General features: G+C 39.1%; 54 protein-coding genes and 1 tRNA gene (2 of these 55 running past the window's edge). 23 read left to right on the top strand and 32 right to left on the bottom strand.

Annotated features, from left to right (window positions below; translation table 11 throughout):
• The 5 genes in view from ND812_RS10175 to ND812_RS10155 are tightly spaced (at most 8 nt apart) and all read left to right on the top strand, a layout consistent with a single transcriptional unit that may run on beyond the window.
• Window positions 1–13, top strand: the 3' portion of a protein-coding gene (locus tag ND812_RS10175) for an RNA recognition motif domain-containing protein (RefSeq protein ID WP_265375363.1). Its footprint begins 356 nt before the window's first position; 13 of the gene's 369 nt are visible here — the last part of the coding sequence; the start codon falls outside the window, past its left edge; its stop codon occupies window positions 11–13.
• Entirely contained in the window at window positions 14–1,216 is a 1,203-nt protein-coding gene (locus ND812_RS10170; RefSeq protein ID WP_265375362.1) for an ATP-grasp domain-containing protein, read from the top strand. It abuts the gene before it with no gap.
• Window positions 1,213–1,821 carry a class I SAM-dependent methyltransferase gene (locus tag ND812_RS10165; RefSeq protein WP_265375361.1) on the top strand — a complete coding sequence of 203 codons (609 nt, stop codon included), beginning with the start codon at window positions 1,213–1,215 and terminating at the stop codon, window positions 1,819–1,821. The genes ND812_RS10170 and ND812_RS10165 overlap by 4 nt, the downstream gene beginning before the upstream one ends.
• A complete protein-coding gene (locus ND812_RS10160; RefSeq protein WP_265375360.1) occupies window positions 1,821–2,702 on the top strand; it encodes a class I SAM-dependent methyltransferase in 882 nt (293 codons plus the stop codon). The genes ND812_RS10165 and ND812_RS10160 overlap by 1 nt, the downstream gene beginning before the upstream one ends.
• An 8-nt stretch (window positions 2,703–2,710) precedes the next feature.
• Window positions 2,711–5,092, top strand: a complete 2,382-nt coding sequence (locus tag ND812_RS10155; RefSeq protein ID WP_265375359.1) for a YhjD/YihY/BrkB family envelope integrity protein — start codon at window positions 2,711–2,713, stop codon at window positions 5,090–5,092.
• On the opposite strand, the gene ND812_RS10150 is transcribed toward ND812_RS10155, so the two are convergent.
• The 14 genes from ND812_RS10150 to rimP all read right to left on the bottom strand — a co-directional run bounded on the left by ND812_RS10150 (window position 5,089) and on the right by rimP (window position 19,632).
• The gene (locus ND812_RS10150) at window positions 5,089–5,574 is read right to left on the bottom strand and encodes a rod-binding protein (RefSeq protein ID WP_265375358.1); all 486 of its coding nucleotides are present in this window, start codon (window positions 5,572–5,574) and stop codon (window positions 5,089–5,091) included. The genes ND812_RS10155 and ND812_RS10150 overlap by 4 nt on opposite strands.
• Window positions 5,575–5,611: 37 nt before the next feature.
• Entirely contained in the window at window positions 5,612–6,787 is a 1,176-nt protein-coding gene (locus ND812_RS10145) for a flagellar basal body P-ring protein FlgI (protein ID WP_265375357.1), read from the bottom strand.
• Between the two features lie 6 nt (window positions 6,788–6,793).
• A complete protein-coding gene (locus tag ND812_RS10140; protein ID WP_407658537.1) occupies window positions 6,794–7,459 on the bottom strand; it encodes a flagellar basal body L-ring protein FlgH in 666 nt (221 codons plus the stop codon).
• A gap of 54 nt (window positions 7,460–7,513) precedes the next feature.
• Window positions 7,514–8,455, bottom strand: coding sequence for a flagellar basal body P-ring formation chaperone FlgA (flgA, locus tag ND812_RS10135; protein WP_265375355.1), 942 nt, complete (start codon window positions 8,453–8,455; stop codon window positions 7,514–7,516).
• A complete protein-coding gene (flgG, locus tag ND812_RS10130; RefSeq protein WP_012388518.1) occupies window positions 8,455–9,252 on the bottom strand; it encodes a flagellar basal-body rod protein FlgG in 798 nt (265 codons plus the stop codon). Before flgG ends, flgA begins: the two co-directional genes overlap by 1 nt.
• Window positions 9,253–9,323: 71 nt before the next feature.
• Window positions 9,324–9,767, bottom strand: coding sequence for a dUTP diphosphatase (gene dut, locus ND812_RS10125; RefSeq protein WP_265375354.1), 444 nt, complete (start codon window positions 9,765–9,767; stop codon window positions 9,324–9,326).
• An 18-nt stretch (window positions 9,768–9,785) separates the two neighbouring features.
• Window positions 9,786–11,072: a M16 family metallopeptidase gene (locus ND812_RS10120; protein WP_265375353.1), complete on the bottom strand. Its 1,287-nt coding sequence runs from the start codon at window positions 11,070–11,072 to the stop codon at window positions 9,786–9,788.
• 40 nt (window positions 11,073–11,112) lie between these two features.
• Window positions 11,113–13,203, bottom strand: coding sequence for a polyribonucleotide nucleotidyltransferase (gene pnp / locus ND812_RS10115; protein ID WP_265375352.1), 2,091 nt, complete (start codon window positions 13,201–13,203; stop codon window positions 11,113–11,115).
• Between the two features lie 5 nt (window positions 13,204–13,208).
• Complete coding sequence (gene rpsO, locus ND812_RS10110; protein WP_012388514.1) at window positions 13,209–13,475, bottom strand: 30S ribosomal protein S15; 267 nt, start codon at window positions 13,473–13,475, stop codon at window positions 13,209–13,211.
• 26 nt (window positions 13,476–13,501) lie between these two features.
• A complete protein-coding gene (gene truB, locus ND812_RS10105) occupies window positions 13,502–14,431 on the bottom strand; it encodes a tRNA pseudouridine(55) synthase TruB (RefSeq protein ID WP_265375351.1) in 930 nt (309 codons plus the stop codon).
• 93 nt (window positions 14,432–14,524) lie between these two features.
• Window positions 14,525–14,968: a 30S ribosome-binding factor RbfA gene (rbfA, locus tag ND812_RS10100; protein ID WP_265375350.1), complete on the bottom strand. Its 444-nt coding sequence runs from the start codon at window positions 14,966–14,968 to the stop codon at window positions 14,525–14,527.
• Between the two features lie 10 nt (window positions 14,969–14,978).
• On the bottom strand, window positions 14,979–17,723 hold the full coding sequence (infB, locus tag ND812_RS10095; protein WP_265375349.1) for a translation initiation factor IF-2: 2,745 nt from the start codon (window positions 17,721–17,723) through the stop codon (window positions 14,979–14,981).
• A gap of 15 nt (window positions 17,724–17,738) precedes the next feature.
• Window positions 17,739–19,139, bottom strand: a complete 1,401-nt coding sequence (gene nusA / locus ND812_RS10090) for a transcription termination factor NusA (RefSeq protein ID WP_265375348.1) — start codon at window positions 19,137–19,139, stop codon at window positions 17,739–17,741.
• A 4-nt stretch (window positions 19,140–19,143) separates the two neighbouring features.
• A complete protein-coding gene (rimP, locus tag ND812_RS10085; protein ID WP_265375347.1) occupies window positions 19,144–19,632 on the bottom strand; it encodes a ribosome maturation factor RimP in 489 nt (162 codons plus the stop codon).
• 132 nt (window positions 19,633–19,764) lie between these two features.
• Here rimP and ND812_RS10080 point away from each other — a divergent pair, with 132 nt between their 5' ends.
• The 3 genes from ND812_RS10080 to ND812_RS10070 are packed head-to-tail and all read left to right on the top strand — an operon-like array spanning window position 19,765 to window position 22,982.
• The gene (locus ND812_RS10080; RefSeq protein ID WP_100726652.1) at window positions 19,765–20,871 is read left to right on the top strand and encodes an LIC_12708 family protein; all 1,107 of its coding nucleotides are present in this window, start codon (window positions 19,765–19,767) and stop codon (window positions 20,869–20,871) included.
• Window positions 20,872–22,371, top strand: coding sequence for an NAD(P)H-hydrate epimerase (locus ND812_RS10075; protein ID WP_265375346.1), 1,500 nt, complete (start codon window positions 20,872–20,874; stop codon window positions 22,369–22,371).
• Window positions 22,371–22,982, top strand: a complete 612-nt coding sequence (locus ND812_RS10070; RefSeq protein WP_265375345.1) for a hypothetical protein — start codon at window positions 22,371–22,373, stop codon at window positions 22,980–22,982. Before ND812_RS10075 ends, ND812_RS10070 begins: the two co-directional genes overlap by 1 nt.
• Here ND812_RS10070 and ND812_RS10065 read toward each other — a convergent pair.
• The 5 genes from ND812_RS10065 to ND812_RS10045 all read right to left on the bottom strand — a co-directional run bounded on the left by ND812_RS10065 (window position 22,973) and on the right by ND812_RS10045 (window position 26,104).
• Window positions 22,973–23,386: a DUF1398 family protein gene (locus ND812_RS10065; protein WP_265375344.1), complete on the bottom strand. Its 414-nt coding sequence runs from the start codon at window positions 23,384–23,386 to the stop codon at window positions 22,973–22,975. The genes ND812_RS10070 and ND812_RS10065 overlap by 10 nt on opposite strands.
• Before the next feature lie 11 nt (window positions 23,387–23,397).
• Complete coding sequence (locus ND812_RS10060) at window positions 23,398–23,868, bottom strand: MarR family winged helix-turn-helix transcriptional regulator (protein ID WP_265375343.1); 471 nt, start codon at window positions 23,866–23,868, stop codon at window positions 23,398–23,400.
• Window positions 23,869–24,210: 342 nt separating this feature from the next.
• On the bottom strand, window positions 24,211–24,951 hold the full coding sequence (locus ND812_RS10055) for a UDP-galactose-lipid carrier transferase (protein WP_265375342.1): 741 nt from the start codon (window positions 24,949–24,951) through the stop codon (window positions 24,211–24,213).
• A complete protein-coding gene (locus ND812_RS10050; RefSeq protein WP_322113662.1) occupies window positions 24,948–25,709 on the bottom strand; it encodes a polyphosphate kinase 2 family protein in 762 nt (253 codons plus the stop codon). Before ND812_RS10050 ends, ND812_RS10055 begins: the two co-directional genes overlap by 4 nt.
• A 38-nt stretch (window positions 25,710–25,747) precedes the next feature.
• Window positions 25,748–26,104 (bottom strand): HIT family protein, encoded by a 357-nt coding sequence (locus tag ND812_RS10045; protein ID WP_265375340.1) that lies wholly within the window; start codon window positions 26,102–26,104, stop codon window positions 25,748–25,750.
• 32 nt (window positions 26,105–26,136) lie between these two features.
• Here ND812_RS10045 and ND812_RS10040 point away from each other — a divergent pair, with 32 nt between their 5' ends.
• The 3 genes from ND812_RS10040 to omp85 all read left to right on the top strand — a co-directional run bounded on the left by ND812_RS10040 (window position 26,137) and on the right by omp85 (window position 28,808).
• The gene (locus ND812_RS10040; protein WP_265375339.1) at window positions 26,137–26,979 is read left to right on the top strand and encodes a hypothetical protein; all 843 of its coding nucleotides are present in this window, start codon (window positions 26,137–26,139) and stop codon (window positions 26,977–26,979) included.
• Between the two features lie 19 nt (window positions 26,980–26,998).
• Window positions 26,999–27,073, top strand: a tRNA-Arg gene (locus tag ND812_RS10035).
• A gap of 247 nt (window positions 27,074–27,320) precedes the next feature.
• On the top strand, window positions 27,321–28,808 hold the full coding sequence (gene omp85 / locus ND812_RS10030) for an Omp85 family outer membrane protein (RefSeq protein ID WP_322113688.1): 1,488 nt from the start codon (window positions 27,321–27,323) through the stop codon (window positions 28,806–28,808).
• On the opposite strand, the gene ND812_RS10025 is transcribed toward omp85, so the two are convergent.
• From ND812_RS10025 to ND812_RS10015, 3 genes are read right to left on the bottom strand one after another with little or no spacing between them, the layout of a single operon-like run.
• Window positions 28,805–30,607, bottom strand: coding sequence for a methyl-accepting chemotaxis protein (locus ND812_RS10025; protein ID WP_265375338.1), 1,803 nt, complete (start codon window positions 30,605–30,607; stop codon window positions 28,805–28,807). The two genes, omp85 and ND812_RS10025, sit on opposite strands and share 4 nt — an antisense overlap.
• 54 nt (window positions 30,608–30,661) lie before the next feature.
• Window positions 30,662–32,830 (bottom strand): adenylate/guanylate cyclase domain-containing protein, encoded by a 2,169-nt coding sequence (locus tag ND812_RS10020; protein WP_265375337.1) that lies wholly within the window; start codon window positions 32,828–32,830, stop codon window positions 30,662–30,664.
• Window positions 32,817–34,058, bottom strand: coding sequence for a M48 family metalloprotease (locus tag ND812_RS10015; protein ID WP_407658536.1), 1,242 nt, complete (start codon window positions 34,056–34,058; stop codon window positions 32,817–32,819). The genes ND812_RS10020 and ND812_RS10015 overlap by 14 nt, the downstream gene beginning before the upstream one ends.
• Window positions 34,059–34,157: 99 nt before the next feature.
• On the opposite strand from ND812_RS10015, the gene ND812_RS10010 reads away from it, so the two are divergent.
• The 3 genes from ND812_RS10010 to ND812_RS10000 all read left to right on the top strand — a co-directional run bounded on the left by ND812_RS10010 (window position 34,158) and on the right by ND812_RS10000 (window position 37,225).
• On the top strand, window positions 34,158–35,003 hold the full coding sequence (locus ND812_RS10010; RefSeq protein WP_265375335.1) for a hypothetical protein: 846 nt from the start codon (window positions 34,158–34,160) through the stop codon (window positions 35,001–35,003).
• Window positions 35,000–35,692, top strand: coding sequence for a hypothetical protein (locus ND812_RS10005; protein ID WP_265375334.1), 693 nt, complete (start codon window positions 35,000–35,002; stop codon window positions 35,690–35,692). Before ND812_RS10010 ends, ND812_RS10005 begins: the two co-directional genes overlap by 4 nt.
• 84 nt (window positions 35,693–35,776) lie before the next feature.
• Entirely contained in the window at window positions 35,777–37,225 is a 1,449-nt protein-coding gene (locus ND812_RS10000) for an OmpP1/FadL family transporter (protein WP_265375333.1), read from the top strand.
• Here the strand turns inward: ND812_RS10000 and ND812_RS09995 are convergent, their stop codons facing one another.
• Genes ND812_RS09995 through ND812_RS09985 form a run of 3 tightly spaced genes read right to left on the bottom strand, consistent with a single transcriptional unit; the run spans window position 37,226 to window position 41,267 of the window.
• Window positions 37,226–38,125 (bottom strand): patatin-like phospholipase family protein, encoded by a 900-nt coding sequence (locus ND812_RS09995; protein ID WP_265375332.1) that lies wholly within the window; start codon window positions 38,123–38,125, stop codon window positions 37,226–37,228. It abuts the gene before it with no gap.
• An 11-nt stretch (window positions 38,126–38,136) separates the two neighbouring features.
• On the bottom strand, window positions 38,137–39,366 hold the full coding sequence (locus tag ND812_RS09990; protein WP_265375331.1) for a C40 family peptidase: 1,230 nt from the start codon (window positions 39,364–39,366) through the stop codon (window positions 38,137–38,139).
• A 20-nt stretch (window positions 39,367–39,386) separates the two neighbouring features.
• Window positions 39,387–41,267, bottom strand: coding sequence for a patatin-like phospholipase family protein (locus ND812_RS09985; RefSeq protein WP_322113687.1), 1,881 nt, complete (start codon window positions 41,265–41,267; stop codon window positions 39,387–39,389).
• Window positions 41,268–41,404: 137 nt separating this feature from the next.
• On the opposite strand from ND812_RS09985, the gene ruvA reads away from it, so the two are divergent.
• A complete protein-coding gene (gene ruvA / locus ND812_RS09980; RefSeq protein ID WP_265375329.1) occupies window positions 41,405–42,004 on the top strand; it encodes a Holliday junction branch migration protein RuvA in 600 nt (199 codons plus the stop codon).
• A gap of 1 nt (window position 42,005) precedes the next feature.
• On the opposite strand, the gene ND812_RS09975 is transcribed toward ruvA, so the two are convergent.
• On the bottom strand, window positions 42,006–42,608 hold the full coding sequence (locus ND812_RS09975; protein ID WP_265375328.1) for a hypothetical protein: 603 nt from the start codon (window positions 42,606–42,608) through the stop codon (window positions 42,006–42,008).
• Window positions 42,608–44,152: a restriction endonuclease gene (locus ND812_RS09970; protein WP_265375327.1), complete on the bottom strand. Its 1,545-nt coding sequence runs from the start codon at window positions 44,150–44,152 to the stop codon at window positions 42,608–42,610. The genes ND812_RS09975 and ND812_RS09970 overlap by 1 nt, the downstream gene beginning before the upstream one ends.
• Here ND812_RS09970 and ND812_RS09965 point away from each other — a divergent pair.
• The 6 genes from ND812_RS09965 (at window position 44,146) to ND812_RS09940 (ending at window position 48,301) form a co-directional block, all read left to right on the top strand.
• Entirely contained in the window at window positions 44,146–44,754 is a 609-nt protein-coding gene (locus ND812_RS09965; RefSeq protein WP_265375326.1) for an ABC transporter permease, read from the top strand. The two genes, ND812_RS09970 and ND812_RS09965, sit on opposite strands and share 7 nt — an antisense overlap.
• Window positions 44,754–45,425: an ABC transporter ATP-binding protein gene (locus ND812_RS09960; protein ID WP_265375325.1), complete on the top strand. Its 672-nt coding sequence runs from the start codon at window positions 44,754–44,756 to the stop codon at window positions 45,423–45,425. Before ND812_RS09965 ends, ND812_RS09960 begins: the two co-directional genes overlap by 1 nt.
• Window positions 45,426–45,429: 4 nt before the next feature.
• Window positions 45,430–46,326 carry an ROK family protein gene (locus ND812_RS09955; protein WP_265375324.1) on the top strand — a complete coding sequence of 299 codons (897 nt, stop codon included), beginning with the start codon at window positions 45,430–45,432 and terminating at the stop codon, window positions 46,324–46,326.
• Between the two features lies 1 nt (window position 46,327).
• Complete coding sequence (locus ND812_RS09950) at window positions 46,328–46,672, top strand: histidine triad nucleotide-binding protein (protein ID WP_265375323.1); 345 nt, start codon at window positions 46,328–46,330, stop codon at window positions 46,670–46,672.
• 7 nt (window positions 46,673–46,679) lie between these two features.
• Window positions 46,680–47,624 carry a lysylphosphatidylglycerol synthase transmembrane domain-containing protein gene (locus ND812_RS09945; RefSeq protein ID WP_265375322.1) on the top strand — a complete coding sequence of 315 codons (945 nt, stop codon included), beginning with the start codon at window positions 46,680–46,682 and terminating at the stop codon, window positions 47,622–47,624.
• 68 nt (window positions 47,625–47,692) lie between these two features.
• Window positions 47,693–48,301: a lipocalin family protein gene (locus ND812_RS09940; RefSeq protein WP_265375321.1), complete on the top strand. Its 609-nt coding sequence runs from the start codon at window positions 47,693–47,695 to the stop codon at window positions 48,299–48,301.
• 3 nt (window positions 48,302–48,304) lie between these two features.
• On the opposite strand, the gene ND812_RS09935 is transcribed toward ND812_RS09940, so the two are convergent.
• Both ND812_RS09935 and ND812_RS09930 read right to left on the bottom strand, forming a co-directional pair.
• Complete coding sequence (locus ND812_RS09935) at window positions 48,305–48,766, bottom strand: VOC family protein (protein WP_265375320.1); 462 nt, start codon at window positions 48,764–48,766, stop codon at window positions 48,305–48,307.
• A gap of 126 nt (window positions 48,767–48,892) precedes the next feature.
• Window positions 48,893–49,372 carry a YbjN domain-containing protein gene (locus ND812_RS09930; protein WP_265375319.1) on the bottom strand — a complete coding sequence of 160 codons (480 nt, stop codon included), beginning with the start codon at window positions 49,370–49,372 and terminating at the stop codon, window positions 48,893–48,895.
• Between the two features lie 208 nt (window positions 49,373–49,580).
• On the opposite strand from ND812_RS09930, the gene ND812_RS09925 reads away from it, so the two are divergent.
• Window positions 49,581–51,071 (top strand): S41 family peptidase, encoded by a 1,491-nt coding sequence (locus ND812_RS09925; RefSeq protein WP_265375318.1) that lies wholly within the window; start codon window positions 49,581–49,583, stop codon window positions 51,069–51,071.
• 51 nt (window positions 51,072–51,122) lie between these two features.
• On the opposite strand, the gene ND812_RS09920 is transcribed toward ND812_RS09925, so the two are convergent.
• A complete protein-coding gene (locus ND812_RS09920) occupies window positions 51,123–53,174 on the bottom strand; it encodes a methyl-accepting chemotaxis protein (protein ID WP_265375317.1) in 2,052 nt (683 codons plus the stop codon).
• A 112-nt stretch (window positions 53,175–53,286) separates the two neighbouring features.
• Here ND812_RS09920 and ND812_RS09915 point away from each other — a divergent pair, with 112 nt between their 5' ends.
• Entirely contained in the window at window positions 53,287–54,858 is a 1,572-nt protein-coding gene (locus ND812_RS09915) for a hypothetical protein (RefSeq protein ID WP_265375316.1), read from the top strand.
• On the opposite strand, the gene ND812_RS09910 is transcribed toward ND812_RS09915, so the two are convergent.
• A complete protein-coding gene (locus tag ND812_RS09910) occupies window positions 54,838–57,582 on the bottom strand; it encodes a PAS domain S-box protein (RefSeq protein WP_265375315.1) in 2,745 nt (914 codons plus the stop codon). The genes ND812_RS09915 and ND812_RS09910 overlap by 21 nt on opposite strands.
• Before the next feature lie 17 nt (window positions 57,583–57,599).
• On the bottom strand, window positions 57,600–57,671 hold the end of the coding sequence (locus ND812_RS09905) for a Tll0287-like domain-containing protein (protein WP_265375314.1). 486 nt of this gene lie beyond the right edge of the window; 72 of the gene's 558 nt are visible here — the last part of the coding sequence; its start codon lies beyond the right edge, outside the window — the gene reads right to left on this strand; the stop codon is at window positions 57,600–57,602.

The following is a 57,671-nucleotide window of genomic DNA, read 5'->3' as shown; positions in this document are numbered from 1 at the left end:
TCGCGGGTCGTAGATGAAACAATTACATGGAAGTTATCTCTCCATTGGTGCCGGGGAGAACCAAATCCCTCTCATTCATGCAGCGAAACAGAGAGGACTTAAGGTCATTGCTGTGGATACAAATCCAATGGCACCTGGCCTCGTTGAGTGTGATATTAAAATATTAGAATCTACTCACGAATACCGTAAAATTTTACACGCAATGAGTAAGGTCCCCCTTCCCTACAAATTACTGGGAGTGGGTTCGAGGTCTTATGGCAAAGCTGTGTATACAGTTTCGTATCTCGCTGAAAAATTAAAACTACGAGGAAATCCCAGAGAAAGTACAAACCTTTTTTTAGACAAAGAAAAGTTTAAACAATTGGTTTCCAAATATGGAATCCCAGTTCCAACACTGATCCCTACAACAGTTTCACCCAAATCCAAAGATAAAAAATTAGATCTGCAATTCCCTATGATTGCCAAACCCAAAGAAGGATCGGGCAAAAAAGGAATCACTGTCATTGAATCAGAAGTTGATTTTAAGAAATTCTTAAAAAACAAATCGAGTGAGACGTATTTAGTCGAACCTTACACTCCAGGTGATGAGGTGACTGTCCTTGGGTTTGTCATCAATAAACGTTTTTATTTAGTATCACTTACCGACAAAGTCACAACGGGGATCCCTCATTTTATGGAAGTGGCACACATTGCCCCGTCAGAACATATCTCTATGGCAGGAGAATTAAAAATGATCTGTCAAAGTATTGTGACTGCCTGTAAATTAAAAACAGGTCCCTTTGTTGCAGAATTTAAAATCACTAAAAATAAAGAATGTATTCTCATTGAAGCTACTCCCGAAGTTGGTGGTGAGTTTTTAGCAGACCAACTTTTGCCTGCTCATTATGGGTATGACTATTTTAAGGACTTACTTTCTGTCACCATCGGGGAAAAAACAAGACCCGAATTTTTAAAAACCCCTGAAAAAGGAATCACTCATTCAGGTGTATTTTTTATGCTTCCTTCCGCCAAACAAAAGAAGATGACGGAACCGAAAGTGTTTGTTCCTAATTCGATGGAAACATTGATCTTTCAAAAACAGTTAATTCCAACAGGTGCAAGTTTGGATTCGCGAGAAGGAAACCACAGGCGAACGTTAGCCTTTGGAATCTCTACCAAACAAAATATTTCCCAAAAAGACTGGTATCGGTCAATCCTTGACCGAATGGAATCATGAAAAACGTCTGGGACAAACACTACGAAAGACCAAAATCAAAACTAAATTTCCCTGATGAGAATCTCGTACGCCTACTCTCCAAAATTGATCCACCAAATCGGAAAGCATTGGACTTTGGGTGTGGGTCTGGTAGGCATACTTTCCTTTTACAAAGTTTTGGTTACGAAGTAAAAGCTTGTGATAATGCCAAAACCACCATTGACTCACTCACTAATTCGGAACCTTCCATTCAATTCCTGCACACTCCAAACCTCCCATTACCATTTGGACAAGAGGAATTTGCCGTGATTGTCAGCTGGGGAGTGTTTCATTATAACAATCGAAGTGATGCAAAAGAACTCCTTTCCTCTCTTTACCATTCTTTAACACCAAACGGGTATTTGCTTGGTTCCATACGAGCCGAAGGAGATACACATTTAGGCTTAAACCAAGGAAAAATCAACCTAACTGATCTTAGTGGTGGGTATGCCGAGACTTATTCCCTCTCGGACCTAAATGATTTTTTATCAATCTTTTCCGAAGTTTCAATTGGTTATACAGAAAGAACTCCCCTCGGAAAACTCTCAGAACGAATTTGCCACTGGTTTTTCCTTGCGAAAAAATAATGGATGAGTTGGATTCCTTAAGAAAAGAATGCCCTCTCCAAGGTGAGTGCAATTGGATACCACTCTACGAAACGAAAGGCAATTACAAAGGTTTGTCCATTGTAGAATGCCAAACTTGTAAACTACAAGCACTCTCACCAAGACCCAACCAAAAAGAATTGTACACAAAAGAGTATTACCAAGGGAAAGCCGATTACACCTATATCGATGAACGAGAACAAAAACCTTTTTTTCGTTTTGTATGGAAAGCAAGGATCCAAAACATCAAACGTTTCCGCCCAACTGGCCATTTTTTAGACATTGGTTCTTCCTTTGGTGGATTTTTGGAAGTGGCAAGGGAAGAAGGTTACTCCATCCAAGGAGTGGAAATTTCCGCATATGCAGCTAGTTATGCGAATGAAAATCAAATCCCAACATTCAATGGCAATCTTTATGAGGCAAATTTTCCAAATCAAAGTTTTGATGTGATCACGATGGTCGAAGTGATCGAACACATTGAAAATCCCATCCTATTTTTCCAAGAATTAACTAGGATTTTAAAACCTGGTGGGTTACTAATTCTACAAACTGCTAATTTTGAAGGTTGGCAGGCTAAAACAGAAGGTTCCAATTACCATTATTATATGCCAGGTCATGTGTTTTATTACTCTGATACCCTATTAAAAAAGATATTGACTCGCCTTGGATTTGGAAATTTCGTATCTTACTTCGGTGTGGATTTTCCATTAATGGCAAAACTTAAAAAAGTAAGGGGTTCTTTCCAATCATGGAAAGATTACCTGAAATGGTTTCGCATTTCCTATTATCATTTTTTATCCAAAATGAAACGGAATGGATTCCCCCTCACCTCGAGTTATGTTTTGTATGCATTTAAAAAATAGGACAGTTTATGAGCGACACTATCAAAACCCCACTCCTTGTTCGGCTGACAACCATTCCGGAAACACCTAGTATCAAACAAAAAATCATTCTAGGTTTACGAGTGTTACTTGTATCGGTGCATCGTTTTATGAAAGACGACTGCCTTATCATTGGCTCAAGTTTAGCTTATACAACCATTGTTACACTCATTCCTACTTTAACAGTAGCCCTTGCACTCATTACAGTTGCTTCAGGAGTCCACACAAACCAAGGGGAACTTGTTGATAAAATCAATTCATACTTGCTAGAGAACAATATCCAATTTGATATCACTCCCTATTTAGAGACACTTACAGATATTATCTCCACAGCAACGCAAATTGGAGCTGTTGGATTTGTGGTATTTATCTTTTCTGCCACAGCAGTATTACGTTCGTTAGAAAAAGCATTTCATATTATTTGGAAAATTGACTTTCATAGAAATTTTATCAATAAATTTGTATTTTACTTTTTCCTAATTTCTTTTGGCCCTTTGTTATTCGTAGTTGGGAAAAACATAACAGATACAATTTCAGATTCTGTTCGGTCACCTCATTTAAAATCAATTGTTGCAACGAAACATGGGGAAATTTGGGTAGCGGGAGAAAAAGGAAATATTGGTGTCATGAGGGAATTAAACAAAGCCATTTCCTTCATTCCAGAAACAAGTATTGACTTTGAAAATATGCTCTGTATAGATATGGAAACCGTCGAAACAGGAACATGCAAAAAGCCCAACATCAGAAAAGAAAACTTTTTTAGAATCAGAAGTGTAGGAAATGACTTATTTACCATCTCAGAAGAAGGTACATTTTTATACTCAAATGATTTGGGTAAATCCTGGAAGGTACATGCATTAAAAGGAATTTTAGTTTCCGATTTTGGTGCAATAGATTACGACACTCTCTACATTTTAACCAAAGATACAAGAACCTTACGATATGACTTAGGAAAACCTTTTAAAGAAATCAAACGATTTCATGATGAAGGGATCACTCCCATCCGAGTTCGATTTTTCTCAGAAAAGGACGGGTTTATTTTAGATCGAGAAGGAAGGTTATGGAAAACCAGTGATGGTGGTACTTCTTTTTTCCCACAAGAAATTTCGAATAAACCTCTAAACGATATCTCCTTTCTCAACCGTAGTGTGGGATTTTTAGTTGGGGATAGCGGTGCCATTTTCAAAACGACAGATGGTGGCTATAATTGGACGGACCTTAGCCACAGAAAATATTCTTATGAACGTGTTTGGGTATTTGTTTCTCCGAAAAAACAAGACTATGATATCTTTGTATTAACCTCTCTAGGAGATATTCTCCTATCAGAAGATGAAGGTGAAAATTGGTCAGTTGCTTATAAAGGAAAAGCAGGAATGATCTTAGACATGTTATTACTCTCTAAGAAAAAATCAGATTCCAATTTAGAAAATAATGGATCGAAGGAAACAGTTTCTTCTATAGTTTCCAATTCGTTAACATTAGAGGAACCCATAGAAATCGAAAACCAAAATGAAGCAGAAAGTCTAAATGAAGGAATGTTAGGCATCGTAGGAGTTGGTGAATTTAATAAAATCATTCGTGTAGAAGAAGATGGGAATGGCCAAACCATTTGGAAAAAATACCAGGGTGGGAAACGATTTTTTTCCCTTTATTCCATTTTCCAATTTTTGTTACCACTATTAGCATTATGGTTATTTTTCTTACTGATTTTTAATATCATACCGAATACAAAGGTTCCACTCAAAGCCTCATCGATTGGTGCTGCCGTTACTGGTGTGATTCTCATATTGTTTTTTTGGGGGTTTATCAATATTTACCTAACATCTTTTACCGAAAAAACAATGTTAGTCTATAAGGCATTGGCAGCAATCCCCATCACCTTACTCGCAATTTATTCCATTTCTCTCATCATCTTGTATGGAGCAGAAGTGACAGCAACACTTCAATTCCCTGATCGATACCTACTTCCCAAACATCCGTTTGACGATATTGATGGGACACTTTCCTTTGAATTTTATAAAATTCTACAGGTGTTAACACTTACCTATTCTCACCAACAGAACCAAGGGGAACTCATCAAACTTGCACAGTTACGAAAGTCACTTGTTTTGCCTGAAAAGGAATTAAACCAAATATTAGACAAATTAACGGAAGCTAATTTCATCCAAATCACGGAAGACAAAAGGATAACACCAATGAAATTAAAGGAACAAATCAATTTGGTTTCAGTGTATGAAGACACTTCTAGTTTTAAACTAGGTGCACCAAAAGAAAGGGCAAGTTTGTCGCCAAAACTAAACGACAGTCTCACCCAATTGGAAGATAAGTGGAAGGAAGAACTTCGAAAAACTTCTTTTTCGAATTGGATTTAAAGATACGGTTTTGATTTTACTGGTGGAAGAGACGCAGACATTTGTTTGTAGATCTCTTCTGCCAAACCCATCGATTCGTTTTGTGAAATATTCTTAGCATACTCATCATAAAGCATATCTTCAAATATCTCTTCTGCATACCCACCATCGATGAGTTTTTCTTTGTGAATGGTGTTTTTCATTTCCTTTAACATCATCTTCACAAATACAGATTCAAATTCCACAGAGGCATCATATAATTTTTTACGATAAGGATCGGCAGTGATCTCCTCACGGATGTTTTGTGGCACTTTTAAAGACGAGGAACTAACCTTCCCCATGAGTTCCTCATGGGTCTCGAGTAAATTCTGAAATTCCGAACTAGTTTTTCCGTTTGTTTCATTTCCTTTGGGGTCAGATAACGATTTCATCCGATTGAGGATGGTTTCGTCTTTGGATCGGCTGAGTCTTCCCGAGTAATCTTGGATTTTGTGAATGTCCATATATTATGTCTACTAAAAGTATCGGCAGAATTTCCAATTACTGGATCACAAGTTCTGCTTTTAATGCCCCTTGTTTTTTTAAGGCTTCCAAAATGGAGATAATGTCCTTCGTGGAGGCTCCTACTTTATTTAAGGCACCTACCACATCCGAAACCTGGGTGGTTTCCTTCAGGACAAAAACAGACTCACCCTTCCCATCCTCTTGGATGGGGAAAAAATACCGTGCTTTGTCTCTGTTTGCGATTTGGATGGTAAGGCCTTGTTGCGAAATGGCCACTTCATCAATGGCAATGTTTGCTCCCATTACAATCGTTCCTGTACGTTCATTGATGACTACCCTTGCCACTGGAGACGAATTGATGGTTAGGTTTTCTAATTTCGATAAAAAAGTTAGGTCTAATTTTGGTGCCCCAGTCACCAATTCCCCATTCGGACCAGTCGAGTCCTTCGCCATGGGAAGTGGAACGAGTATTTCTGTTGGTGACACCACTTCAGGAACTACAGACAATTCAGAGGTGATAGTGTCCACAATGGCACCCATAGTGGTATAATCCTTCTCTAGTAAAGTGAGTTTCACTGATTTGGTGATGGGAGCATTTGGGATGGACTTCTCCAAAATGGCTCCAAAGGGAACAAGAGCCGTATTCGAACCAGATTTTTTATCGGCTCCCCGCTTTTTCTCTTTTCCTCCAAACACGAGTACGCCGGAGGCAACGGCAATTGTTTCTCCATTACCAGCTTTCAAGGGAGATTGGAGTAACACTCCCCCTTCCAAAGATCTTGCATCACCTAAAGAGGAGACAACCACATCAATTTTATCCCCTTCTTTTAAATTCACAGGGACATTGGCAGTGATGAGTACTGAGGCAGTATTTTTGGCATCTCGTAAATTCTTTTTGGTATTCACCCCAAGACCTGCGAGGTAGTTTTGGAGTGCTTCTTCTGTTAAAGGGTTTTTGGTATCCCCTGTTCCGTTCAGTCCTACCACAAGACCAAATCCAGTCAGTTGGTTTTCCCGAACCGCATCAATCCGAACCAAATCCTTTAGCCTTGTTTCCACGGCAAAAAGGGAACTGGAGAAAAAGAGCAAAGAAAATAAATAAATGAATAGAGACACTCCCTTTCTTTGAAACAATTTCTGTTTCGAAATCGAAGCAGTAGGAAGAAAGTCAAATTCTGTGAAAGTTTGTTTCATTTTGTAGTTTCGATTCATAATGGATTACTCACTTTCACCTAAGAGTCGTTTGATGTTTTTTAAGATGATTTCCTGTTTTTCTTTGTCTGAAAGTTCTGCTTTTTCTGTGACTGTTCCATCAGGATTCGTAATCCGTTTCATTTGGATATCGGGATCATTTAGTTCTTTGGGATTGAGTGTACCTTGGTATTCCACACGCAAATTGGCGATGAGGTCACTCGCGATGAAACGATTTTTATCTAGGTCTTCTGGTGAAATTGTTCCCGACAAACGTAAGTTAATTCTCTCTTCTGAAAGGTTAAACACACGACTGCCTTCTAATTCCAAATTCCCAGTCCCTGGATCTATTCCTGTCACAAGAACGGCCATCACACCCACTACTTTTCCTTGTGATTTCGACTTTCCCACTTTGGATCGCATATAGGTAGAGTTTGCAGTGTAATTAGGTATATCTGGGACTAATTTTTTATCAGGAACGGTTTTGATATCATTATCAAAGGTTGCTTTGTATTCGGATTCATATTCCACTCGAAGTCCGTTTTTCAAAACCACTTTCACAACAGTCCCTGGTTGGATGGTTTTGGGATAAGAATAAGGGTCTTTGTCCTTCCATAAGGATTCTGCAGATAAGGTAGGTGACAGTGTGAAGGAAGAAAACAAAACTCGGAACTCACCAAAATAAGTGATCATCCCACAGAAAAAAACAATCATACAGCTAGATTTGGATTTTAAAAAGGACATCTCTTATCTCTCTTCCAAAAGGCATACACCTTCGTTTTGTACACGAGCTCGAATGGTCTTTTGGGAAGCCAAATTGAGGAGTGGAATTTCTTCACCCTTGTTGCCTGAAGCAAGAGCTCTTGTTTTGATTTTTAATAATAGATTTCCAATCGTGTAGACAAGTTCCACTTCTTGGCCGCGTTCGATGGTATGAAGTGTGCGCACTTGTTTTTTTTCAATGGCAGTGTCTGGTAAAAATCCATTGAGAGCCGTTTTACCCACAGGGTTTTCCTCAGTGAATTCTCTAAATGAATCTGCCGAAAAAAAACTGCGAAGTTCTACATCGTTTTCTGTTAACACCGTTTTTGCAGGAATTTCTTTAGTCGTGAAGTAAGCTTTTTTCTTTTCTTCAATGAGGAAGGGAACGGATTCCGAATGAACCAGTTTCCCTTCAAAGTAAAAATCCAAAGGGAACAAACGTTTTCCTGCATGTAAAGTACGGCCAAGGCTACGCCAAACAGGTAAGGTACCTGTAATCATAGGAAAGAATTCTTTTTCAGATTGGATCCGAAAGTTTTCGCCCATTTCGCCTAAATCCTTTTGATTCGCAGAAATTAATCCCTTCCACAAGGATTCTTCTAATTCTTTTTTTGTTATCGTAGACGTTTTAGGAAGGAGGATTCCTTCTTTTCCCATCACTTCAAAGTCGGTGGATACTCCAAATTCTTTCACATACAAGGAAGAAATCATTTCCGTTAGAGAATCTGGATTCATAACAACAGGTGCTTTTACATTACGAAACACAATTGGATTCCAATTCCCTTTCCAGTTGGTAAATTCAGACAATCGTACCTCACCTGCACCCACGATGGTTTTTGGTCTGAGATAGAGTCGGTTGTCATCTTTGTTTGCAAATACCGGCAAACAGTACACCAAACTAAAAAGGATGGAGATCCAAATTTTCATTAACGTTTTAAACCAATCGCCGTAGAAAGCATGTTATCAGAGGTTTGGATGGTTTTGGAATTGGATTCGTATGCCCTTTGTGCCACAATCATATTCACCATCTCTTCTACGATTTTCACGTTACTCATTTCTAAGAAACCCTGTAACACACTTCCATACCCTTCTTGGGAAGGCATTCCTGGAATTTCTTGGCCAGAGGCAACGGTTTCTCGGAATAAGTTTTTACCCACTGCTTGAAGACCTGCAGGGTTTACAAATCGGTAAAGTTCCAATTGACCGATGGTTGTGGGGCGAATGTCATTTCCAATTTTCACTGTGACTTCGCCTTCTTCGGACACCATAAGAGTATTTAAAATTGCATTTTCAGGAAGGATGATGGGTGGTTCGAGAAGATATCCATTCGAAGTCACCACTTGTTGGTTCGAATCAATCTTAAAGGATCCGTCCCGGGAATAAGAAAAAGTGCCATCTGGCATTTGGATTTTAAAAAATGCCATCTCCCCTGTGAGAGCCAAATCAAGTTTATTTCCAGTTGCTTGGAAGGAGCCAATTTCGAATAACTTCTGTGTGGCGGCGACTTTCACACCATGCCCCACATTCACACCAGTTGGGATTTCGGAAACAGAGGTAGCTGGAGTTCCCGCAAGTACTTGGTGTTGGTACACTAAATCTTCAAAGTCCACTCGGTTCTTTTTGAAACCTGTGGTGTTCACGTTGGCAAGGTTATTGGCAACGGTATCAATATGAAATTGTTGGGCAATCATCCCGGTAGCGCCGGTCCAAAGGGATCGCATCATAAAAAGGCACCTCTACAGCTTCTATCGGAAACCTTTCAAAAAAGCTAAGTGTCTTTTTTTATGATTATGTCTTATTTTCCTGTACTCCCAAACCCACCCGTCCCACGTTCCGTGGAACTGAGTTCCGTAACCACTTGGATGGGAAATTTCACCACCGCTTGGATCACCATTTGGGCAACACGTGTACCTGGCTCCAGAAGGAAATCGGATCCACTCAGATTCAACAGTGGGATGAGGATCTCACCCCTGTAATCTGAGTCGATGGTGCCTGGGCTATTTGGCATGATGATCCTTTGTTTTGTGGAAAACCCACTCCTTGGACGGATTTGGCCTTCATACCCTTCGGGGATCGCCATGGCAAGTCCAGTCGAAACCAAAACCACTTGTCCCTTCGGAAGGAGAAGGTTTTCCGAAAAGCAGGCGGAGAGGTCCATACCCGCAGAACCAACTGTCTTGTATTCAGGGACAACTGCCCCTTCTCTTAGGATTTGGATTTGGATCAGAGGATTTTGCATCTAGTTCCTTTTATGAATCTAACCACCAAACTGTACAGGGATTTTGGCAAATTGGGTTTCCGTCATATCCCCCACACAAGACAAATGGACTTTATCCAAACCAAACATTTCTTTGGCGGCGAGATTGATTTCGTCTAAGGTGACTGACTTAATTGCCTTCATACGATCTTCTAATGAAAAATAGGTTCCGTAATAGATTTCTTGCAAACCAATATTATTCATTCGGTTTTCAGGGAGTTCATACCCAATCGCTATCGAACCCATTTGGTTGGATTTGGCATCTGCAAGTTCGGATTTGGTAAAACCATGTTTTGTGATTGTTTCCAATTCTTTTAAAATCAGTTCCACACACCTTGCTGCTTTTTCTTTGGAAGTGGCAGAGGAGATCGAAAAAAGTCCTGTGGTTTTGTAATATGAGGGAAAACTGTAAATACTATAACAAAGCCCTTCTTTTTCCCGGATGTTTTGGAAAAGCCGAGATGCCATACCGCCACCGAGGATGGTGGAAATAAGACCTGAAACAGTCACCGTTCGGTAGTCTCTTTTTTTTCCATTCACACCAAGCATGATATGGAACTGCTCAATTTTACGGCGTTCCAAATGTTTCGAATAACTTTTTTTAGGTGCTGGAATGATGAGTTCTGTGGGAGTTTTCCCTTTGGGATTTTCAAAAGAAAAGTATTTATTTGTGAGATCAAGGACTTTCTCCCAAGTGAAATTTCCCGATACAGAAATCACCATATTCTTTGGGAAATAATGTTTTTCGAAAAAAGTCCGAATGGATTTTTCACTGACTCCCGTCACAGATTTTTTAGTTCCGATAATATCACGCCCGTAAGGTGACTTCCCAAAGATATTGCGAAAATAATAATCATACACAAAATCATCAGGTGCATCTTCATACGAACGCATCTCTTCCATGATGACACCCTTTTCGGTTTGGATGTCTTCTTTTCGAAATAGTGGTCGAAAGAGCATATCTGATAAAATTTCAAACGCAAGTTCTGCTTGGTTTTTGATGGCAACTACATAGTATTGAGTATATTCTCGCCCCGTGGAACCATTCAGAATCCCACCCACTCGTTCGATGGATTCAGCAATTTCTTTACTAGTGCGAGTTTCTGTATCTTTGAAGAGCATATGCTCTAAAAAGTGAAAGTAACCATGTTCAGAATTGGTTTCGGCAAGACTGCCTTGTTTTAAAAAAACACCCACCCCCATAGAGGATGCGTGTTTCATAGGTTGGAAAAGAACTGTAAGACCATTTGGCAATACAGTTCGTTTGCATTCAATGACGGGTGCCATTTGGTTCACTCCCCCCAAACAGATGTTTGGGGACTGTTGTTTAGTTGTCTAAAAGGACATCCTTTCTCGAAAGATCAATTTTTCCCATTTTATCAACGGAAATTACTTTCACTTTGATTTTTTCCCCTTCGGAAACAATGTCACGAACAGATTGAACTCGTTTCACATCTAGTTTCGAGATGTGGCAAAGCCCTTCTTTTCCTGGTAAAATTTCAACAAAAGCACCAAAGTCAGCGATTCGTTTGATGACCCCTTCGTAAATTTTACCCACTTCAATTTCTTCAAAGATTCCATCGATCATGGCAATGGCTTTTTCTTTGGACTCTTCACTTGGAGAGGCAATGGTTACCTTTCCAGAATCATCCACAGAAATTTCCGATCCAGATTGTTCGATGATGGCACGGATCATTTTCCCACCTGGGCCAATGAGTTCTCCGATACGATCTTTTGGAATTTGTTTTTGGGTGATACGAGGAGCGTTTTCACTTAAGTTTCCTTTTACGGAAGAAATCGCTTTGTTCATCTCACCTAGGATATGGTCACGTCCCACTTCTGCTTGTTCGATGGCCTTTTGTAAGACTTCGAGACCTAGACCATTGACTTTTAGGTCCATTTGGAAGGCAGTGATGCCTTTTTTCGTTCCCGCAAGTTTGAAGTCCATATCACCAAAGTGGTCTTCGATACCAGCAATGTCAGATAGAACCGCAAAACGACCTTTTTCATCACTGAAAAGACCCATGGCAATCCCAGACACAGGGCCAGAAATTGGAACACCACCAGCCATAAGCGCGAGTGTTCCCGAACAAACGGATGCCATAGAGGAGGATCCATTGGATTCTAAAATTTCAGACACAAGTCGTATCACATACGGAAACTCAGTTTGCGTAGGAAGGACTTTTTTAATCGCACGTTCTGCAAGATTCCCATGACCAATTTCACGTCGGCCAGGGCCAGAGTTACGTCGCACTTCCCCCACAGAAAACGCAGGGAAGTTGTAGTGTAACATAAAGTTCTTTTCTTTGGAACCTTCGAGTGTTTCGTATCGTTGGTTGTCCGAAGTGGTTCCGAGTGTCATGACCCCAAGAGACTGAGTTTGGCCTCTTGTGAAAACAGCAGAACCATGTGGTCCAGGAAGGACATCAATCTCACAAGAAATTTGTCGTATTTCGTTTGTTTTACGACCATCAAAACGAATCCCTTCTCCTAAAACGAGTTCACGAACGACTTCGTATTCTAATTCATGAAGGTAATGTTTGATGTCTTTTGTTTTATCTTCTGGAGCCAGTAAGGTTTTAAAATGTTCAACCGTTTCTTTGTTAATGGCTTTGATTTCATCGTTTCGTTTTGCTTTGTCTGCGTTTTTATTTGCAGCAGTCAAACGTTCGAATGCGAACTCACGAATTTTCGCGTGGAGTTCTTTATCAGGAGTTTTTAAAACGACTTCTTTCTTAACCGTTCCATTTTTCTTAGCCAATTCTTCCTGCATCATCACAGCAATTTTCAGCTGTTCTTGTGCAAAACGAAGAGCATTCATCATGTCTTCTTTGGAGATTTCGTTTGCTTCCCCTTCGATCATGACGATGGCATCTTTGGTTCCAGCTACCACCAAATCCAAATCGGATTTTGTGATTTCTTCGTTGGTTGGGTTTAAAATAAACTCACCAGCAATCCTTCCAATACGAGCCCCCGCAATGGGACCTGCAAATGGAATGGAAGAAACAGAAAGTGCCGCCGAAGCTGCGTTAATCGCATGGCCTTGGACTGATACTTGTTTGTCTGCAGATAACACTTGTACAAGAAGTTGGACTTCCGAGAAGTAACCTTCTGGGAACATCGGACGGATAGGACGATCTAGAATTCTAGAAAGTAATACTTCGTGTTCAGCAGGTTTTGCTTCCCGTTTGAAGTAACCACCAGGGAAACGACCTACCGAGTAAGCTTTTTCCGTGTATTCGCATGTGAGAGGGAAAAAATCTTGTCCTTCTTTTGGTTCGTCAGCTGCGCACACAGTGGCAAGCAGGACCAAATTTCCGGTTTTGTATACAACCGACCCGTGAGCTTGTTTCGCCCACTTGCCGGTCTCTAGGGTAATAGAATCTCTACCCCAAACACCAGTGAACTCTGTAGCCATAGGAATTATTTCCTAAGGCCGAGTTTTTCAATCAGCTTTTTATAACTTTCTAAGTTGGAACGTTTTAGGTATTCCAACAAACTCTTTCTCTGGTTCACCATAGCGATGAGGCCACGGCGAGAGTGGAAGTCCTTCTTATTTGCTTTGAAGTGTTCCGTAAGGTCTTTAATACGAGAGTCGAGAAGAGCGATTTGTACTTCTGCAGAACCTGTGTCGTTTGGTTTGCTACCGAATGTAGCAATGATCTGCTGTTTTTGTTCTTTTGTGATCATACTAGTGTCCAGATTTTAAGAACGACTCATTTAGAAAACATAATTTTTGCAGAAGGGTCAAAAAATACTTTTCGGTAGCGGTAAGGAATGTGGTTCGGTTTCTCTTCGTAAGAACACCAAGCAAGGATGGTGGCCTCGTCCTCGTCCACGATGTAAAACCCGAGGGAATCGGCTTTGGGGAGTTTGTCCCAGATATAACCCCCATGGATCACCGCTTTTTTTTCGGTTTCGTTTACAATCCGTAATGGCAAAGGGAAAACTTCTTTCCAATCTTTCAGGTCACTTGCCGTGATTCGATCCAGGGTTTTGGCGCCAGTGAAACTATACTCTCCAATCGATTCCCGTACAAGCCTACCGAGAGACAGTGGGATCCCCCACTTGTCGGAAAGATCTAGGACTAGTTTTCGAATATAGGTACCGGAACTGACATGGACTCGGAAAGAGAACCCAACTTCTGTTTTTTGGATGTCTTTTACCGAATGGATGGTGATGGTCCGTTCCTTTTCTTCCACCGCTGTCCCTTCCCGAAAGAGGTCAGACTGGCGTTTGCCACCCACTTTCAGGGCCGAGATTTTCGGTGCTTTTTGGGTTGTGAGCTTTGTGAGGTTTTGTAGTTCTTCTTCCAATCTTTGCTTGGAAAAGAGGGATTCAAATTTTTGAATTGAGGATTCCCTTTCGTCAACTTCCACCATTCCATCCGGGTCTCCCGAATCGGTACGCAAACCCACAATCACTTCTGCCAAATAGGTTTTGTCTTTTCCTAGGAAAACCTGAGAAAAGGCAGTGTAGTCCCCACAAGGTAAAATGAGTAAACCCTCGGCAAATCGGTCAAGAGTTCCCGTATGTCCAACAGATTTTTGGTTTAACAAACGTTTGGTCTTTAGAACCAAATCAGAACTGGTAATCCCAGGTGGTTTATAAACAAATAAAAATCCAGATCGGTAGGGTTTTGCCATCAGTGGTCACCAAACTAATTCTAGGTGCGAATGATTGATTTTCATTTGCGGGAAAATCCAAATGGAAATCGGTCGTTTCGGTTTCGGAAAGATTTATTCTACCTCTTTGTCTTTCTGGGAAGAGTCTTCCTCTTCATCCATATCGGTCGTATCCTCATCCGCTGCATCGGGATGGAGTTCTTCAAAAAGAGTTTTCGGAGCTGACTCATCAATGAGGCGGTTCACTTCTAAACTTTTGATGTAGTTATTATCCCAGACAAAACTAAACTTTGGGTTTGTATGTAAATGGAGGTTTTTTCCGACAAGCGAGGATAAAAATCCCGCACAAGAAACAAGTCCTTGTGTGAGTTTTTTTCTTTCGTTATTATTACAAAGGGCTGTGAAGTACACTTTCGCATACCGTAAGTCTTCGCTGATTTCAATGCGATGGAAACTTGGTAAAAAGACCCGTGGGTCTTTTACCTTTCCTTCCAAAATCGCAGAAGAGATGAGGCGAATGATCTCCGATTCGAGTTTTTTCATTCGAATGGGATTCATTTAGGCCGCCTTACAGTTTACGAGCAATCTCGCGAATCTCGTATGCTTCGATTTCGTCACCCACTGAGAAGTCATTGAATCCATCGAGTAAGATACCACACTCAAATCCAGTGAGAACATCAGCCACATCGTCTTTCATACGTTTGAGGTTTTTGATTTTCCCTTCCCAAGTGATCTCACCTGTTTCGCTGGAAATCACACGAACGTATGCTTGTTTGGTCACCTTACCGGATTTCACCATACAACCTGCAATGTTCCCCACTTTGGAGATTTTGAATACATCGCGGATTTCAACTTTACCAATGATGTTTTCCACTTTTTCAGGTTCGAGCATTCCTTCCATGGATGCTTTCACTTCATTGACCACATCGTAGATAATGCTATAGTATTTGATTTCGACTTTTTCTTTCTCAGCAAGAGAAACCGTTTTCGGATTCGCACGAGTATGGAAACCAATCACGATCGCATTCGATGCCGAAGCAAGGATGATATCGGAATCCACAATCGCACCTGTTCCAGCATGGATCACATTGAGGCGAACATCTGCTGTCGAAAGTTTTTCTAATGCTTCTTTCACCGCTTCTGTCGATCCACGAACGTCTGCTTTGATGATGACTTTGAGTTCTTTGAGGGCACCTTGTTTGATGATCTCACTCATATTATCGAGTGTCACACGAGTGGCAGCATTTTTCGATTGGCCGAGTCTTTCATAATCTTGACGGCTATGAGAGATGGTTCGTGCTTCTTTGTCATCGATCACCACATCAAATGGAGCACCTGCATCAGGAACTCCATCGAGTCCCGTTACAAGAGCTGGAAAGGATGGGCCCGCTTCTTTGATGGAACGACCAAGGTCGTCATACATCGCACGAACACGTCCTGCATGCACTCCCGCAACAAAGGCATCACCCACACGAAGTGTTCCGTTCTGGATGAGAACCGTTGCCACAGCACCACGACCTGGATCGAGTTTTGCTTCCACAATCGTTCCTTTTGCTTTTCGTTTCGGATTGGCTTTGTGATCGAGGAGTTCTGCTTGGATGATGAGCATCTCAAGGAGTTTATCAATTCCAATATTACTTTTTGCTGATATATCACAGAAGATCGTTGTTCCACCCCATTCTTCTGGTTGTAATCCATAATTCGAAAGTTCTTGTCTCACCTTTTCGGGGTTTGCTGCTGGTAAGTCAATTTTGTTGACTGCAACAATGATAGGAACTTCCGCTTCTTTAGCGTGGTTGATCGCTTCAATGGTTTGAGGCATCACCCCATCATCAGCAGCAACAACAAGGACAACAATGTCAGTTACGGACGCACCACGTGCTCTCATGGAAGTAAAAGCTTCGTGGCCTGGAGTATCAAGGAAGGCAATTTTTCCGCGTTCCGTTTCTACTTGGTAGGCACCAATATGCTGTGTGATTCCACCAGATTCCCCTTCTGCCACTCGGGAAGACCGAATGGTATCGAGGAGTTTTGTTTTACCATGGTCAACGTGACCCATGATGGTGACAACAGGTGGACGAGTGATGTAATCTGCTGGATCGTCTTTTTCTTCTTCGATGACAGTTTCATCATAAAGAGAAACAATCTTCACCTTACAGCCGTAATCGTCTGCAAGGATGGAAGCAGTTTCGGCATCGATCACATTATTGATCGTTACCATCATCCCCATTTTCATGAGTTTACTAATCACCTCGCCTGGTTTTAGGTTTAGTTTTTTAGCAATCTCACCCACTTGGATGTTTTCTAAAATTGAGATTTCTTTTGGTACAGCGGCAAGAGCTGCAGCTTGTGCCTTTTGTTTACGAAAGGATTGTTTGAAAAACTTAGTGTTTTCATTTTCTTCCCTTCCGCCTTTTTCTTTATCAAATACTTTCTTTTTGGCTCCGCCTGGACCACCTGCACCCGGAAGTCCTCCTGGAGGAGCACCAAACGGAGCATCACCTGGAGGTCTACCACTACCAGGTCCACCTTGGCCAATCGGTCTTGCGCCACGGTTTCCTTGGTAACCACCACCTGGTCCACCTTGGCCTGGGCCTCTGTTTCCTTGGTAACCGCCACCTTGTCCTGGACCACGATTCCCTTGGTAACCACCACCCGGACCACCTTGGCCTGGGCCTCTGTTTCCTTGGTAACCGCCACCCTGTCCTGGACCACGATTCCCTTGGTAACCACCACCCGGACCACCTTGGCCTGGGCCTCTGTTTCCTTGGTAACCGCCGCCCTGTCCTGGACCACGATTCCCTTGGTAACCACCACCTTGCCCTTCTGGTCTTTGCGGACGTGGGGTTGTTGGTCGGCTAACAATTGGATTACGGTCTTCTTTTCTAAAATAACCTTGGTTTCCACCACCTTGTCCACCACCAGAACGGTAGTTTGGTGAAGATGTGTCGCCTGAAAGAATGGATTCTGGTTTACGGTCCATCTGTGGTTTTTCTCTTTCGGCTTGCGGAAGAGGTTCCGGTTTTCTATCAGGACGAGAAACAATCGGAGAGGCTTGGGAAGGAGCTTGCGGACCGGATCCAAGACCTTGCCGTTTTGCTTCTTCGCGAATGAGTTCGTTTAAATCCTTTTTTTTGTCCCCACCAGAAGTGGAAGATTGTTTCACTTCCGCCGCTTGTTGTTGGCCTTGGGAACCGGATTCTTTTTTCTCATCAGAAGGGGCCGCTTTCTTTTTGATGACAAGTTTTTTCTTGGTTTTGTCACCACTGGCTCCCTGCTGGAGGGTTTCTTTTATCGATTTTTGCTCTTCCATATTATGCCTTAAAACTTAACCCTCTTCTACCCATTCGATTGACTCACGTAACAGACGTAAAATTTGTTCTGCCGTGGTTTTTCCGATTCCGGAAATTTTCGAAAGTTCTTCCTGGCTGAACTCGAGAAGGGTTTCCACATTTTTGATCCCACCAGCCTCTAAAAGACCGACGATTCTTGGAGTGAGACCAGGGATTTCAGAAAGAGGTGTGTAACCAGAATCTTCTTCCTCTTCTTCTTGTCCCGATTGGTTGTAATTGTCTTCCGATTCTTCCATTGCTTCTTGTTGCGCATTGAAGAGTCGGTCTAATTTTTCGCGTGCTTCAGGCGACGCGAGTTCTTGGTTGTATTGTGATACAGTTTTGATATCGATTTTGAATCCCGAAAGTTGAGACACTAACTTTACATTGGACCCGTTGATCCCAATCGCAAGAGATAAAGATTCATCAGGAACAATCACAAGTGCATCTCCACGTTTTCTATCCACATGTACTTCCACTGGTTTTGCAGGAGAAATGGCATTGGCGATAAATACACTTGGCTCATCGGAATGGAGGACAATATCAATCCTCTCATTTCCCAGTTCCCGAACAATCGCCTGGATCCGAACCCCTTTCATTCCCACACAAGCACCCACTGGGTCTACATCGGACTTACTTGTGGTCACAACCACCTTAGTTCTGTAAGATGGAATGCGGGCAACATCTCTGATTTCGACAATTCCATCATACACTTCAGGAATTTCCATTTCAAAGAGTTTTTTCACAAAGTCACCAGACGCACGTGAAAGAGTAATCACTGGCATTGGTTCACGGGGCCTTAATTCCACACGAGAAATGATGGCTTTGAGACGGTCCCCTTGGCGGTATTTTTCCCCAGGGTTTTGGTCTTTTTTCAGCATGATGCCTTCTACCTTACCCAGGTCGATGGACATGATGTCTTTTTTCCAACGTTGGAAATACCCGTGTGTGAGTTCCCCTTCTTTGGATTTGTATTCTTGGTAGAGTAATTCTTTTTCCATATCGCGGAGGCGTTGGAATACCATTTGTTTGGCTTGGCTCGAAAGAACCCGAGACAAGTCCTGTGGTTTTTCAAACACTCGGATTTGGCTTCCCACTTCAATTTTTGGATCGATTTTTTGTGCATCTTCCAAGGAAATTTCGAGCGGATTTGTTGTTTTCCCTTCTACGACATCGCGTAACACAGAGATGATGATTTCATTTTTATTGTCGGAGCCAAATTCAACTTGGCAACGGTCATCTGTTTCCGCTTCTAAACCGACTTTTTTGCGATAGGCAGCAAGGAGTGAGTCGCGGATGACACCGTATACGAGATCTTTATCAAGAGATTTATCCTGACAGAATTGTTGGATGGCTTCGAATAGCCCAGTTTCTTTCGTTGCTTGTTTTGTCGCCATAGTCTTAAATTTCTAAATACAAATTTCCCTTTCGTATTTCTGCGATGGGCATAGATACCGATTTTTGGTTCTTTTTGTGTCGAGTTTTACGATCGTAAAGCGTAAGCTCAACGGAATCCCCCGAAACCGGTCCCAAACGAAATAATCGTTTGTCCCATTTCCCTGATTCCAGCGGCACTTCTAGTTTTGCTAAAAGTCCTTGGAAACGAATTAAATCCTCCGGCAAACGTAAAACACGTTCTGCTCCCGCGGAGGAGACTTGGAGAGTGAAATCAAATTCCTCTCCCCATTGGTCCAGCTCCTCTTTGAGTCTCCTAGACACAGTCTCACAATCTTCCAAACTAGCAGAGCCAGTTTTGTCTGTGAGATGATCAAGTTCTATCTCAATGAGGGCGTGGTTTTTCCGATTCTGTACTTGGAGCGAAAAAAGCGCTAGAGGTGGAGTGAGAACTCGTAAAATCAGTTCTCTGATGTTTTCCTCGGTATATACCAAACCATATCCAAAGATTCCAATAGGAATCTGTATAAGAGACCAAAGCTCATGCTAAAATTTAGCACGTCTCATGACAGGCTAGGAAAAGCGAGTTGTCCTGTAAATAAAAAATTAGGGAATGGATGTTGCACCATGAGACCCCTGTATTTTAGCCTCCTTCTTTTTGTTTCCGTTTCCTGCTTACGTTTCCGTGTTGAGAACCTAAAAGAAGAAATCCTCTTCCGAATCCCCCTCGGGGCGACAAATGAAACCTTTGAAGGTGTGGTGGTAAACCAGGTATTGACCAATGTTCCCTTAACAATCCCAACATCCTCGAATATCTCGGCCCTTGCTGACAACAAACAATCAGTCATCAAACTCTTTGATCGGAATGGAAGGTTAGATGCGACCATCGGGAACCCAGATTTCAAATCAGTCGCTGGGATCCCCCATTACCCGTTTCGTTTTGGTGGGATCGGGATTGTGGCCATGAATGAAGACGGTGACCTCGTGGTCCAAAACCGAATTTCTTCCAAAGGGATGGAACTCCCACCCGGACAAGAGAATTTATACAAAACCTATAGTGGTGCTTTCTCTACACAAGGGACAACCGTTCTCCCCTCCTTTCTTGTTCAAATCACACAAAAAGGAGTCGTGAAATTTATGTTAGGTGCTTCCGGAAAAAACTCAGAACCATTCCGTTACATTGAATCCATTTTACCTGGTGAAGGGGACAAATTATTCGTATACCATCGGATTGCAGAAGAGATGCGACTCTCCTATTTTGAAGAAGGAGAACTCAAAGGGAACTTAAAAGAATCTACTTTGGATGTTTTTAATAGTAATGATGCCAAAGAATATGACATCACGTTAGACAAACTTCTCCCCCACCCAGAAGGTGAATATGTCCTCGGTTCTTTTAGTTATGATTCCAAAAAAGACAAACGGTTTAAATTTCGTCGTATTTACAGGTTCCAATTTGATTCCAAACAATCAGAACTCTTAAAAGAAATCCAAGACCCTTCTGAAATTTTATTTTCGATCCGTAATAATGGTGAGTTCTACATTTGGGAAACCGAAGATGGTGGAAACTCTGTCCGCCTGCAAGTCCATGACAAAGAAGGAAACCATATCAATAACAAACGAATTCCCTTTTCAAGCCCGAGAGGACAATGGAGAGAAACATACACGGATGCCTTTGATACCATTTATTCTGTGCGCATTCGTGCTGGTGCTTTAGAAGTGTATCGCTGGATTTAGATGAAACAAATCCCTCTTTTTACGAACAAAGAATCAAAAACCTTAGATTCATTGGCGATTTCCGCTCTCGGGTTTTTTGAACAAACTCTCATGGGTATGGCCGCCTTATCAGTGTTTCATGCCAATGAAGACCTTTGGAAAACAGCCGAATCTATATGGATTGTTTGCGGAAGTGGAGGAAACGGTGGAGATGGTTATGCACTTGCTCACACTCTGTTCCAAGAAGGATATGATGTTAAAGTTTACCAAACTTCACCAAATAAAAACATGGCGGGAAAATTTTATGAATCACTTGTGAAATCTACCTTAGGTTCGATTGGGGATTTACAAAAATTCGAAACTGATTTGGAAGTTGGAGAGGCAGATTCTGTTCTACTTGTAGATGCACTCCTTGGAACAGGATTCCAATCCCCTATCACATCGGAACTAAAATCCACAATTGAAGCCATCAACGATTCCGATGTTATTTTTTACAGACTCTCGCTTGATACACCAAGTGGATGGGATCCTTACCACTTAGGCAATCAATCCAAAGAGAATCCAATATTTGTCTATTCCGATTCCATTGAGGAACTTGGTACTCGCAAATGGGAAAATGTTGGGTATATATACGAAAAAGATAACCTCATCCCAAGGTATTATGAATCCATTGGGTTTCCCATCCGCACTCATTTAACAGACGCTAATTTTTCCAAACGTTATTACTTAGAACCAGATCCAGAAAAAGCAATCCATGTCTTAAAACGAAAACACAAAGCACATAAATACAGTGCAGGGTCTGCGATGTTTTATGGAGGTGGAGAAGGAATGGAAGGTGCCATCCTACTTTCAGAGTCTGCCTTTTCCAGATTAGGTGGAGGAATTTCAAAAGTATTTTCACCTTCAAAATCCATCACAAACTTGGTTTTAAAAGAGGATTTGTCTAAGATGGCATTGACCTCTGATTTTTTGTCAATGGTGAGTGATCCTTTTTTTACCAAAACCAAAACAATCGTTGTTGGACCAGGACTCACTTCCTATCCAAAAGGCCTGGAAGGATGGAAATTGGAACCTGGTAAAACTTTGGTTTTGGATGCCGGTGCCATCCCAAGTAACGGAACCAAACTTCCAATAGGCGACAGAGTGATCCTCACTCCACATGTGGGGGAACTAAACCGCATGACGGAAAAAATTCACAACTCCGTGCAGGAAGCCTATGATACACTGATTGGATACACAAAAGAAAACCAAGTGTATGTTCTCTTAAAGTCATTCGTAAGCCTTCTTGTATGCCCCGATGGAACAAGTTACGTATGGGAATCTCCGAATCCGAAACTGGCTACGATGGGAACTGGAGACCTACTTTCAGGAATCCTCGCACGTTATTTTAGTTTGGATTTGGATTTGACTGTACCAGAAGTTGTATTACTTGCTTTATCGTTTTTAGACCAATCCAAACAATTAGAGGAACCCTATCCTACTGCAAACCAAATCTTAACATCACTTGTGGGAACATTGTAATGGGAAAAGGATACCACTCACGTTCACCGGAAGAATTCCGTGACTATCTAAAACAAATCAATGAGAAACATAAAAAAACTAGATGGAGGCAAATTGTCCTTTTTATCGATTTGGTTTTAGTTGTTCTTATTTTTTACATTGGATTCAAAGCTCTGAACCCAGGAAGTTTTCAAAATAGCACAAAGTCCGACAAACAAGTAGTAGATGGCTATCCTATTTATTTGAGTTTATCACGAGAAGAAGACCCAACATACCAAGGTTTTTTTTTATTCATTGAAAATCATACAAAATCAGAAACCAAAGTTCCATTTGCCACATGGAAATCTGAGTTTCGGATCAAAACCAAAAATGGTATTTTGTGTTTTTCGGAACCCATTGAATGGGAAGAAAGGACCATTCCTTCTGAGGCAAATGGTTTTTTGTATCATTCGGTATCCAAAGAAAGATGGAAGTCACTTGTTCCAGATTGCCGAAAGGAAATTTTTGATGAAGAAGCTTCTATCTTTCGTTCAAAGTTTCGTTCCCTTGATTTAGGGTTTTATGCACAAGTGGTGATCCATACAAATGATAGGTCTTACACCTTTCAAATCAAACAAAAACCTTATAAATGAACTTCAGGATACTCCTCAGTATAACTTTCACCATTCACACCATAATAAACGACTCTCCTTCCAATGAAATCAACATCATACCCAACCACACCTGCTTCCCAAGTTTCATTTAAAAATTCAGGGAATGTACTTTCACCAATTTGGTCTTTGCGGAGAGCCTTGATTAAATTTTCTTTTTGAAACACAGGTATTTCATGAACACCCGATACAATGGGAGTTCCTTGTTGGAGAACAGAACCACCTTGCATCTGATAAACGGACTGACATGACGGTAAAGTCCATCGGTTCATAACCACACCCGCTTGCCTTAAGACTTCCGCAAGGACGGGAAACCCACCAACTTTTGGTCGGATGGACATGGCATACTTTTGTGCATCTGTAAGTTTTGTAACTAGGTTTGACATTCGTTCTTTCCTCATTCGATTGGGTTTGTATTTAAATTGTGTAAGTTTGTAAGTTTCTTCAAAATGTTTCGCAGTTCCTTTTCTTCTAATGGAGTCAAATGTGAAAAAAAGGCCTCATCATTTTCGTCCGCAATTTTTGCAAGTTTTGGAACCAGTGTTTTTCCCTGTTTTGTGAGTTTGATCTCCTGGTACCGACGGTCACTTGAATCTTCTGTACGACTCACAAGTCCTTTGTGTAAGAGCCGATCGATGAGTTTGGAGACTGCCCCTCGACTGAGGCCCGTGATCTCTGCGACGATACTCGGGGAAGTATTTTTTTCATGAGAATACATTTCCCTTAGGATCACCCATTCCGCGACGGTTACATCCAAATTGGTTAGTTTTTTGGCAAAGGAATGTGACACTGCATTCGAAACCACTCGTAGATGGTAACCCAAGTGGGATTTTAAATGGCTTGGTTCCACAAAATTTTCTTTCCGCACAAGCTGACAATAGTTTCCTAGAAAACTATTGTCAAGGAAATTAATAATCTGATTTTCACAATTTCGTTAAAAACGTTTGGGGTTTAGTTGTGATAGATCAGAGACTAGGAAATAAGTGCTAAAAAAAACATAAAACTGTCTTATTCTTCATAAATTTTTAAAAGAAAAAAGGTTGATCCAAAATAGTAAATTTGTAAATTACTAATTATGTATCGATTAACGGTTGTTTATCTCTTTTTACTTTTATTGTTATTTATAGAATGTAATCAACGTCAAAATTTGTAGTTTCCCTCACCTTCTCTAACACAAGATTTCTGGTTTCAGGACTATCATTTGAAAACTTTATTCCAATTCTTTTTCTAATCTTCTTTTGACAACATCCAAAACCATAACTCGTGCATGGTATTTATCGTTTGCAGGTACTAGGTGCCAAGGAGCTTTGGGAGAGTCTGTTTTTTGGAACATCTCATTTGCAGCTTCTTCATACAAATGCCATTTGTCTCTGTTACGCCAGTCTTCTTCTGTTAATTTCCAACGCCTTAGAGGATCATTTTTTCTTTCTTCAAATCGTTTGAGTTGTTCTTCCGAACTGATATGTAGCCAGAACTTAATGATGATGGTTCCAAAACTCTGTAGTTGTTCTTCAAATAAAAAAATTTCTTCGTAAGCCCTTTCCCATTCAGCATCCTTAGCAAAACCTTCTACACGTTCCACTAAGACTCGCCCATAGTACGATCGATCGAAGATTCCAATTTGACCAATTTTTGGAATCCGGTTCCAAAAACGCCAGAGGTAATGGTGTTGGATTTCTTCTTGGTTAGGAGCAGAAATATTGTGCACTTCAAATAAACGAGGATCAATCTCGGATGTTAACCGACGAATGGCACCACCTTTCCCTGCTGCATCCCAACCCTCAAAAACAATCAACACAGGTGTATCTTTCGTTTTTGCCAAAAAGGTTAATTCTCGAATTTTATTTTTTAATTCTTTCATTTGGATTTGGTATTCATCACGTGTAAGTGACAAACCGAGATCCAATTGATTTAAATTTAATATCCGTGGTTTTGTGAAATTTTGTTTCATGGTATCAGTTCCATTCCGTGGTTGATCAATTGTAAGTTTGCTTTTGAATCAAAATTTAAGGTACGTTCCAAACGTTCCAAAATCGCTTCGAAAACTAGAAGTTTTGTATTCTCTTTTTGATCACTTGATATGACAAGCCAAGGTGAGTCAATCGTACGGGAAGAACTTAAGATAGAATCGAATATCTCAAAGTAACGTTTGTAATGTTCTCCTTGGTCTTTGTCATAACTAGAAAGTTCCCAAACTTTTTTCTTTTTTTTAGCATCCTCAAATCTTTTTTTTTGTTCTTTTTTCGAAAGATGCAAAAAGAATTTATGAACAATGATTTTATCTTTTGATAGAATTCGTTCTGTATTGAGAATTGATAACAGTCGGTGGTCATATTCAGAAATACTGATTTTTTTCTGTGACCTAAGATACGCCAAACGACTGTAATACGTATTTAGATAAAATAAAAATTCACCATACCTAGGTAACACCTTCCAAAAATTCCATAAAAAAGGATACCCCCTGTCTTCCGATTGGTCTACATACGGCGAATATACCTTGAATTTTCGTGGGTCTAATCGAATGGTTAATGATTGTAAGATGGAACCTTTCCCCGTGGAGGCATACCCTTCTAAAATAAAGATATGTGCGATTTTTTGGTTCGCACTTTCTCTTTGTAATAGGAAAAAACGTTCTTGTAAACTCTCGATACCATCAAGCGAAGTATGAGGGATTTGGTTTGTTGGATGTCTTTCTAAAATCACAAACAAAAAGCCTAAGTTGATTTTTAAAAACCTCCATCCTTTTTTTACATTGGTTTCGGAAATCCAGGCCCTGTTGCCTGTGCGATGTGGTCAATTCCTGGTGTTTGGCCTTGGAAACGAGGGATCAAGTGGACATGCAAATGAGGAACTCTTTCTGCAATGGCAGTCATATAGACTTTCTCTGGATGAAACGAACCTATGATCTCGATTCCTTTGTGAAGAGCCCGACCATAAGCTTCCAACTGCTCTAAACTGAGTCCACTCCAAGATTCTCCATGGCCTTTTAATTCTAAATATAGATACCCATCGAGGTTTTGGTTGGCTTTTCGTAAGATCCAGGATTCATTTTCGAACAGGATCTCCTCAGGATTTTTATGGGCTTGGCAGATTGGACAGTTCATCATTGCTCCCCATTTTGCCGATACTTAGGAAGATGAGAATCTATTTTTTTGTGCTCTTCATCTTTCTTTTATCCCTTTTATCTCCTATCACTGCAGATGGGAATCTGGAGAAACAAGACCCAATCACAGAATTATTACTCACTCTATCAGAAGTTGTTTTTTCGGATCCTTTCCAAAAAGAAGAAATTGAAATTCGAAAACGACTCTTGGAAACAAATCAATCTGAAATTCGTGATCTACGCATCCGCTTGAAACAGTCACTCCGCAATCGTAATATCCAAAAAGAATCATTTGTTTTAGGGAAAGCAATTCCTTCTGAATGGGAAAAAGATTTAGAACTTTTGGGAAATTTGGGTGGATTGCTCTGGAAGGATGACCGAGGCACTATTTACCAATGGGGTGATTGGTCTGATTTTTATGAAGATGGATTTAGCAAAAACAAAATCAGACTCGAAGGCCAAATCCCCTCCTTTCCTTTTGAAGGTGGAACCATTTATTTTTTCATTCGTAACCCACCTGGTTCTTATCCAATCCATTTTGATTTTATAGGGTGGGAAACTTCTTTTTATGCCTTTGGTGATGAAGGTTCCTTACGATATACCAATGATTTTGCTTTGGACCCTTCCGAACGTTTAGGCGAATTTCGAAAGAACTTTGATGCCATCCGCAAAAAAATCCCTGGTTCCCTCTTGTTCCAAGCAAATGACTTAACCATCTTTCTTGTTCCAGGGAAACCAAGACCGATTTACTTTGTCTTTTTGTTCTTACGAATCTTACTTGTGGTATGGACCATCCTACTCTTTCTCTACATTGTCCGAATGAGTTTTTCTTTTCCAAAAAATCAATTGCCCGAAGACAGGGTCCACCTATCCTGACAATACATCCCAATCACATGCCCTGGTAGTTCAACGGATAGAACATCGGTCTTCGGAACCGACAGTGGGGGTTCGATTCCCTCCTGGGGCACCAGTTCAGATCATCACAATCAAGTTCATCTAACAAAACAAAGCTGGGAACCAAACGACAGTTTGATTCTGCATTTGCGTTTGCAAAGGAATCGAAAATAGATTTTGAAATTTTTGGAACTTAGTCCCTTTCCTACTTCAAAAAATGAGTGAACACTCACTTTTTCTCTTGACAATTCGTGCAATTCGTCCAGTTTCCTCCTCTTATGGGTTTTGGTTTGAATCTTCGAGTGGCAAAAAAAAGTTTTTATGTGTTCGTTATTGTCTGTTTGGGACTCACTCTTGGTCTCCAAGGACAAGAAGCCATTCCTGAACCCGGGTGTATCAAAGACCCACCTCCTAAAAATCTTCCCTTTCCAATGGATGTCTCCAAACAACTTTGCAAAAAAGACATTGAAGACAAAAAGGATGGATGGTATCCAACAGGTTTACCTCTCATCAACTCCGATCCAAATGAAGGCATCGGTTATGGTGCAAGAGCTTATATCTATAATAATGGACCAAAAACTGATGCGCTCTTTCATTACACACCTTACCGAATGCGACTCTTCGCACAGTATTTTAATACGAATAAAAATGCACAGTATCACCAAATTAGTTTGGATATGCCATTTATCGCTGACACACAATGGAGGTTACGTGCAGATGCATTTTTAACCATTACTCCAACTACCTTGTACTTTGGTATAGGTGAGTCGAGTATGAGGTCTTTATCCTATTTAGAACGAAACCAACCTTACAATCGTCAGGTGAATAATGCCAGCTTCATCGACCAAGAAACAAATTTGACTTATTATCGGCCCGGAACTAGTTCGGATCCTTTTTCTATTGGTGGAAAAACGTTTTCCGGCATCCAACAAATGCCAGGTTATGTGGTGACTGACAGAATGTACAACCGTTATACGATTGAGACTCCAATGGCAACTGTCAGTGGAGAAAGATCATTCGTTGGTGGAACGGTTCGATTGGTATCAGGATTAAAATTCTCAAATAATATCATTCGAACTTATGATGGGAAAATGGTACGAGGTGTAGATCCTACGTTAGACCAATTGGCAGCAGATGTTCCCAATGGAAAAACAAGACTCACAGAGGACTACGAAGGGAAAAAAATAATCGGTTACCAAGGTGGGTATGTAAACGCATTACGTCTGGGAATCGTATATGATACTCGTGATTTTGAACCAGATCCTAATTCTGGAATATTTGCAGAAGTAACGTATGAAAAAAATAGCAAAGCGATGGGATCTGACTTTCAGTTCCAAAAGTATTTTGCTCAAACAAAAATGTTTTGGAGCCCCTTCCCTAAGTTAGTTGATAAATTGGTTGTAGCAAATCGGTTTGGACTTGGTGTTACAGAAGGAAATGCTCCGTTTTTTGAATATAGAAATATGTGGGGAACAGAAGGTCTAATCGGTGGACTTGGTGGACTTCGTACATTACGTGGATTCAAACAAGATCGTTTTGTTGGGCGTGCGATGGGATGGGGGAATTCAGAAATTCGATGGAAATTTGCAGAAGCTAAATTAGGATCAGAGTTTTTTGCCTTTAATATCGTACCGTTTTTTGACTATGGAAGGGTTTGGGATGATGAACATAAAATTAATTTAAAAAATTATTTTTATTCCAAAGGGATTGGTTTACGTATTGCTTGGAACCAAGCAACTATCATTATGATTGATTATGCCAAATCAAGAGAAGACGAACAATTATTTGTCAACTTTAGTCACGTCTTTTAGATTTTGAAAAAATCAATCGTTTGCCTTAGATTAGAAGCTTTATTGGACAACGCCGAACATAACTTATCGATGTCGCTTACAAACTGATTCAAATATTCGGTACCTTCTGTGATGGTAGCGATACTTTTCGCAAGCTCTTCTGAGGTACTTGCCTGTTCATTTGTGTTTTGTTCAATTTCCATTGCAGACATTGTCAATTTTTCAATATTCTCTTTTACATGTTTCACAAGTTCCAATTGTTGTTTTGTCATCTCACTCGATTGTTTGATGAGTTCAATAGTGGTGTGGACAGACTTTCCAATTTGAGTGAAAGTTTTTTCGGTATTGGATACAGCGAGTCTACCAGATTTTGTCGAAGAGGAAGCTTTTGAAACTGCCTCCAAAATTCTTTTTGTATTGGATAAAGTTTGTTCCCCTAATTTGGAAATCTCACTTGCAACAACTGCAAATCCTCTTCCTGCATCCCCTGCTCTTGCAGCTTCAATGGAAGCGTTGAGAGACAATAAACCAATTTTGTCTGAAATTTCACCAATCACCTGGATTACATTTGATGTGTTTTCAACACTCGATTCTATATCTGACATCGCAACCAAAGTAGAATGAAGTGCAGATTGTCCTAACTTCGTTTCCCCTTCCATTTGTTTGGTTTCAGTTTCCGTTAAGTTCATAAGGTCATGGATCGATACAATCGAAGACTCCATATCGATGACTAAGTTTTTTGCCTCTTTTGTAATATCATTCTGCTTTTTGGCTCCAAAAGCCGTAGAACGAATGCTTGCTGACATCTCCTCAACACCGGCTGACATCTCTTCTGAAGAAGAAGCTTGTTCCATCATTGCCTGGGTTAATCCTTGCGTTTGAGTTGCAATGACCTTCGCATCCGAATTTACTTTATCAGATTCTTCAATCACAACGGATGTAATTTTTCGAATACTGGTGATGAAAGAATTGAGAGAAATAGATCCATGTCCTAGTTCATCCGTAGATATGATAGGAACCGATTCACTCAAATCCCCACTTGCCAACGATTTATAACGATTTGCCATTTGGATTGTATTAAATCTCATTGCTTTTACAAAGAGAGAAGTGAGTACAAATATATTGATGGTGATAAATGCTGCCATTAATACCAAAGTCACTTCGGCATTCTGGATTTGTACAAATTTTGTCACTTCTGCTAGAAGGAGATACCCTAATGCAGTGAGTGTCATACTAAACACAGCAGACATTGTAAAAAAGATTCGTGCATAAATTCCAACCTTCGGAATCATATCAGCATTTAATGGCAAATCCTTTAACTCAGGTGTAATTAAAACTTCTGAGATCATTAATTCACTTAGAAAAAAGTGTGACACACCTAATACTGGATAGATGAGAATTGGCAAAATTATATAAGGAAGGTATTCAGCAAGTGTTGGAGTAAAAAATTGGAACGTGACAAAAGCAGCCAATGGAATTCCAAAACTCCATTGAGTTAAAAAATAACCTAAATTATGTTTGGGAAATTTTAAAAGTGTTAATTTGATCTTTTGTTTTTCTTCTAGCGATAGAGATTGAAAGAAATCGGGATTGGTATTTGTGAGTAATTTTTTTAGTCTTAAGAAACGAATTGTAGGGACAATATAAGAAGTAAACAGGGCAATGGTCGCACCTAACACAACTAGTAGCGATCTTTCAAATGAATACACACCTGCAATGACAATGAATAAGACTGCAGTTGGTACAGCAAGCACTGCCGTCAGTAATTCAAGTCCGATTGTCAACCGCCAACATAAAGATTTGATTTTGGCTTCATTCATTTCCGCTTTTTCCTTTTTCAGGACAGTGTAGGAAAAGCGGTGAATCGTATAGTATTATTTTGACGTACGAGTATAAACGCCATCCCAGTCGACAGGTGGTGGGTTTTGGAATAGAGTTTGGCAACGTTTGATGAGCATTTGGCTACTAACATCTTCTTTTCCTAATATTTTAGAAACATTCTTAAAATGTTCGATGGCAATTTCCCAATTTCGCTTTGAGTATTCGGAAAAACCTAAATCATACTCTTCGAATGCTTTTACAGAGACAGGGGAAATCTGATTTTTAAATGATTCTAAACTATAGATTTTCACTGGTGCTTCTTTTCCCTTCACACGGATCCAATCTAAAAATCGAAAGGAAAATGTATCCCTACAAGCTAACTCAATGTTTTCGGAAACTAAAATTGAGACACCATAATCTTTGGCCGCAGCTTCTAACCTCGCAGCTAAGTTAACAGTATCACCCATCATTGTATAGGATGCTAAACTATCTGTTCCCATAAATCCAACCTTAGCTAAACCACAATTAAGGCCGATTCGAAAGACCATAGCTCGTGCAAGTGGTGTGTAATCACCTCTTTCATTCCAATTTTTTCTCAAACCTTCCAACTCTTTCACCATCTCAAGAGCTGTCTTACAAGCAAGTTTTGGATGTTCCTTGTTTTGGATGGGGGCACCGAAGATACCAACAATTGCATCTCCAATGTATTTATCCAAAGTTCCCGAATTGGCTTTTAAAACTTTGGTCATAGCGGAAAGGTATTCATTTAATAATTTGGCAAGGTCAGTAGCACTTAACTCTTCACTGATGGATGAAAAACCTGCTACGTCTGAAAAAAATGCAGTGATTTCCCACTCTCCTCCTTGTTTTAAGGATTCCATATTCTCGAGAGCAACACTTACCACTTCTGGATCGACTAAGTTCCGTAAGATGTGATTGAATTTTCTTTTTTCCTTTCCTTCTGTGTAAGTTAAATAGGCAAATCCAAGTAGGTAAGAAACTGGAAATCCAAACACAAATGAATAAATAGAGAAAACATAATCCATCCGGTAAAGGAAATAAAACAATCCGATAAAGAACGAAACTGCAAATATTGGATAAATATTTTTCAATAAATGCCATTGGTTAATGTATAAAACAAGTACACCAACAAAAAGAACTAAGATTGTAAACAGAAACCCATATGAAACGGGTAATTCTTTTAATAAATGCCCTTCTATTAAATTCGAAGCAAACACAGCCTGTGCAATCACACCAGGAAATAAACCATGGGGTGTAACCACATCATCGTGAGTGGCAGCAGCTGATGTACCAATGAGGACAATTTTATTTTCAAAGAGTTTGGGTGGTACAAGGAGTGTGTTTGGATCTTCCACCTCACCAGAGTTTAACTTTTCTAAGGAGTCAATGATTCCAGCTGCTGAATACCTAGGAATATTTCTCAATTCTTCTTCTGTATAAAAATACGCCCTTACAAGACCATCTTTGCCAATGGGAATGATCCGTTCTGTTCCTTCTTTTTCCAAGTATACATTCAAATCTTTTGTTTCTATTTTGTAGGCACCACCTAATGCAAACGCTTGCAAAGCCAATGTGGGGAAGTACATTCCATTCCAACGAACAAGGGGAGAAAATCTCCTTAAAATTCCATCACTATCAGAAATCACATTCACCACATGGACCATGGGAGCTGTTTCTGCAATTTGACCAATGGGAAAGGAAGCATTCTCATAGATTGGGAAAGGAATATCTGTCACTAACGGAACACTGAATTTTTGGCTAACGTCATTGATACCCTTTCGAGGAATCACAATCCCACCATTTCGGAAATTAGCAGCATGGGAAATCTCCCCCAAAGTCTCGTTTGCGACCACCAATGCATCATCATAATCCGACCTTTCAGTGAACATGATATCGATCATTGTAAATTTAGGCGGAGTGAGAAGTTTTGTGTATCCGATGAGAGTGGGATAAATATGTCGTTTCCAAGGCCACTGCCCAAGCTCAGGATGGTCTGCATATTTGGCAATACTCTGTTCATCTATATCGATAATCACAATGTCTTTTGAAAAAGTATGATGCGAAGGCAAAAGATGAAACAATGCATCCGATAATTTACGATCTAATGTCGTAGAAAATCGAAAAAAGGAAATGAAGGTAGTGAGTAATGTCGGAACCACTACCATTAGAAAAATCGGGAAGAGTATTTTATTTTGTTTCATTTGTTGTTAATCGTTTTTTATAATCACTCCAATGGTCAATGATGACAGGAGATCCTTCCATAGACACCGAAGATTCAATGAACACTAGTTTTGCGATCCTTAGATTTGTTTCAGGATGTGTTTTTTTCAAAAGATCTGTTCCTTCTGATTTTGCCATTGTATTCAGATAACTAGACAAACCAAGTGGTGAATACCCCACTTGAGAAACAAGACCAACTGCTGCTTCATCCGCTTCTAACTCCACTTTAGCATCTCGGCCTGTCTCAAAAAATTGTTTTTCCATTTCGGTGATTGCAGTTGCCATCGCTGTATTGACAACCTCACTACCTGGAGGAGATAACAATCCTGAAAGGATATCAACAAACACATTTGATTCTTTGAATTCACCGTTGTGAAATAAAATCACATGGCCCATTTCATGCGCAATGATACCGGCTAACTCAGCTTCCGTTTGGATTTTTTTTAAAGTACCTGTGGTAATAAATAAATAACCACCTGGACAAGAAAATGCATTTACCTCTTGTGAATCAATGATCCCTACACGAAATTCCAAATCGTTACGAGAAGAAACAGAACCTAACTTTGATGCTATGGAATTGAGATACCTCGTGAATTCTAAATCACGAACTAAATTGTATTTTTTTAAAAGTCTTGCTGCAAGCGAACGGCCCATCTTCACTTCCGCTTTTGTTTCTCCAAGTACAGGTAACCCAGGATTCGATGAGAATGTAAAAAAGTTCGAACTTGCGGTGATACCTAATTTTTTTTCTTCTTTTGGAGTAGTCTCTTCCAAGGTCAATGGTACGGACTCGAGCCAACGTAATGATTCAAAATCATACAATTCCCCTTCTCCACGTACTCTCATTTTTTGTGTTTCGGAAAGGCCTCTAGCAGCAGCTGTCTTCGTAAAATCAGAGGCACGTTGTCTTGCCACAACGGCTTCCGATGAATTCGAAGTGATCCCTAATTTCATTTGGGTTCCAGGTGGGAGTGGAGATACAAAAAGTTTCGATACCCAACCTGTTTTCTCTTCAACTCGGACTTGTACAAAAAGTCCTTGTTCGGTGATAGGAGTTAGTACTTCTCCTATTTTTAAAAGACTTCCTTCCGCATTTAACTTAGGTTGTGAAAGTAACTTGGCTTTGTTGCTTTGCACATAAACATTTCCTTTAGCGAGTAATGAAACACTAGCAACAAGAAATAAATAGAAGAAAGTGTTCGACTTCATTACCAATGAGTGTTGGGTCGCATCCATCTTTGAAAACTCTTTTTTTAATTTTGACTTTCGAATTGACAATTCCTATTGATCAATTGCTATGAACGGGCAATGAAACATTTTTTTCTCATACTCATCGTTTTGTTTATGATGTTCGAAGGTTGTAAAAAAGAAAAAGATGAAAGTAATACGCTCAGTGCATTAGCCACTCGTTTTTTTATTCGTTCCTTATTTTCTTCCAGTATCAATGCAGAACTTCCTTCCAACCTAAGTGTGCCCGTGCCTCGTTCCATACGAAAGCCTTCCAGTGGTTTGGGTGCAAGTTTTACGCGTCAAAATCGTTCTTCCAAAATGGCTTTTACTAGTAAAGGAATTGCACAAGATACTTTGGATTATGGATTTACAGGACAAAATTTTTTAACAGAAGGAACAAGTATCGTCGCTGAAATACTAAGAGATTCTAAAAAGGACTTAGTACTCATCAGTGGATCCTATCTCATTGCCAAAGCAAGTCCTGGGGTTTGTATCCCTGGTGGAACTGGATCAGTGCGCATCACCCAAAGTATGGAAGAGGAATTCCTGGAAGGGATCGAAAGGCTTGGCCTAAGTCCCGAAGAAGCAAGAGGTGAACTTGTAAGTTTACAAAACGAAGGGATTTTGCCATTCTCAGGCCAAACCGTTCCAACACCTGCAATGGTTTACAAACGATTGAGTAATAGTGAATATGATGTTGAAATTGAATATTCGTTTGCCGATGCCCTTGGAACCCCACAACCTTGTCCCTCCAATAATAAATTCCAAAAGGCAATCAAATTCAAAACAGATAAATCAAAAGTTTTTAGTTCCATCAATCGTTCTTTAAAGGTACTTGGAATTTCTTTAAGTGTGGAGGCATCCATCACTTACATCACACAAGCTGGAAAAAAGACAAAGCAATCCTCAATATCAAACAAGTGACAAGTGGTTCTGGGAATACAGACAAATCCACAACACGATTTACCTTCGAAGAATGTGAGAAGGATACAAGTGCCAATGCAAATAATTGTGTCACATTAAATTATAGCAATGTTTACGATGACCCTGCAGGGAACAAAATCACAACCTCAGTCAAAGGAAGGACCAATGATCTAGGAGGTTATGTCCTCACCGAATACATTGACAATGCCAGCAATTACGAATACTACTTAACCGAAACATATGATCCTGATGGTGAGATCACCTATTTTGCTGTAGATTATTATGATATTGGCACACCAGCTAACGATGAATATGAAGAATTAGGTGTCCTGGATACAGACCTTTACGGCGAGTTCATTGAAACTACCTATACCTTTGAATGGGATGTTTATGTTGACTTCACAACACCTTTGCCAAGTGGCGGAATCGGAGTCGGTGGGTATGCTGCGTATGATGCATTTGTGGTCATGCCAAATGGAGTGAGCCCTGTCAACTTTCCAGATGATTTCATTGGATGGGGAGAGTTTTATATCAATGAATCTGACGCAACTTCAACATACTATGTAGATTTCTATGGGGACGCAAACCAAGTAAGTAATGCCGATGTATGGCGATATGAAATTGATGCCAATGGTAACGAAGTTTACACTCAATTGCTAACGGCTCCAAACGTTCTTTACCAACTATAAAATTGTAACTTAAATCATTGAAATGAAAAACGAATCATTATGTATCTAAACTTTCACCAATCCAAAATCCAAATTTGCAACCAGATGCAACTAAAAAAGTATTTATTCTTAACCATTTTCTTTTTTCCGATTTCACTCTTTGCGTCAGAACCATTTAACAACATACAAGGGTTTTACGGGGAAAGAGCGGCGGGACTTGCAGGAGCTTTTACTGCCATCGCTGACGATCCATCGGGAGCCTATTACAATCCTGCAGGACTTGGGTTTACTCATAATGATGGGATATCTATCTCTGCTAGTAATTTTAAAGATGTCAAACGTAGTTATATCAATATAGACACACCAGGCCAAAGATACAACCAAACCCACCAAGGATTTGATCCCAATTTCATTGGCCTACTCAAAAACTTTGATCGATGGAAGTTTGCCTTTTCGATTGTGAATACATATAACTATTCCTACAATCGCGTGGATCAAGTGAACTACCCTCTTGTTTCTCCTTCCATCAATTCCACTCGGAATTATACAAAAGAACGTTATAACCAACTCTTAGTTGGTCCCAGTTTAGCATACCTACTCAATGATAAGCTATCTCTTGGTGCCACTCTTTATTACATGAATGATACGAAAGAAGTATCGAGAACCCAATTCCAACAATTTTCAGATCTTAGTTATGTGTTGCGCTCTTATGTAGACAATCGTCGCACATCTGGACTTATGCCAGTTCTCGGAATCCAATACCAACCAAATCCCAAACTATCCTTAGGATTTAGTTATCGTCGTATTTTTGTGACTGGTGGGGATCGTTTGTACAATGAAGTTTATGTAGATTCTACACGTAGACCTGGTTCCTCTGCTGTTGACTTCATTGAAGGGACAGGGGGGGGTGCCTCTTCCATTGAACAAGGAGTCTTAACACAAAAACCAAAACTTGTCACCTCCATTCCGCAAACGCAAGAAATGCGATTTGGTGTGGCTTTTTTCCCGACAGCAAGATTTTTAGCTTCCTTTGATATGATTCACACTTCTGGTTATAAAGTCAGAAGGAACCAAGATGAAATTAGCACTATAGGTCGGCGTGTCACATATACAATCAATGATACAGAGGTAAGAGAACTAACTCGATATTCCACAACGAATTTTGCAGCTGGAATGGAATACTATTTGGCTGACACATTCTCTGTATTAGGTGGAATTTATACGAACGAACCCAATACAAAACCAATCTCATGGACAGAATCAGCTGTTGATTTATACCTACAAAATACGTTTGGTAACCAAGTCGCTGCAACTTCTGGCGATGCGAGTGTGATTTACAAAGTGGCTCGCTCAGGAACAAATCCTCGAAATGAATATTCTAGGAACAAAGGTTTTAGTTTGGGTTTTTCATGGGTAACTTCCAAATCATCAGTTTCGGTTACCTACATCCGTGAATTGGGGTATGGAAATTCTAGGATTGACCCAAACTCATTGGCCCAATCCTTCGAATATACTGCCCAGTCTATTTACATCATGGTCAGTTCCAGGAACTGATTATTTTTTCTTAGATTTGGATTGGAAAAAATCTTTAGCATCATCATATCCCTGTATGAGGAGACTTTCAGCTTGTTCTTTTTTAAAATTGAGAATGCTACCAAAACCTAACATTTGTTTTGGTGCTATAACAGAAATTTTAGCACTTGTAAATTGTGTCCGCAGGTTCAGGAAAAAATTCTCAATCGCAGTGAGACCATTCATCATTGATTTTCGGAATTCCAATCCTTGTTCTACACTTTTATAGGAACCAAGTAAGTAGAGTTCAAATAACCTTTCCAATGCCTCATCCTTAGTGACAGGTGTTCCCATAATCGCAGAACTCCCGACAGGTGAGAGTAATACGACAACTATATCGGATGCTTCATGTGTTAATGCTGGAAGTATCGGAGTATTTGCCATCACTCCTCCATCCCAATAGGGTTCTCCATCAATCATTTGCCAAGGAAAAATCATCGGTATGGCTGAAGATGCAAGTAGATGTTCAATTCGTAGTGTCGGATTCTCAAAGAATCTAAGCTCTGAAGTTAAAATGTTAACAGCTGAAATGATGACCTTTGTTTTAGATTCGTTTAGATGACTAAAGTCTAAATGTTCATGGATGAATTTTTTTAATGGGTAGGTTTCTACCAAAGGATAGTATTTTCTTCGGAACAATCCTTTTATCATATTCCATACCGAATAACGCATGATATGTTTTTGATTTAATTTTAACCATAGTTCGGATAATTTTTTTGAATCCATTCCAGAGCCAATGGCACATGCATTGATCGCTCCAACAGATGTTCCACAGATAATGTCTGGTTTCCAATTAATTTCTTCTAAATATCGTAATACTCCTGCTTGGTAGGCACCTCTTGCACCACCTCCAGATAAAACCAATGCTTTCTTTTTTGCCATAGTAATTACCACTAAAGAAAAATATCTCTTCCTGTTACGTACCTTTCCTTCCACCATTTTTCATTTAAGGATTGGATGACAACACCTCGGCTCGTTGAAGCATGGATAAAATTTCCGTTCTCTAATACCATACCCACATGTGTGATCTTTTTGGTATTGGGCGACGCAGAGAAAAATACCAAATTCCCAATTTCCTGTTTTTCCCTTGAAACAAATTTTCCAATCTGTGATTGGTCTTTTGCTGATCTAGGAATTGCCTTTTCTTTCATTCCAATTTTTGGATCGGTTAAGATGGATTTTGTCAATCCAGAACAATCAACACCACGTTTGGAATAACCACCATACAAATAAGGAGTTCCAATCCATAACCTACCGACTGGATCCACTAACTTACGTTTGGAGGAATTCTCTGTTTGTGTAGGTTGGGAAGTAATCTGTTCTTCCATAAAAATGAGATTCGGATCTAATTTTGGTCTTTCTTTTGTGATCCATTCTCCTTCTTCATTCCAAATGATTTCTGTTCTACGATCTGAAACTTTAAAGTCATCAATTGTGTTTTTCCCTGAAAGAACAGAGATTGTATCCTCCATGACTGTATTCCAACGTACAACAGAATCAGAATTCGTTGATTCTGGTTTCATCTCAACCATCAGTTTTTTTTGTTTTTCAGAACTGAGTGTTAGGATATTTTTAGGTATTTTTTTTTCTAATTGTTTGAGAATGACAATCGGATTGGATTCTTGTTTTCGCAACAGAACATACAATCGACCAACCACAAACAATGTTTCACCTGTCCAAGATTTGCTTTTTGCAGATGAAAAAAGATATAACATTTCTTCTTCCGGCACTTGGCTCAATTTCATCTCCCGATAAATCTTACCTAAAAATGGAATTTCTTTTTTGTTAGGTTTGGTTGAGATGAAGTAAGGTATTAGTTCTTCCGTTTCCTCCCATTCATATCCGTGGTCTCGTAAAATGACAAATCGTTCTACTTCCGATGCAAATTCCGAAGGTGACATCGATTCAAACACAGCCCACACCCGCAAGGATTGGATGATGTTTTGGATTTCTTTTTGGTTGGCTCGGTCACCTAGTTTTTTTCGAATTTCACTTCGAATGAGTAAGGTCTCTTGTTTGTTATAACCAGATTCTAAAAGTGTGTCTAAATTTTGTGAATGTAAAAAACAAGGAAAAAGGAAAACCAATAGACAAATCGATACATTAAAATCTTTTGAAAACATGAACCAAGGAGTAAGGTAATCTACACAGATTGTAAAGAAGGATTTAAAAATTTCTCTCGGTTCATTTTGATTTTCTCAAAGGACGAAACATATCCCAGTTCAATCAAACGTTCATACGCAAACCAATCAAGTAATCCAAAATTATTGGTAGGAATTTGCAAAAACAAATCTGAGATTTTTTCTGTTTGGCGGATTCGTTCTCGGCTCGATGCTAAAATCGAACGGATGATTATATCACCTATGGGAGGAAATTTTGGTTTTAAGATGTCTTGGAAATTGATGAGATTTGTCATTTGAAAAATTGGGTTTGTCATCACTCCTGGTTTGTTCACATCAAAGTATTCACAAAGTTCGCGGTCTTGGTCAGGATAAATGTCACCAAATACATCTACCGAAATCACTTTTCCAACACCCTTCTCTTTGAGTGTGATACCAGGAACATTATCAAGAACTCCTCCATCCACATAAACGATGCCATCATCAATGAATGGAGGTACAATACCAGGAATGGAAGTACTAGCCCGGATTGCTTTCCATAAACTTCCTACTTCTTGTACATGGATTTCAGAATGGGAAAGGTTGGTTGCAACCGAGAAATAAGGGATCCACAAATCTTCAATTTGGATTTCTCCAAAAAAATTCCGAATAGCTTCCGTGTATTTTTTCCCTGTTGTTAGGGATAAAATGGGAATTGTATATTCATTTAGTAGATCTTTGGATACCCAAAATTCCTTGGCTTTTACTTTACTTCCCTCACTAGATTCACCCATGGCAATGAGAGCAGCAAAAATGGAACCAGCACTTGTACCCGAAACCATATCAATCGGTATCGCATTTTCTTCTAACGCTTTGAGTACACCTAAATGGGAAAACCCTTTGGCACCACCACCACCTAATGCAAGGCCTATGGATTTGCCAAGTAAACCTCTGCCCAATCTTTCCCATGTATCCATTCGTTCTAAATGAACATGAAAATGACGATGGAATCTCTTTTTTTCTAAGTGTTTGATTGTACCAGGGCGAACCATATCTCGATTTGATTGCAAGAGGACAAGAACATGATTACGATCACTAAACTTACGTTTATCGATGAGAGATTCCATTTGGATACAATTTGGATCCTCATTTGCATCTTTGATATAAACAAAGGTATCAGACTGGCGCAGTGTCCTTTCGACATATGAACTTAATTTGCCTTCGTCCTTTACTAAATAAAATATATAATCGTATTCAGCTTCAATTTGGGTGAAAAATCGAATGATCCAAGGTTCCCTATCTGCTTCCTCTAATTTGTCCAATTCTTTCATTCGATCGTTGAACATCGATTCATCGACAACATAAAAAGATCCATACCGAAGGATTACAATTCCGAGATAATGAATCATATCTAAAATGATTTTTTCAGGAAGGGAAGAAAGTAAGGTGAAGGTTTTTGCTTGTGGGACAAATCCTTTCATTTCCGTTTTGGCATGAGCCAAACGTTCTGCGATGATTTTTGTAATTTGAAGTAAACTTTCAGGGTATTTCACAAGAATGGACAATGCCACGTCTCTTGGAACTCGGATGAGTTCTGAATCTCTCACTGCTTTCACAGTGGCAGAACGTTTTTCTCCTGTAAATAAACTCAACTCTCCTATGATATCGAGACGTTTGAATTCACCTACATCTCGGATACTGCCATCGGCACTTCGTTTTTCGTAACGAAGTTTTCCGGCAGCCAAAATGTACAGATCGTTTCCATCTGAATGTTCCAAAAAGAGAATTTCTCCTCCTTTTAAAAATTCACGTACAGTATGTGCCATCATTTCACGTAACACGGAATGAGGGAGGTTTTTAAACAAATCCGCCAATGTCAAATACTGTGCAAGAGTGGGAATTTTCGATTTTCGGATCCGTTTCACAACAAAGGTTTTAGTAGGATTTAAAACAAATTTCAAGCAACCTTTTCTCTATTTTGGGTAACGCGAACGGATTCGATTGAAAAAAGAAGAGTAGTCATAATTCATCCTTCCTTACAATGGGAAAGGAGAAGAGGCTTATGATCGCAAGTTTACGTGGGAAATTACTCCAATTAGAAATTGATCGTTTGGTGATGGAAGTGTCTGGCGTGGGTTATGAAGTGATGATCCCTTTTCCTCTGCATTTAGAATGTAAGGATAAAATTTCTTCTGAGATTTTTTTACATACCTTCCATTCGATCACAGACCGTGGACAAAGGTTATTTGGATTTTCTTCTAAAAAAGACCGCGAATTATTTGAACTCATTAAATCCCTACACGGAATTGGAGAACTTACCGCATTAAAAATATTATCTTTTTTCCAAGCAGATGATCTTTACCAAATCGCAAAAGCCGATGACAAAAAAACTTTGGAAAAAATTCCCAAAGTAAAAGGGAAAACTTCTGAAAAGATTTTATTTGAAATCAAACAAAATCTAAAAAAATTTGAGATGTTTTTAAATGAAGGAACAACTGAATTTAGTATCGTAGACCGAGAAACAGATTTAGCAACCCTTGCTCTCATCCAACTTGGTTTTGATGAAAAAACTGCCACCAAACAAGTAAACGATGCAAGAAAAACAAACCCAGGTTTATCAGCATCGGATATTGTAAAACAAGTGATCACTGGGACCAAATAAATCAAAACATTCTATGTAAGTACCAATTGTTTCCTATTTTGATAAAACTTGGGTTGATCAAATAACGTTCGAGTTTGGGATTTGAATCAAAACGAAATTTGAGTTCTACCTCTTCTTTTGATCCGATGTAAACATCAATGACCACAAGGCCAGCTTGGTTAAATACATCACGGATGGTAAGATTCCCTTGGTTTCCTTTTTTTAGATCTAGTTTTTTCCCGTCAAAATAATACAAAGAAAAATAACCATTTGGATCTTTTAAGTCCAAAGCCACTTCTTGTTTGGACCAATACCCTTTGGCATCAACAAATAAACCAGTTTCTGCATCAACAAAGTCCAAAAGGTGGGAAAAATGGCCCTCACACAAATCAAGTAACAATTGTTTTGTTATATAAATTATCAGAGTTATATCAAATTGAGAAATTCCTTTTCCATACACAACCCCTTGTTTGACAGGAAAAGGACAGCTAAGGATTCCTATATTTCGTGATTGTGGATTTTGTATTACACTGGTAACGTTTTTACCAACACAAGTGGAAAAAAATATGACGAGTGAGAAGATTATCAATAATAAATAGATTTGTTTGGGGAAACGTGACCACATTACATTGTTTTGTTGAGTAGATCCTCAAACAAATCCCCCGAGTACATTTCAAGTGCACCATTACTTGCTGCGATGATTTTTTTGCCTGCTTCTGTTACATCAAAATTCCCAATCACATACCCTTTGGTTGCACCCATATCTTCCATTTGGTTTGTCATCTCTCGCAAAAAAACATCGGAAACCTTTGCATCTTTCCATTTACGCACACGAAAGAGAGCACGTTTGTTCACATCCTCTTTGGAAGAAGCTAGTAAATTGACTCCATCTGCTTCTGGGTTTGCAATTTCTTTAGTAACCCGATAACCAAGGCTCATCACCATCCGAGTGGCTTGGTTTTTAAAATTAGTTCCTGGTAAACTGATGAATTTTTCAAATTTGTCGAGACCCAACATATCCAATTTGGATGTGAGTTTTTTTCCATTTTCATCTACCATCCCTTTGATATTAAAAGGTTTGGAGGAACGCATCCCACTTAACTCAAAATAACGAGAGTTTGGAAATAGATTCACGGATAATAAATTCAATTCACGTGTTAAGTCATATTCATGAGTTAAGGATTCAACTGTTCCTGTTCCTCGTTCCAATCGGTATTTTAAATTTGCTAATGCAATCACATCAGGATCATCCATTCGTTCTGCTTCGGCTTCAATTAAGTATTCAGCTCCATCTTCATACCGACCCATGTATGTTGTGATCATCGCAAAATGAATGCTACACTCTGTAATTTCGCTTTGCCAAGCATTGAGTTTTGCCATTTCCAGACACAACCTTCCATACTTCAAAGCTTCTGGAAAATTTTGCATGAGAATGGCTTCTGTCATCAGAAATTGGAATAAGGTGAATCTCACAAATTCATCTTCAATTTGTTCGCTGATAGCGATGGCAGTTTTGACTGCATCTTTGTGTTTGTTTTCTCTGGAAAGTGATAGAGCGTATAAAAATCCTGAAACTGGAGTTTTTTCGATTTTATATGCTTTTTCAAAGTATTCTCTTTCTTTTCCACCACCGGTCACTCCAGAGATCACACCTTTGGCAATATAATATGATGTGAGATTGACCTTCTCTTCCGGGATCCTTGCAAAAAAATGCTCAGCGATTTTGAATTCTTTTTGTCCAAGTGCCATAAAACCCAAACGAATACAGGCGATCGGATTGGATCTGTCCACTTGGAGTGTGTCTAGGTAATGGAAAAACGCTTCTTCAAAAAAATCTTTGTTATAATAAATCTCCGCAATCCGGTTGGAAACTGTGACAGGATCAATTTCCTTGGTGTATCGGTTATTTTTTTTGATGATTTCGAGGTGTTTTGCTTCGTTGAGAGGGTCATTCTCCATGGCATAAATTTTTGCCATCACGTAATGACCGTAGGGATTTTGATGGTCTTCTTCTAGTTTTTCCCTAACAAGGGCCCTTGCATCTAGAAAATTCCCTAAAGTGGCAAGGCTTAAGGCTTTTGCATAACTATCCCGCCTCTGTCCAATAACAAAGGTCAAGAGAAACCCAAGTAAAATCACTGCGGCTCCTACAAAGATAAAAAATGCCAATTTCGAATACTTCCTATTTTCCTATTTTGGTTGGTAAAAAAGAGTCTTACGTCAATTCTGTCCTGGAAGTGATACAACTCACCTACATTTCGTTTGCTCTTCGACTTCTCGTTAGAGATCGTCTCTATTCCTTGGCCTATGGCCTTGTGGGAACTCTTGTTTTTACTTTCCTCGTCCTAGCAGTCAGGATCCACTTCCATTTGTACGCGGGAGTGTCTCTTACTAGTATCGTTTCCTTTGACAAGTCTCCTCAGATTCTTTTTTACGCTACTAGCTTTGCACTCATGACTTTATTTTTCTTCCATTGCCTTCATTCCCTCGGTGATATCGGTGTGATGATGGCGGTAGGAGGCAATCGTTTTGGGTGTATCCTTCTTCATTCTTTGTCCTTATTTTTCCTATTTTTACCAAGTTTCCTACTGGCGGTCGTCCTAAATTTAGGACTTCTTTCCCCTCCACCAGACTTTGGTCTTTTTGCGGAAGTTAAATCCATTTTCACTTGTTTGGTGCTTTTTCTCTTTTTAGGAATCCTTGTCTCCTTTCCCACTGTTGGCATCAGTACCTACATTGATCCTTACCAGTCGATACGGAGGCAAAAATAATGTTACTCCGTGTCCACAATCTCACCAAGCGGTTTGGAAGAGAAGAAGCTGTAAGTTCGGTAAGTTTCGATGTGAACCAAGGAGATTATGTGGCCATCATCGGTCCATCTGGTTCTGGAAAAACCACTCTCCTTTCGATGTTAACAGGGATGTTGTCTCCAACGGAAGGGGACATTTTGTACGACCAAATCAAACTCTCTCAAATTTCCAAACAGGAACTTGCGGAAATTAGAGCTCGAGACCTGGGACTTGTGTTTCAATTTTCAGAGTTAGTTGGAAACTTAACGATTAAAGAAAATATCCTACTCCCTGCTCTGTTTACTAAAAAATTTTCGAATGATGATTACATCCGTAAATGTGATTACCTGATCGAACACCTAAAATTAGGTGACATCCAAAACTCATTGCCTAGGACTTTGTCAGGTGGCCAAATCCAAAAGGCAGCCATTGCTCGTTCCCTCATCAACGATCCTGCGATTCTTTTTGCGGATGAACCATCTGGAGATTTGGATCCAGAAAATAGTTATTTAGTGCAATTATTACTCAATGAATACAATAAACGCAATCATTCGATCATACTTGTCACACATGATATGAAACTTGCTTTTGATGCCCAAACCGTTTATGAAATGAAAAACGGAAGGTTCGAACAAGTGATCAAGGGCGAGTGAAGTTTTGAAACAGGCAATTGGTGTTGATATTGGTGGTGGGAGTATCCGAGTTTCTCTCTTTAATGATAAAGGGGAAGAACTGAAGTCCAATCACAAAAAAACACCTGACCACTTAGACAATGATTCCTTTTTATCTGTTTTAATCGAAGCCATCGAACCATTGGCAAAAGAAAGTATTGGCATTGGTGTTGGCTCCCCTGGCCCACTGAATAATGAAACAGGTGTTTTACTGAAAAGTGCCAATATGATTGGCCTTAATAACCTACCCATCAAATCTTCCTTAGAAGCTAAATTTTCTCTCCCCGTATTTTACGAAAATGATGCAAACTGTGCAGCATTAGGAGAAGCTATTTTTGGTAATTACAAAGATTGTGAATCCCAACTGATCCTCACCTTAGGTACGGGAATTGGTGGAGGATTTGTTTCCAAAGGCAAATTGTATTCAGGGTATTTAGGCAATGGAATCGAAATTGGCCATACCACTTCCGTCATCGATGGAGCTTTGTGTGGGTGTGGAGTGAAAGGTTGTGTCGAAAGTTATTTTTCCACAATCGGATTTCTCAATCGGTATTTTGAAACAACAAATACCAAACTCACCAATGCTGAAGTTTTTTTCCAATTGGTCAAAAATGGTGACTCGGTAGCAAAGGATATTTTAGAATTTGGAACCAGGGCACTTGCGCACGCAGTTCGAGGAGCAGTCCATCTACTCAATCCAGAAGCGGTAATTTTTGTGGGTGGTATTACCAAGTCTTATGAATTTTTTGGAAGTGCATTGGAAGCAGAAATCCGTACCACCATCTTCCCTGTGTTAAATGAAAGATTACAAATAGGACCCGGTGGCAATTTATCTGGTACGTTAGGTGCTGCATCTCTAGTATTCGCAAAGGAGAAAAAATAAGATGGAAAACTGTATTTTTTGTAAAATCATTAAGGGTGAAATCCCTGCCAAAAAAGAATATGAATCTGATTCTATCTTTGTCTTTCACGACATCACTCCCCAAGCGCCAATTCATTTACTCATCATTCCCAAAGTTCATATCAATAGTATGAATGACATTGCATCATTGGATCCCAAGGTAACTGAGGAAATCTTCAAAGTGATACCAAAACTTGCCGAAAAAAATGGAATCCATGAAAAAGGATACCGCCTTGTCAATAACTGCGGAAGTTATGGTGGCCAAACAGTAGGACACCTCCACTTCCATCTATTAGGTGGAAGGCATTTACAATGGCCACCGGGGTAATGACAAAATGAGAAAATTAATTTTTGGAATCATCGTTTCAGGCATTGCCATTTATTTTTTACAAAAAAACTTTGATATCAGTGAATTCAAACGTTTAGAAGGGAAAGTCAATTGGTGGATATTCCCACTCCTAATCCTTTCCAACTTATGGGCCTTTGTTCCATTTTCCATTCGTTGGTTCCATCTTTTAGAAGAAAAAATCACCTTCACTCAATCCTTCACTACCGCAATCATTGGAGTTGGTTTGAACATGGTATTACCAGCTCGCGGTGGGGATTTGGTAAGACTACTCATGAACAAACGAGATTCTGATTTACCTCTCACACATCTCTTAAGTCGAATTTTTTTAGAGAAAGTGATGGATTTGGGGGCCGTTGTGGTCATTGGTGCGGGCGCTCTTTTTTATATGGGACTTGGCCAATCAAAAAACCTAAGCCTTTTACTCATTTCTGGTCTCGTCATATTGGCGATGTTAGTTGGATTAATTTTAGTCAAATACTTCCTAACAACTTTACAAAAACTCTTATTCAAAAGTTTTTCTCTGATTGGGAAACATTCTTTTTATAAAACAAAACTAGACCACCACCTAGTTGAGTTTTCAGAGTTTTTGCAAGGTGACAAACTGATCAAACCATTGGCCTATTCACTTCCAACATGGATTTTTGGTTATGCGATCACGTATTACTTAGCTGGTATGCTCATAGGTATGCCAATTAAGTTTCCCGAAGCCTTACTTTTTATGTTTTTAGGGGGAATGGGAGTGGCTATCCCCTCTGCTCCATCTGGGATCGGAGTATTTCACGCGGCAATCATATCAGGTTTTATCATTTTAGGAAGGGACCCAGGAGAAGGACTTGTGTATGCAACTGTTGTCCATCTAACACAGTTTCTCATCACAACAACTTTATCCTGTTTTGCTTACCTTCATTGGCGTTTTTTGCATAAAAAATAATATAAATTCAATTATTTTTTTTCACAAATATCTTTTCTCTTCCACTCTAAATGGAGATGGAAGGGATTTTGCCAATCAATCAAAAATGGAAACTATCGGTTTTCTTTATTTTAATCGTAACATTCTTACAATGTTCTCCTTCGTTTTTTCAAAATGAAAAAAACTCTTCTAATTTGGAGAACCCCTTCCTTCCACTACTCTCTGTTAGTTTAGGAACTTACCTTTCACCTTCACGTTTTGATGCCTATGCAGAAAAAAATATTGATTGGAATCGTTTTTTAGGAACGTGGATTGAGATCAAACGCATTGACAATCCATTCCAATCCGGACTCACAAATGTTTCTGCAGAATACTCACTGCGAGAAGATGGAAATATCCGAGTGAAAAACCAAGGTACATCCTCAAATGGCGTAACTACCATTGAAGGGATAGCCCTTTTACCAGATCCGAATCTCGGTAAATTAAAGGTTAGTTTTTTATACCCAATTTTTTTTGGTGATTATTTGATTCTTAAAATTGACCGCCAAGGGTACCAAACAGCCCTCATCGGTGGGCCAGAATCTAATTTTTTATGGATCTTTTCCAGAGAGAAAACAATTTCGCAATCGATCGAAACAGAATATATTTTGTATGCACAAACGATTGGTTATGATACCAACCGTTTGCAAAAATTCTAAGATTTATCCGAGTGCTTTGATCACATCCTCAGGTGCTTGCACTAATTCAACAAGAACCCCTTCACTACAAAGTGGAAACTCTTCGTTTCCTTTCGGGTGGATGAAACAAACATTATAACCGGCCGCTCCTTTTCGAATTCCACCAGGTGTGAACCTTACGCCTTGTTTGGTGAGGTATTCCACACAGGCTTCTAAATGATCAATCCAAAGGCCAATGTGGTTGAGTTTTGGATCGTGTACTTTTGGACTTTTGTTTGGATCAATCGGTTGCATCAGATCAATTTCAACCTTGTATTGTCCATTTCCCATGGAAAGGATGTCCTCGTCGACATTCTCTTTTTCACTTTTGTAATCGGAAACTTTTGTAAGTCCCATCACTTCAACCCAAAATTTCGATAATTTTTCTTTGGATTCTCCACCAATGGCAACTTGTTGGATCCCTAACACTTTAAATGGACGTGACATGTAAATTCCTCTATCAATTGAATAATAAAAATTTCTTCTTCACCATTGTAAAAAACTTACTGTTAGAAGAAACTTATTTTTCGAATGGTTTCAGATCAGGAATACTGATTTTAAAAAACTACGTTATTATTCCGCTAAAATCAGTAACGTACTAAACTGAGAGTTTAAGATTTGGAATTTTTGTAAAAATTCTTTGATCCCTTCTTCACTCACACCACCCGAATAATCAAAATCACTCTCCAATATGAGTCGGCCATCAGCATCCATATAACTTCTTGAATACCTCATTTTCTGATTCCATTTATTGGCTAATTCGATTTTATTTTTTTTATCTGTGTTAAACGAAGAATAAAATTGAATGGAAGAGTCATTGCCGGAAACAAGTCCTACCTTATAATCTTGGTAAGAAACAATCAAAAGTTTATCTTCATCACTTAAAATTTTATACCCTAACTCTACCAAAAGTTTTTTGAGTAAGTTCTTTTCGACTTTGTAATATAAGGTGGCAGATTTAGATGCTAATTCTGTTTCCTTTCCTTTGGATGACTGAGCGACAAGTGAAAAAAATAAGGTGAAACACAAAAAGGATGAAACAAAAAATCTCACAGTGAACCTCTAAATCTGGAATGTTAGACTAAATGGAAAAAAGACGAAAAAACTTTCTATTTTACCAATCTATTTACAAAATTTGGAATTTCGTGAGAAAGAATTCAATCCATTTCTCTGAGAAATTGATGCAAAAAGAAAAAAAGTAGAATTTCATTAGAAATACATTTGATTTTCCATTCATCTAGGAACTGCTAAACCATTATCCATGAAGATTTCTTTTCATTTTCCTGTTTTTCTAATCCTACTTTTCTTTTCACTTTTTACTTGTAAACCTGGTCAGACAAAAAACTCAAACCCAGCTGGCCCAAAGCTTGATTCCATTGAAACATACAAAAAAGAATCTAAATACCCCTACCTCTATACGGGTAAAATTAATTTAGAACATTTTATCAAATTAAAAAATGACATCGCTATATTACATTTAACAAACGATAAATTAAATACCAAAGCCTCAATTGCAGGAGCTATCCGAAAGGTATACGAATTTGTTTCCATTGATTTTACTCCCAAAAGTTTTTATGAATTGAATCTAAAAAATCCTGAAATCATCCCACAAGGAACCATCCTCCCGACAGAGGATCCGAATATTATACTGATTAAAAAAAATCCCGCTTACAAAAAAGAATCACAAGATTGGGAGTTCAAAAAACGAATTGAGTTACACCAACATTTCATTTCCTTAAACTTGGATATCCATGATTTGGAAACACACTTGGATAAAATTCACTCAATAGCTAAACATGATCCCAATCTAATGCAAAATCAAAATGAAACCCTTGAAAAAATTATCTTTTTGGCAATGTTAGGTTATACGGAAGAGATAGACCCACACACACGGGTTTACGATGCCAAAGAAATCAAAGCAGATACATCGTTTAATGTTTTAAACAATATTTCGCACCGAATCATCACTGGATACCCTGATATTCTTTATATCAAAATCAAAAATTTCCTCCAATTTAATGACCAATTCACCATCGCAAGTGCGACTAAAAAAATCATTGAACATGAATTAACTGAAAAAAAGAACAATCAGAATACGATTGGTGCTTTACTCATAGATTTAAGAGAAAGTGAACAATCAAATCTCATTGAACTTAGAAAATTTTTATCCTTATTCACATCTACACAAAACTTATTTAGCATACGCAACAGATATGAAGCCAATATTTATCCATCTCTGAAAGGGGATCCTATTCTTTGGGATGGTCCTATGGGAATCTTAGTTGGTCCCAAAACAACTGCGGGAGGAGAATTAGTTGCTGGAAGTTTACGAGAAAACAAAAAGGCAATCATTTTAGGTTCCCGTACCTTTGGACAAGGCACCTTTCAATTGTTTTACGAAGTTGGCAAAAAAACAGGATACTTTTATGCGATTACGAATTCAAAGATGGTGTTACCTTCCGGGGAAGAAATCCAAGGATTTGGAATTTTACCTGATATCATCATTGAGGATCCAAACAAAGAATCCAATATCCCTCATGAGACAAAATTTTGGAATTGGATCAAACCTACAAATGCCAAAAACCCATTCATACCAAAAAACATCCAAACCAAACTGGAAGAAAAAATGGGGGTGAACCAAACAAACAAGGGTTTGTTTGCGGAAGAGAACCCTACCGATTTAGACCCAGTGTTTACCCAATCCATCGAATACTATAAAACATATTTGAGTTCTCAGAATGAACTGAAATAAAGTTAACAGTTCTGTGAATTGAGTTTCAATTCGGATTCCTAAATGTACATCTTACATTTTCGAATCGATTTTAAATTGGTAAGCAATGTCTTTCATATCAATTGCAGTTTGGTTTAACTCAGCGGAACTATCTGCTGTTTGCATGGAAACTTCACTCATTTGATTGGTTCCAGAACTGATCTCACCTAATGCCAAAGCATTTTGGTTCATTGCTTCCGAAACGGAAATAATTGCATGGTGCACTTCACTGATGCTACTACTGATTTCTTTTGCCAACATAAATGTTCGTTTTGCCAATGCATTAATCTCTTCTGATTGGCTTTTGTATTCCTTTCCGGATGCAACTACAGTTTCGTAATCAGGAATCACTTTCCCAGTGATCATATTCAATAGTTCTTTTACTGAATCAACCATTTCCATCATTGCTTTTTCTAGTTTGTGATTCAGTTCCACGATCTTTTTGACAGTTTCTTGTGACTTACCTGCTAAATTAGAAACTTCTGTAGCAACCACAGCAAAACCCCTTCCATGTTCACCTGCTCTTGCTGCTTCAATGGCCGCATTGAGAGAGAGTAAATTTGTCTGGTCTCCAATTTCAGCAATCATACTTGCCAACTCACGAATCTCTTTTATCGCTTCCGCATCTTTTACTGCACTTTGGATTTTGACATTGATGGTTTCAAATAAGGATTTGGCATCGATTAATGATTTCCCAACAAAAGATTCCAATTCGCTAGCTTTTCCTTCAATTTTTTCTGCTCCTTTCGAAACCAATTCCATTTCGTTTCCTAATAGATTGAGAGTTTCAATCATTGAATTGGATTGAGAAGAAATCTCTTCGGCAGAAGCTGATACATTTTCAGCACTTGCAGAAAGTTCTTGGACTGAAGAAGCAATCTCTTCAATGGTAGCGGAAGAATCAGAAGCTAACGAAGATAGATGGGAACTTTTACCAGTTATGGATTCTGATAAACTCTGGATTTTTTGAACAATCGAAATTAAGTTATGGCGCATTTTCTCCAAACTTTTTGCCATTCCGCCAATTTCATCCTTTCGTTCTAATTGGATTTTAGGAACTTCGAAAGACAATTCATTATGAGAAATTCGATTCATCAACATAGAGGCTTCGCGTATTGCATGTGTTACTTTTGTTAACACATATCCCATACCAATCGAGACAACGATCACTGAAAACAGGATACTAAAGATCGTTAAAACTGCTATGGAATCCAATGACTTTGTCATGGCAGAAACTGGAACACGGTAGATCACTCGCCAAGGAACTGAATGTAATTGGTAACTACCATACAAACAATGTTTGCCATTTGAATCCTTTCCTGAAAAAATATGTATTGCTTCGTTCGCAGATTTTAATTCGGAAACAACCTCTTCTGGAAATGCTTGGCTGATCTCTTTGTCTAGAAGTTGGCTATCAAGTGCAAGTTGGATGCTCCCTTTCCCATCTACGAGCCAACTTTCTCCCCCAAATTGGTCTTGTTTTGTGAATTGTTTAGAAGCAACCGATACATTGATCCCAAGAGAACTGATGAGAACAGGAGTTCCATTTTCGATGGTTACACCATTTACAAAGATTGCGTATGACTTGTATTCGGCAGTGTAATCCATATTGATCACAAGTTCTTTTTTGGATTGGATGAGATCAAAAAACCAACTATCATCCGAGTCTTTGTCACTTAATGTATCAATTTTTTTAGCAGAATAATCCCAATAATTTTTTGTCTTGGGATTGATGAGTCCCAAATACGTAATATAACCTAATTTTTCTTTGTAAGAAGTTAAATTCTTAAACACTTGTTCGGATAGGTCACCAGTTGGTTCTCCTGCTTTGGCCCAACGAATGGTATTGTGATCGGACGCAATGATCACTGCAGTTTCCTTTGCACGTTCCAAAATAGAATCAATGGTTGCTGATTTGGATTCTAAAATCTTCACCATATCAAAACTTTCTAATTTTGAAATGATCGTACTTCTCCCAACATAATAACTGAGAAAACCAGTTAACCCACAAGCAAGAGTGACAGAAAGGATGGTTAAACTGATCAGTTTTGTACGAAGCGAATTTGGCTCCCATTTGAATTTCATAAATTGTGAATCCTATCGAAAGAATTTTAGAATGTTTTCTTGCTAAAACAAAGCATCTAGTATAAAGTGTTCTAACATTTTTGCATCCAATGTCACAAGGAAAAAATAAAACATGAAGTTACTTTTTTATATTCTTTTCTTGGGATTGATCATTACAATGCAATCAAGTATCATTGCGGAAACAAAAGAGAAAGATGAGGCTGTATCTAAGGATCCAACCACTCTTTATCCTGCAAAAACTTTAGAATCGGCGCAAGGCCAACAAACAGCGCCAGGTGAAATCAGTTACCGTTTGACCGGAATGTTAAAAACAGATTTTGCATATGCCAATCATTCTGTTTTATCGTTTGGATTTGATAATTTAGTTGGTCCCACAGTTGCCAAAAGGCAAGTACAAGCAAGGGATTCCGAACCTCGTTCGGGGATTTACCCTACCAGCTCTTTACTTGGTGCAGAGATCAGTTATGGCGCAAAAGCAAAAGCTATCTTCGAAGCAGATTTTGTAGATCTTACAAAAAGTACTGCTGGTGCAGAAACAAAACCGAGGGTCAGACAAATGTATTTCCAATACAATCCCAGTTCCAATTTACAATTTTTTCTCGGGAGAACATGGGATATGTTTGCAGGTGTATTCCCTCAATCTTATAACGCGAGTGCCTTTATGTCAGCTTCTGGTAATATTGGTTGGCAAAGAGAACAAATTGGACTTTGGTACAAACTAGGAGAATTCAAGTTTGGTTCTGCCATAGGGACAACAGGATTCCATAATGATCCAAATGTAAAAACCAATATTGAAAGGAACTCGATGCCAACCATCACAGTTCGATTGGATTGGATCCCTTCCACCAATTTACTTTTCACGACTTCGGCAATTGGCACCAAACTGAAAGTAAGTGATCCCAAAACAGATTCGTCAAGGGATGGTTTGCCTCTTTATCCAGACCAAACGATTGATCCTAACCCATCACTCTCAAAAACAATCGCAAACCAAACTGCCAACCAAAGAACCATACTCGATTCCGGTGGTGTTTCCTTTGGATTTGTTTGGAAACAAGGGAAATTTGAATCAAGAGGTGAAATCTCTTATGGCACAAACCTAACATCCATTACTGCCTCTGGTATCGCACCATTCCAATCAACTACTTATGGTGAAACTTTTTCGGATAGTAACCTTGGATTTTTATCAGGTGGGTTTGCCAATGATGCAAAAGCAAATACCAAACGAAAATTTGAATCTCCGAAAGAAGTCAGTGGATTTCTCAGTTTGAATTATGATTTCACAAAACAGTTTGGTTTAGGCCTTCATGCTGGTATCTCCAAAATCACAAATCCGGAAATACTTGTAGGTGCTGATTTTAATTCCCTCCCAACCAGCCGTTCCGATCAGTTCCAATGGACCTCTAATCCCAAAATTATGGGATCCATAAGGGAAAATTTGAATTATGGTATTCGGATGAATTATGATCCAGAAGAACGAATTCGTTTTTTCTTACAAACAGATGTATTTCGCACCTACTACAAAGATGTAGATCGTTATTCAGGTGTATCAGCTCATATCGGTAGTTATGATCCCATTTCGCAAACAGGAGAATTACGGGACCCTGGGAACCAGTCTAGCAGACCCAGTGCTGTTTCAGAATCATTCATGATCCGCCTCGGCGGTTTATTTCGATTTGATACTTGAGTTTATAGTATCTAACCATTTTAAAAGCATTTGTTTTAGATTTTCTTTTTGAATTGGTTTACTCAAATAATCATTCATTCCCACTTCAAAACATTTTTCTTTTTCACCTGCAATGATTCCCGCTGTAACGGCAATGATGGGTATTTCTTTCCCTTTATGAATTTTTCGAATTTCGATTGTTGCATCATATCCATTTTTAATCGGCATTTGTATGTCCATAAGGATTAAGTTAGGAGATTCTTTTTGAAATACAGCAATTGCTTCCTCGCCATTCTCAGCTTCGAGAATCAATGCATCGTCTATAATTCGTTTGATGAAATTTTTCATCAAACCCATATTGACTGCGTTATCCTCTACCACCAATATTTTTATCGTCTGTTCCTTTGTATTGGAATCTGAAAATCCTTTCGATTCAATTGTTGTTACTATCGATTCTTTTTGTAAAATTGGATCATGTTCTGGAATACGAAATGGAATCTCAAAATAAAATTCACTCCCTTCTCCAACTTCACTATTCAATTTTAAATTTGATTTCATCAAACTTAAAAGTTGCTTACAAATTGCAAGACCAAGACCTGTCCCACCAAACTTTCGTGTTGTGGAAAAATCTTCCTGTGTAAACGAATCAAAAATTTTCTTTTGGTTTTCTTTTGCGATTCCAATCCCTGTATCTTTTACAGAAATTCTAATTTTAACTTCATTTTCTTCACTTGTATCCAAACGGACAAGCCTACATTCGATAAAACCTTTTTCGGTAAATTTAATTGCATTTCCAATTAAATTCAAAAGAACCTGCCGCAATCGATTGGAATCGAACATTAAAGTTTGCGGAATGTTTTCATCAATAAACAATCTGATATCTAAACCTTTTATAATTGCTTGGATATCCATAATTTTGATCGCTTCTAGAACTAATTTTTTTAAGTCATTAGCCTCTTCTGCTAATTGTAATTTTCCTGCTTCCGCCTTTGAAAAATCTAATATATCATTTACGATATTCAAAAGAGTATGTGCTGATTGTTTTACGATTTGAGCATATTCATTGAAAGAAGTATCAACCAAAGTTTCTGCAAGTAAGTCCGAATAACCAATAATACCATTCAGAGGTGTTCGAATCTCATGACTCATATTCGCTAAAAATTCTGATTTGGCACTGTAGGCATTTTCCGCCAATTCCTTTGCATGTTTTAACTCAAGTTTGGTTTCATAAGATTCAGTAATATCTCTTGTGAACATCAAAATACCACCAATTCCACCCGAAAGTAAACTCCAAGGCCGAATTTCCCATTGGATCACTTGGTCTTTTCCCCAACCAGGTGGCCGCCAAATATCTTCATCTCTTTTTAAAATTTCACCTTTTAAACCACGAGAATGGATATTTTTCCATTCCTCTCCAATGTTGGGAAAAATTTCATAATGGCATTTACCTATGATTTCTTCTTTGGTGAGAGGGATTTTATAATCATCAATCCACCTTTGGCTGAGCGCAACGTATCGCATCTCTTGGTCAAGCATGGCAACGGCTGCAGGAGCATGTTCGACAAATGACCATAAAATCGCAGTTTGCGAAGCCAATGCCATTTCCCATTTTTTTCTTTCGTTGATGTCTTGGATGATACCATAGATTTTTACAACTCGGTCATCTTCATATTCTGCCCGACCAATGGTTCTAATCCATGTTTGGTTACCCTTTGCAGTCACCATTTCCAACTCTAAATCATATTCTTTTCCAGTTTCCAAAAGTTCTTGTACTGCATTTGTGATTTTATTTCGACTTTCTTCACTATGATAAAATTGTAATCCCGTTTCTACGCTTGGAACAAAGTCATCACTGACTTCATGGATTCGTTTTGTTACATTGGTCCAATTGGCTTGGTTTGTTTTTAAATCTAAATCCCAACCTCCAATTTTTGCTAAATTTGCCATCTGGTCTAACAACCGTGAGATGGATCGTAGTTCCATTTCGGATTGGATGGAATCTGTGATATTTAAGGTTTGAGCCAAATAATAGATGGGATTTCCTAAATGATCACGTATGATAGATTTATTAAGTATTGCCCAAATGGTTTGGTTGTCTTTCGTTAGGTAACGTTTTTTAATTTGGAAACTTGGTATGAGCCCTCTATTTAATTTCTCTAAGTATGCTAATTCCACTGCAAGATCATCGGGGTGTGTAAATTCCGATAAAGTTTTTTCTTTTAACTCTTCAGCTTGGTAACCAAGCCATTCGCAAAAAATAGGATTAACTTCTATCATCTCTCCATGTGGATTTGAGATATCCATTCCAATATTCGAATACCGAAAGGAAGATGTAAATAAATCTCTAGAAATTTCTAAAGATTGTAAAATGGGAGGGAATATTTTTTCTTTTCCTTCTGAAACAGAGTCCAGGGCTAACAAAATAAATTTTTTACCTAAATCATAGAATTCTTTCGTATGGATCCGAAAAGGAAAACCTGCACTACTGCTAGGATCAAAACAAATTCTACCTAGAATGGAATCGGTACCTGCTTTTTCGGAATGTATCTTAGTACCAGAGTGGGTTAAAATACATTCCTCCGGGAATGGTTGGTCGATGGTAAGCCCCATTGATTTTGTTGCCACTGGACTTGGGTACACAATGCCCACGTTTGTGTCCCATACTAAAAATCCGAAAGAAGCTTTTTCAAATACAAATTCACATAACTCTGGTTTGTTTGCGATGAATTTGACTGGACTTATCATAGTTTATCTGCAGAACTTCAATTCTTGAAAATGACAACAAAGAGTCCACGCAGATCTCCAATTTGGTAATTGGTTGCCATATCATTTGG

It is taken from the genome of Leptospira limi (assembly GCF_026151395.1).
GTDB lineage: Bacteria > Spirochaetota > Leptospiria > Leptospirales > Leptospiraceae > Leptospira_A > Leptospira_A limi.
The sequence above is the reverse complement of the archived record's forward strand: the minus strand, read 5'-3'. Positions and strand labels throughout refer to the sequence as shown.

What these genes read in the sequence shown, in the direction of transcription:
- ND812_RS10045 (WP_265375340.1), bottom strand. Translation starts at nt 26,104, where the DNA reads ATGAACTGTCCAATCTGCCAAGCCCATAAAAATCCTGAGGAGATCCTG.
- ND812_RS10165 (WP_265375361.1), top strand. Translation starts at nt 1,213, where the DNA reads ATGAAAAACGTCTGGGACAAACACTACGAAAGACCAAAATCAAAACTA.
- ND812_RS09915 (WP_265375316.1), top strand. Translation starts at nt 53,287, where the DNA reads ATGAAGTTACTTTTTTATATTCTTTTCTTGGGATTGATCATTACAATG.
- ND812_RS09965 (WP_265375326.1), top strand. Translation starts at nt 44,146, where the DNA reads ATGCCAATTTCGAATACTTCCTATTTTCCTATTTTGGTTGGTAAAAAA.
- ND812_RS10040 (WP_265375339.1), top strand. Translation starts at nt 26,137, where the DNA reads ATGAGAATCTATTTTTTTGTGCTCTTCATCTTTCTTTTATCCCTTTTA.
- ND812_RS09910 (WP_265375315.1), bottom strand. Translation starts at nt 57,582, where the DNA reads ATGATAAGTCCAGTCAAATTCATCGCAAACAAACCAGAGTTATGTGAA.
- ND812_RS10015 (WP_407658536.1), bottom strand. Translation starts at nt 34,058, where the DNA reads ATGAAGTCGAACACTTTCTTCTATTTATTTCTTGTTGCTAGTGTTTCA.
- ND812_RS10120 (WP_265375353.1), bottom strand. Translation starts at nt 11,072, where the DNA reads ATGGCACCCGTCATTGAATGCAAACGAACTGTATTGCCAAATGGTCTT.
- rbfA (WP_265375350.1), bottom strand. Translation starts at nt 14,968, where the DNA reads ATGAATCCCATTCGAATGAAAAAACTCGAATCGGAGATCATTCGCCTC.
- ND812_RS10155 (WP_265375359.1), top strand. Translation starts at nt 2,711, where the DNA reads ATGAGCGACACTATCAAAACCCCACTCCTTGTTCGGCTGACAACCATT.
- ND812_RS10075 (WP_265375346.1), top strand. Translation starts at nt 20,872, where the DNA reads ATGAAACAAATCCCTCTTTTTACGAACAAAGAATCAAAAACCTTAGAT.
- ND812_RS10140 (WP_407658537.1), bottom strand. Translation starts at nt 7,459, where the DNA reads ATGATCACTTATTTTGGTGAGTTCCGAGTTTTGTTTTCTTCCTTCACA.
- nusA (WP_265375348.1), bottom strand. Translation starts at nt 19,139, where the DNA reads ATGGCGACAAAACAAGCAACGAAAGAAACTGGGCTATTCGAAGCCATC.
- ND812_RS09935 (WP_265375320.1), bottom strand. Translation starts at nt 48,766, where the DNA reads ATGTCACGTCCATTTAAAGTGTTAGGGATCCAACAAGTTGCCATTGGT.
- ND812_RS09925 (WP_265375318.1), top strand. Translation starts at nt 49,581, where the DNA reads ATGAAGATTTCTTTTCATTTTCCTGTTTTTCTAATCCTACTTTTCTTT.
- ND812_RS10055 (WP_265375342.1), bottom strand. Translation starts at nt 24,951, where the DNA reads ATGAAACAAAATTTCACAAAACCACGGATATTAAATTTAAATCAATTG.
- ND812_RS10010 (WP_265375335.1), top strand. Translation starts at nt 34,158, where the DNA reads ATGAAACATTTTTTTCTCATACTCATCGTTTTGTTTATGATGTTCGAA.
- ND812_RS09945 (WP_265375322.1), top strand. Translation starts at nt 46,680, where the DNA reads ATGAGAAAATTAATTTTTGGAATCATCGTTTCAGGCATTGCCATTTAT.
- ND812_RS10025 (WP_265375338.1), bottom strand. Translation starts at nt 30,607, where the DNA reads ATGAATGAAGCCAAAATCAAATCTTTATGTTGGCGGTTGACAATCGGA.
- ND812_RS10160 (WP_265375360.1), top strand. Translation starts at nt 1,821, where the DNA reads ATGGATGAGTTGGATTCCTTAAGAAAAGAATGCCCTCTCCAAGGTGAG.
- rpsO (WP_012388514.1), bottom strand. Translation starts at nt 13,475, where the DNA reads ATGATCACAAAAGAACAAAAACAGCAGATCATTGCTACATTCGGTAGC.
- ND812_RS10065 (WP_265375344.1), bottom strand. Translation starts at nt 23,386, where the DNA reads ATGTCAAACCTAGTTACAAAACTTACAGATGCACAAAAGTATGCCATG.
- ND812_RS10145 (WP_265375357.1), bottom strand. Translation starts at nt 6,787, where the DNA reads ATGAATCGAAACTACAAAATGAAACAAACTTTCACAGAATTTGACTTT.
- ND812_RS10070 (WP_265375345.1), top strand. Translation starts at nt 22,371, where the DNA reads ATGGGAAAAGGATACCACTCACGTTCACCGGAAGAATTCCGTGACTAT.
- ND812_RS09995 (WP_265375332.1), bottom strand. Translation starts at nt 38,125, where the DNA reads ATGGCAAAAAAGAAAGCATTGGTTTTATCTGGAGGTGGTGCAAGAGGT.
- ND812_RS10080 (WP_100726652.1), top strand. Translation starts at nt 19,765, where the DNA reads ATGAGACCCCTGTATTTTAGCCTCCTTCTTTTTGTTTCCGTTTCCTGC.
- ND812_RS10150 (WP_265375358.1), bottom strand. Translation starts at nt 5,574, where the DNA reads ATGGACATTCACAAAATCCAAGATTACTCGGGAAGACTCAGCCGATCC.
- ND812_RS10170 (WP_265375362.1), top strand. Translation starts at nt 14, where the DNA reads ATGAAACAATTACATGGAAGTTATCTCTCCATTGGTGCCGGGGAGAAC.
- flgA (WP_265375355.1), bottom strand. Translation starts at nt 8,455, where the DNA reads ATGAAAATTTGGATCTCCATCCTTTTTAGTTTGGTGTACTGTTTGCCG.
- ND812_RS09950 (WP_265375323.1), top strand. Translation starts at nt 46,328, where the DNA reads ATGGAAAACTGTATTTTTTGTAAAATCATTAAGGGTGAAATCCCTGCC.
- infB (WP_265375349.1), bottom strand. Translation starts at nt 17,723, where the DNA reads ATGGAAGAGCAAAAATCGATAAAAGAAACCCTCCAGCAGGGAGCCAGT.
- dut (WP_265375354.1), bottom strand. Translation starts at nt 9,767, where the DNA reads ATGCAAAATCCTCTGATCCAAATCCAAATCCTAAGAGAAGGGGCAGTT.
- ND812_RS09920 (WP_265375317.1), bottom strand. Translation starts at nt 53,174, where the DNA reads ATGAAATTCAAATGGGAGCCAAATTCGCTTCGTACAAAACTGATCAGT.
- ND812_RS09975 (WP_265375328.1), bottom strand. Translation starts at nt 42,608, where the DNA reads ATGTGGTCACGTTTCCCCAAACAAATCTATTTATTATTGATAATCTTC.
- flgG (WP_012388518.1), bottom strand. Translation starts at nt 9,252, where the DNA reads ATGATGCGATCCCTTTGGACCGGCGCTACCGGGATGATTGCCCAACAA.
- ND812_RS09960 (WP_265375325.1), top strand. Translation starts at nt 44,754, where the DNA reads ATGTTACTCCGTGTCCACAATCTCACCAAGCGGTTTGGAAGAGAAGAA.
- ruvA (WP_265375329.1), top strand. Translation starts at nt 41,405, where the DNA reads ATGATCGCAAGTTTACGTGGGAAATTACTCCAATTAGAAATTGATCGT.
- pnp (WP_265375352.1), bottom strand. Translation starts at nt 13,203, where the DNA reads ATGGCTACAGAGTTCACTGGTGTTTGGGGTAGAGATTCTATTACCCTA.
- ND812_RS10000 (WP_265375333.1), top strand. Translation starts at nt 35,777, where the DNA reads ATGCAACTAAAAAAGTATTTATTCTTAACCATTTTCTTTTTTCCGATT.
- ND812_RS09990 (WP_265375331.1), bottom strand. Translation starts at nt 39,366, where the DNA reads ATGTTTTCAAAAGATTTTAATGTATCGATTTGTCTATTGGTTTTCCTT.
- ND812_RS10020 (WP_265375337.1), bottom strand. Translation starts at nt 32,830, where the DNA reads ATGAAACAAAATAAAATACTCTTCCCGATTTTTCTAATGGTAGTGGTT.
- truB (WP_265375351.1), bottom strand. Translation starts at nt 14,431, where the DNA reads ATGGCAAAACCCTACCGATCTGGATTTTTATTTGTTTATAAACCACCT.